The sequence below is a fragment of the Candidatus Dedyshia acidiphila genome (assembly GCF_051025295.1).
Lineage (GTDB): Bacteria > Acidobacteriota > Terriglobia > Terriglobales > Acidobacteriaceae > KBS-83.
The window spans coordinates 1-57,334 of sequence record NZ_JBMGJV010000007.1 but is presented as its reverse complement, the minus strand read 5'-3'; the positions used below and the strand labels follow the sequence as shown (position 1 = coordinate 57,334).

Here is a 57,334-nt window from a genome sequence, read left to right as displayed (position 1 = left end):
ACTGCCGACTGCCCGACTCCGGACACACACCCGAGCAGGCCGCCGAGCTGTTCAAACGCACCACCGGCGTCGTCGAGCACGGCCTCTTCCTCGGCATCGCCACCGAGGTCGTCGTCGGCGACACCGAGGTCCAGATCCTCCGGCGCAGCTAGGCGCACTGCGTCCCGATCAAGCACGCAGCGACACCGTCTGTGTACTGTTCGGGAACCCCTGCCCAAAATGGGAAATATGCCTCGCGCGCGGAGCGTCTCCGCATCCATCCCCTGAGCCCCTTAACTCCTTTCCTTTGAGCAGCCCAGCTCACCTCCAGCAGTCGCCCCGCAGAAGCACCGCCCCACCCCCCCAACCGACGGTTTCCCCGGTACAACTTCGGGGGAGTGGGCCGCCACAGCGTGTGCTCCCTACTATTGCTGCATGCGTTACAAGGGTCTCAGCGTCTGCCTCATCGCACTGCTCGTCTTCTTCGGACTTCGCTCCGTCATGAAGCGCGTGGAGCCACGGGCCGTGGGACAGCCGGCGCTGCTCGACTCTGCGCCCCGGCCCCTGGCCTCCGGCACTCACCTCGCCTCGCTGGCTTCGCTCGCTGCCGGCGCGCTCGCCTTCGCCGTGATCCCCGGACGACCACGCCAGGCCGCCCCACGTGGCAACAGCAGCAGCGGCAACATCAGCACCCGCATCCGCACCCGCGTCCAGAAAATCACCACGCAGGCCGCCGCCCGGGCTGCTGCCCGACGCGTCGCCCCTCCCGCGCCGACGCCAACCATCCCCGACCCGGTCCTGCGCTGCCCGCGCTGTGATCGCTCCATGAACAGCGTCCTCGTCAACAGCGGCGAGCACCGCGGCCGCACCATGTGGCTCTGTCCGCAGTCGCCGGACTGCGAGGTCCGCCCGCTCACGCGACGCCGTCGGCCCATCTTCGTGCCGCACGCCAGCTAGCAGCGCACGCACACTCGCTACAATCAGAGGCAGCCATCATGCCTCACTCCACACCACCTGCGTCCTCCCCCACCTCTTCGCTCGCCACGGCCGAGCGCGAGTCCGATCCGTCTCACATCGATCAGTCCCGCATCGACCAGTCCCGCATTGACGACCTGCGCATCCGCGCCGCCAACGTCGTCGATCCGCCGCTGACCCTCGAAGCCGAGCGGCCCATCACCCAAGAGGCCGCCACGCTCGTCTACCGGAGCCGGCAGGAGATTCTCCGCATCCTGCGTGGCGAGGATCATCGCCTGCTTGTGGTCGTCGGCCCATGCTCCATCCATGACACAGCCGCGGCGCTCGAGTACGCGCGCCTGCTCAAGCCCCTCGCCGCCGAGCTCGCGAGCGACCTCTGCCTCGTCATGCGCGTTTACTTCGAGAAGCCGCGCACCACCATCGGGTGGAAGGGCCTCATCAACGATCCGCACCTCGACGAGTCCTACCGCATCAATGACGGCCTGCGCATGGCGCGCCACCTTCTGCTCGACCTTGCAGAGATGGGCGTACCCGCCGGCACCGAGTTCCTCGACATGATCACGCCGCAGTACCTGGCCGCGCTCGTCTCCTGGGGCGCCATCGGCGCGCGCACGACGGAGAGCCAGGTCCACCGCCAGCTCGTCAGCGGCATCTCCTGCCCGGTCGGCTTCAAGAACGGCACCTCTGGCGACGCCGGCATCGCCATCGAGGCGATCCTCTCCGCACGCCACCCGCACACTTTCCTCGGCCACACCAAGGACGGCCAGACCGCCATCTTCGAGACCAGCGGCAACCCAGACTGCCACCTCATCCTGCGCGGCGGCCGCGGTGTTACGAATTACGGCGCAGCCGATGTCGAGCGCATCGCGCAGCTCGAACAGAAGGCCGGCCTCACCCCTGCCCTGATGATCGATTGCTCGCACGCCAACTCGCGCAAAGACCACACCCGCCAGCCCCTCGTCTGCCGCGACGTCGCCGAGCAGATCGCGGGCGGCGACCGCCGCATCATCGGCGTCATGCTCGAGAGCAACCTGAAACCCGGCGCCCAGAAACACACCCCCGGCCAGCCTTTGACCTACGGCCAATCCATGACCGATGCCTGCATCGGCTGGGATGAGACCGTACCACTGCTAGAAGAGTTAGCGGAGGCAGTGCGCCGGCGCGCGGGCTGAGCTCGCTACGCACTTAGGACCGCCGCGATTCAACTAGGCGGTCCCAGTAAGCTGGGAGGCAGGATGGGCAACGGAACGTCTGCACGTCTCCTCACACTGCTCGCGTTGTTGGTGAGCGGCTGCGGGACCGGGTCAGAGGCGCCTACGGCAGCGTTAACCATCATTCAGCAGCCGAGCGACATCACGATTCCCCTCGGCACCTCTGCCACGTTTCACGTTTCCGCGCAGGCTGGCGGAGACGCGCTCACATACCAGTGGAAGCGGAATGGGCGACCGATCGCGGACACCAACTCGCCGGCTTACACAACTGCTCTCGTCAGTCTCGCGGACAACGGCGACCAGTACACGGCCACCATCTCGGATAAAAACCAGGAGTTGCAAAGCGAGGCGGCAACCTTGACGGTCGGCCCACGATCGCCCGCGACAGGCGATCTCCGCTTCCAAAACGTCGCCTCTCCACTCACGAGATCCGGCTACCGGGCGGAGGAAACGACAAACCTTATCTCGCGTGGGAGCTACGTCTTTTCGGATGCTTTTGGGACGCCGCTGAGCCTGGGGCTCGGTGCCTGCGGCGCAAACTATGGTCCAAACCCCGGCTGCTCCTGGTTGATTGAAACCTTCTCCGCGCCACAGAGTGTCGCCGGTTCTAGCATCAGCTACCAGTCTGGCTATCTCGATTCCTTCTCGGCGGATGTGAGCCAGGAGATCTCACGAACGAGCAGCGTAATTACATCTCTCGACTGTGAAGCCAATCCGAACACCTACGCGTGGGCAGTCATGAAGTCGACTCAATCTGCGCCGTTTCGAGGCGAGGTGCGGCATATCGCCGCTTCGGCTCTCGACGCTGATGTGCGTCCGCTCGCTGCGCAAGGCAAAGTAGTTACAGCACTATGCATAGCCAACGGCGTCACGACCTACACCGACTACGACTGGGATGCGGACCAGGCGACCGCCTACGAAACACAGATCTATGGGAACGTGACGTTCGATCAGATTGGGGCTCAGGCGAAGCTGTTGGCACAGAACGGATATATCCTTACCGCCCTTGGCGGCAGCGATATCGACGGATACATTCTGATCGGCACACGCGTGAGTGGGGATTCCCTGCCACGACCTATGATCGTGGTGAGTGAGAGTGGTCTTCCCAATTTGCGGGAATCGGGCTATGCCATCGTCGCTCTCCTGATTGACGCAAGCGGCACGACCACCTGGATCGGCGAACAATGAGCCGCTGAAGCTGTGAAATCTTAAACCGCAAATCGCCTGCTAACCGGGCTAACCTTTGCGCAGACTGTAGATCATGATCAGCGCGAAACCCGCACCACCAAACAGCCAGGTCCACGCGTACTCCTGCTGGATGTGGCGCCGAAGCGGACTCTCTGGCCATCGACGGCGGTGGTACTTCCATGCTGGGATCCACCAGAACCAGCGATAGCGTTGGGATGGATTGTCGGCCCGACAAGCATCGACGACCCGCAAGATCGCACGCCAGCATCGGAAGTAAAACACCATCGCCAGACAGAACAGCGCGATACCCGCAGCAAGCAGCATCCATTCACACCCTGCAATTCAGCTCTTCGCCCGCAGCCTACCGCTTGTGCCGAAATGGCAAGTTTAGGAAGCAAGCAGAAACGAAGTTGGCAGACTTGCCCAATGAATCTGTCACACTGGAATTAGGTCTCAAACAGGAAAAGCCACCTCGTCGGTGGCTTTTATCTTTACTGGATATCCCTGAACAGGAAGACGGGCGAGCTAAGTGCCATGAATGGATATCTTTACCCGTAAGTGCTCTCAACTGCCACACTTACCGCCCAGAAGGCGCTAAGTCATGACATGAGAGCGACATCCACCTAACCCGCCGACCCCGAGGGGGGAGGGGGTACCAGCTAGAAGCTAGCCGTCCTCCCGCTCCACCGCCAGCAACTGCTGCTTGCGCACCACGCCCCAGCGATAACCCGTGAGCTGACCGTCCTTGCCGACCACGCGATGGCAGGGCACGATCACGGCCAGCGGATTGCGCGCACACGCTCTCGCCACCGCACGCACGGCGAGTGGCTGCCCCAGCTCCGCAGCGAGCGCCGAGTAACTCCGCGTCTCGCCGCGCGGGATGGTCTGCAGCTTCCGCCACACCCGCTCCTCGAACGCAGTCGTCCGCAGATCGAGCGGCAGGTCGAGCGCGACCGGATGCTCCGTCATGCTCGCGATCACCGCGCGAGCCGCGGCGCCAAGCTGCACGTCCTCAAGCCCGGCACGCGTGATCGTCGCCGCGGAAAAGCGCTGCCGCAACTCCTGCTCGAGCGCGATGCGCTCATCGCCGAGTGCGACCGAGCACAGACCGCGCTCGGTAGCCGCCACCAGCATCAATCCGAGCGGGCACTCGGTCACGACAAAGCGGATGCGCTCGCCATCGCCGCCCTTGCGAAAGCGCTCCGGCCGCATGCCGAGCCGCTTGTCCGCCGCCTGGTACATGCGGCTCGGCGAGCTGAAACCCGCCGTGTAGAGCGACTCGGTCACACTGCGGCCGGCAGCAAGCTCAGTGCGCAGCCGCGTCGCACGCACCTGGATCTGGTACGCGCGCGGACTCACGCCGAGCACGCGCTCGAACATGCGCTGCACCGTGAACGGGCTCAGCCCTGTGACACGGCCCAGCTCCTGCAGCCGCACGACGCGGTCGATGTGCTCTTCGAGGTATGCGCACAGCCGCCGCACCAGCTCCGCCTCCGCGTGCTCGCCCGCCGGATGACAGCGCCGGCACGCACGATAGCCCGCGGCCATCGCCGCATCGGCATCGGCATAGAAGCGCACATGACGCCGCGCCGGACGACGGCTGGGACAGCTCGGGCGGCAGAAGATGCCGGTCGACTCGACCGCGTAGACGAAGCGGCCATCGCCCGCGGCATCGCGCGTCTCGACCTGCTCCCAGGCCTTCTCCGCATCCAGCAGGAACTCCGGCTTCGCGCCTGTCTTCGTTACGGTCATGGTTGCCATAGCAGGATACTGCGCCCCCGGCACCCATCCGCACACTCCGGTTCTTGCGCCCGAACTTCAGAACTGCTGCGGACGCAACGCGGTGAGCGCGAGAGACGCTACCGCGAGCAGCGCCGGCAACACAAACGCGTGGTGCGGCAGCGAACGCGTACTGACGGCGCCCAGCAGCCCGCCGACACCATACATGAACCAGCTCAGTGCGAACACCAGTGCCTCCGGATTGCGCTGCTTCGGATTCAGCACCGCTTCCCCCAGCTTCTCGAGGTCGCCGGTAATGAACGCGGTGTTCACCCGCACGTCACCGAAGCGCTGGAATGTCGTGTTCTGGATGCCGAGCATGAAACCCAGCAGCGCCAGCCACGGCATCGTGTGCGTGTGCGGCATCCACACCGAGAACACCACGAGCACCGCGCTCTCCGCGCTCAGCACCATCACTCTCTGTCGTTGCGTGATGGCGCCACCCAGCGCACGCGCGAGTAGACGGCCGACCAGCACACCGCCGACGAACGCCAGGATCACTGCGAGCCGCCCGAACACCTCGTGCCCGTTGCGCTCCAGGATCGCAACCGCCAGCATCACCGTGGCACCCGTCAGGTTGGCGACGAACACCCGCCCGTACATCAGGTAGCCGACCGCATCCACTGCGCCGGCCAGCGCATGCAGTAGTGCGATCAGCGGGACTGCGCGCACCTCGTGCTTGGCGTCGTTCGGCATCGCTCATCGGGTGAGATGCCACACCCGCCGGGTCTGCACGCGTGCAGTCAGCCGGGCGCGAACCATCGCTGCGCTCGCGACTTCGCCCTTGGCAGCACTGTCACTCTCCCTTAGACTGGCGCGCATGATTCTGCGTCTGTTTGCTGCGCGTCGTCCGTTCGGGGCCTGCCTGCTGTTCGCGCTTGCTCTCGCCGGCATCGGCCAGCCGACGCTGCACGCCACGACCGCTCCCCAGTTCAGCGTCACGTTTCCTGCCACGCGCAGTGCAGCGCCGCTCGACGGACGACTGTTGCTGCTGCTTTCGACGGATTCAACCGAAGAACCGCGCATGCAGATCGACGACACGCCGCAGACGCAGCTCATCTTCGGCATGACCGTCAATGCATGGAGGCCGGGCACACCGATGACGGTGGATGCGAGCGCGACCGGCTACCCGATCCACTCGCTCGCCGACGTACCCCCGGGTGACTACTACGTCCAGGCGCTGCTCAACCGCTACGAAACCTTCCATCGTGCGGATGGCAAGACGATCAAGCTCGCTCCGGATCGCGGCGAAGGCCAGCACTGGAACATCGCTCCCGGCAACCTATACAGCAAGCCGGTGAAGATGCGCCTCGGCAACGGAGGCAAGCTACTGCCCATCGCGCTGACCGAAGAGATCCCGCCGATTCCCCGAGCAATGGACACGAAATACGTTCGCCACATCCGCATCCAGAGCGATGTCCTGACGAAGTTCTGGGGGCGGCCCATGTTCCTCGGCGCCATCGTGCTTGTGCCGGAGGGCTTCGATGCACACCCGGAAGCGCGCTTTCCTTTGATCCTGTTTCACGATCACTTCGTGTCACAGTTCGATAACTTCCGCACCGAGCCGCCGGACCCGAATCTCAAGCCGGACTACAGCGAGCGCTTTCACCTGGCGGGCTACAACCGCATCATTCAGGACGAGGGCTACAAGCTCTACCAGCAGTGGACCAGCCCGGGCTTTCCGCGCGTACTGATCGTGAAGCTGCAGCATGCGAATCCGTACTACGACGACAGCTACGCGGTCGATTCGGCCAATGTGGGCCCGTACGGAACAGCGATCGAAACGGAGTTAATCCCGGCGATCGAGAAGCGGTTTCGCGCGATTGGCGCAGGCTGGGCGCGGTTTGCATACGGTGGCTCCACTGGCGGGTGGGAGTCGCTGGCCGTGCAGATATTCTACCCAGATCACTACAACGGAGCCTTCGTTTCCTGCCCCGATCCAGTCGACTTTCACGCTTATACCAACATCGATCTGTACGAGCAGAAGAACGCGTTCTTTCTGGAAGGAGCGCACAAGCAGGTGGACCAGCCGGCCATGCGCGACTATCTCGGCCACACCATGCTCACCATTCGCGAGAACCAGCAGTACGAGCGCGCACTCGGAGATCACGGCCGCTCCGGCGAGCAATGGGATATCTGGCAGGCGGTGTACTCACCCGAAGGCGCAGACGGCTACCCGCAACCCATCTTCGATAAAGAGACGGGCGTGATCGATCCCCAGGTCGCGGCGTACTGGCGCGACCACTACGATTTGACCGAGTACCTGCGGCGCAACTGGGCTACGATCGGCCCGAAGCTACAGGGCAAGTTACATATCTATGTTGGAAGTGATGACACGTATTTCCTCAATGACGCGGTCTATCGCCTGGAGTATTTCCTGAAGTCTGCCAACCCGCCATATGAGGGCGAGGTGACCTACGGCCCGCGCGCAGAGCATTGCTGGAATGGCGATCCTACGCTGTCGAACGCCTTCTCCCGGCTGCACTACAACACCATGTACCTGCCAAAGATCCTCGACCGCATTGAGAAGACGGCACCCACCGGTGCCGACCTCAAGAGCTGGCGCTACTAGCACACACGAAGTCGACCCTTATTTCGCGGACGGCGTGAGGCTATAGCCATCGCCGAGCACCGCGAGCGTCAGTTGCGCATCACAAACATCACCACTTGCACGATAGGATCGGTCTCGCGACTTGCGACACACTGCAAGTCGCGTTTACATGGAGGCGGTGTATGGGCAAGGTTCGCGTGGCGGGATTCTCGATCTCTCTGGACGGCTTCGGAGCCGGTCCGGACCAGGACCTCGAACAGCCGCTGGGCCGGCGAGGCCGCGAGTTGTTTCAATGGTTCTTCCCGACCCGAACATTCCAATCGATGATCGGCAAGCAGGGCGGAACGGAGGATCGCTTCGCCCGCGCATCAGCCGAGGGCTTCGGTGCGTTCATCCTCGGTCGCAACATGTTCGCGCCGAGCCGTGGCGAATGGCCGGACGACGGCTGGAAGGGCTGGTGGGGCGACAATCCCCCGTACCACGCACCCACGTTCATCCTCACGCATCACCCACACGATCCAATCGTCATGGAGGGCGGTACGACCTTTCACTTCGTGACGGAAGGGATCGACGCGGCTCTTGCCCAGGCGCGAGCTGCCGCAGGCGACCTCGACGTCAAGATCGGCGGCGGCGCTGCGACGGTGCGCCAATATCTCCTCAGCGGCGCCATCGATGAGATGCATCTCGCCGTCGCGCCAACTGTGCTCGGTCGCGGAGAGCCACTGTTCGCTGGCCTGGACCTGCCGGCACTTGGCTATCACGTCCGAGAGACGGTTCCGACAGAGTACGCCACGCACGTCGTGCTCGCACGGTAGCTGCTATTTGCGTTGCAGACCGCGGAAGCGAAAACACCGCACTCGCCGGTTGCTGACCTCAGGAGCAGGCATCACCGACACAGACGTCAGCGACTGAGAGCGATTGAGACGATCACCCCGGGTGCTCCCGCCGCGGCGTCGGCGTAGTCCACCTTCGCCTTTGTATCCTTCAGGTCGTTGCAGGGGTTCATGTCGCCTTGCGGCGTGTAGTTCACCGCGCTGATTTCGAGCTTGAAGAAGTTCGCCGTCGTGAGCGTTACATCGGGCCCTTTGTCCGACTGCGCTACGGTGAGCGTCAGCTTCGAAGGGAAGACGCACGTCACGCTCCGGATGACACCCTGGACGGAGTGGTGCCCGCTGACAGCTGGCGTGTCGGCGGCCGTTTCAGCGGATGCACTTGCACTCACTGTCGCTTCGGCCGGAGCTGCGCTGTCCTCCTTCAACAGGTACATGCTCCCATCGTTGTTAGGGATGGCCATCGTGCGTGCGGAAGCCCCTCGCTGCATGCGCGGAAAGGATTTCGCCGAAAGCGTCACTCCATCCGTGTGCACTGGTGCATGGTTCTCCGGTCGATCGTTGTAGTGCGCCAGCATGGTGAGCTGCTGGTCGATCCTCTGCTGGTCATCCGGGCTCTTCGCGACATGCTTTGCTGTTTCCAGCACGCGAATTGCAGAATCGAATTGCTGCGTGCTGATCAGCACCGAGGCTGCATTCAGGCGGTAGGTCAGATTGTCCGGCTCAAGTCCGATGGCTTGCACATTCATCATGTGAGCTTCTGCCTTCTTCGCCGGATCTTCTGCCAGCACGTGCGCGAGCAGGTCATACGACGGCGCGAACGAGGGGTTCAGGCGGATCGCCGCTCGCAGGCTCGACTCGATCTGAGTTGCATCTCCCTCGCGAGACTGCAAGGACGTCAGTGCGTAGTAGTAGTGTGCGAAGTAGCTCTGTGAATCAAGTTGCACTGCTTCGCCGTACCATTTGCGGGCAGCTGAATTATCGCCCTCGCGAAGCGAGAGATAGCCCATCGTCTCGTGCGCTTGGGCGTTCTTCGGGTCGGCCTGCAGCACCGTTGCGATCAGCGCCCGTGCCTCCGGCTTGCGATCGCTATAAGCCAGCACGTCGGCGCGCAGCGCGTCGGCCGCAGCCTCCGCGATCGGCTGGCTCTGGAAGCTGGTCGCGTCCACGCTCACGGCCATCTTCGCCTCGAAGACCTTGTATTCGCCGTGCGCAACGTACATGTCCAGGTCCTTCTGTAGCTGGCGCAGGTCGCCGAATGCCTGCTGCGCGGCAAGGGACGGGTCGGTCTTGGCCTTCAGCAGGTGCATGTAGTCGCTGAGCCGGTTACGCGGCTTGCCCCAGTCCGAGTTAATCAGGTAGTGCGTCAGTGCCCAGGACTCGGCGTAGAAGACAGAACCCTTCTGCTCGTCGTGGTAGTAAGGCGACGTATGGTCCACGGCAAAAAGAACCGGCAGGGAGATGAGCCGATGCTCCCGCAGATAGAACAGATCTTCGGGAGACGGTCGTCCCAGCAGGACGTCTTTTTCGTGAATATCGCTGTTTTGGTAGAACTGCGCCTGACCCTCGTTCAACCAGAGGGGTAGCCACTCACCGGCCTTCCTCATCGTGTAGTGCGCGTATTCGTGGTACATGGGTGCGTAGGGATGCTCTGCGTCCGCATCCAGCCGCAACAAGATGTAGTTCTTGTCCTGGGTGCGCTGAAAGTACCCCGCGAGGTTCAGCTGATTCTTGGCGAGATATGCAGCCGGCTCCACAGCCGCGAAGTCTTTCTTGTTCTTGAGCGCCAGCACCGTGATCGGCGGCTCGGATGCATCCGCGCCCGCTGGCAACAGCGCCTGGAATACACTGCGCATGCGCTCGAGTTGCAGCGCCACCTCGCGGCCGCGCTTCTCGCTGCTGTCGGTCACGACGCGGAAGTGCGGGCTGGTGACCTCGAACCATTGCGGCGCACTCGCAGCAGCCGAGCGCAGTGGGGTCAGGACAGCCAACAGGCCAATCAGGAGAACAGGCAGAAGTCGCCGCATAGGTGGGCCGATGCTACCTCGCATACAGAGCAGAGAGAAGACATTTCTCTCGCTTTGCTGTTACGAGTACGAGCGCTCTGCTAGTTCGGAACCAGAGAGACGTATCAGGCAGGGAGGCCGGGGCCACGCTCGGCTGCGGGGGCCGACGGTGGCCGCACCTCAAGCCTGCGACGGGGCGCCCAGGGCGAACGATGGACGATGGTCAGCTTCTCGCGCGACAGAATCTTGCGCGCCTGCGCCCGGGCATGGGTCGCCCAGGGCCCGACAGGGTCCAGCTTCAGGTACACGGTCCAGTGGCGCAGCGCGCGGCGACGCTCGCCCGTCCGCTCATACGCAAGCGCCAGGTTGTAGTGCGCATCCGCGTATTTGGGCACCAGGCGGATCGCCGTCCGGTAGGCCTCGATGGCATCGGGCAGCCGCTCCAGCTCGTCGAGCACATTGCCCAGGTCAAAGAATGCGAGCGCGTACTCAGGGTCCGAGACCGTAGCCCGGCGATAGAGCTCCTCCGCCCGCCGGAACTGGCGGCGGTTGTAGCAGATCGTGCCCAGGTTGATCGCCGACGGCGCGTGATGCGGATCCAGGTGCAGCACCTGCTCGTAGCCTTCTGCGGCTTCCTCGAGACGGCTGTTCTCCTCCGCCTGCACCGCCTGCAGGAACGCGGCCGAGACGCGCGCTTCGAGCGCAGCGGGGTTCGCCTGGACATTGGGCAAAGCGGGCTGTGTGGCTGAGGCGCCCGGCGCGTCGAAATCGAAGACAAACTGACGCGCAATCGGCTCCATGACGGCCCCGGAATGGCGAAACAGCACGCGCGAGCCACGACGGGAGGCCGAGGCTTCAATCAGCGGATTGCTCATCCCCGAGACGGCTTGCATGGCATCGACCGAGGCACGGATGTTCGCGACGGAGACGCGGTTCGCCCTGAGATCCCGAAGTTTGCGGAATTGAACGAGATCCTGAAAGCTGTACGACTCGCCCGCTTCGACCAGGCCTGCACGCTCCCATGCCACCATCTGCCGGGCATGAATGCGCAGAATACGAAGAACGTCCTGACGGCTATATCGGCTCACAGCGTCACGCTCGTCGCGGGGCCCGAGCCCCGAATCTGCAAAGCGACCCATCTGCCTCCCGGCCCTGCCAGCACGCTCCGCGGTGGAGGTGGCAGACGGGGAGGCGCCTTGGTGCGATTATCCGGAGCGCGGCGCAGACGCGCAACCGCAGCAGCCAAAATAGAAGAGGAAAAAGAGGTACAAAACTCGGAGAGAACCGAAGTGGATACCCGGTCCTGTGGAGCCGACGACCGGACTTGAACCGGTGACCTGCCGATTACGAATCGGCTGCTCTACCAACTGAGCTACGTCGGCGCTCCTCGGCTGATTGTAGCGTTCCGCGCGAGCAGCGGTAAAGGTCACGACCCTGCGGAAAAGCGCACCAGGAACGCTGCGCTGACGAGTCGCCCAGCTTAGGCGTGGGTCGCGCGTGATGCCGCGTCGACTTACCTCATCGATCACCGCCGCATGGCGAGGAAGCCCGAAGATGGGCAGATCGCACGCTGCACCTTCGTCTGCATGCCGTCTCCATACCACCCGGGCCCGAGTCCTTCAGCTCGGCTCTACGACGAGCCCCAGACGGCCGCAGGAGGTAAGGGGGCCGGAGCAGGCTAATCATCGCTCACAGGGTGTCTGTAACGCTCCTATCAGTCAATTCCCCGACGGGTTCAAGGCTCGGACGGACAGCTCTTCCCTGCCCGTTTTGCGCAACGAAAAAGCCACCCGGCAACAGGGTGGCTTTTTCTTAGGGAGAATAGCTCCAACGGAGGCAAGGCCATCAGAACTTTCTTGGCGTCATAGTATGGGCGGCCTATTGGGGTGTCAAGACCAAATCCAGCACCTGCTAAGATCATCGTTTTCAACGGGTTAGCAAATTCTCCTGCCAAGGCGGCGAATTGTCAAGTGTTCGCCTTTTGTTCACGTAAGTACCTGCCCGAGAGCAATAAGCCGCCTGATTTCTGCGGGTTGCTCTCAGAGTTGCACCGATTCCGGTTCAAACCGAGACCATTCAGCCAGAATCTACCCGGATGCCACGACTGTTCCGTCGCCTAGCGAAGGTCCAATTTGATGAATTCCATCTCGTCCACCGTCGACGCAGACTTGCCGCGGAGCACCCGGTAAAGCGCCCGGCCGCCGCCAAGAAAGATCCCGAGCAGGAATGTAGCGCCACAGGCGATCAGGCAGAAGATGATGACGTTCGAGAGTAGCTTCGCAGCCTTGGTCGTCTCCGGCACGTACCCGGCAGGATTGTTCCAGGTCACCGAGGCTTCGTAGTGAATCCGGTCGAGCAGCTTGTGCGCGTCGCCTGCGTCGATGGCACCACTCGTGATCGCGACCAGCAATCCGCTGCGCTTGGCCATGAGCGCCTGCGTGTTGCTTGCGGCCAGCGGCTCAGGAAACGGCGGCTGGCTCGTGCTGCCGGCCCTCAGATATGCCGCGATGGCCCGCTCGCGATCCGCCGCGATCTGTGGGGTCGGGTACTCGATCAGGGTCAGCGTGCCCTCGCCGCTCGACAGGTCGAAGCCGCCGCTCAGCACTTCGGGGCTCTTCGAGAAGTCGATCAGCGTCGCGGGCAGCACGCCACCGCTCAACGTGTACGCCTGCGGCCCCAACGAATAACGGGTGTGCGTCGGTTCGAGATTCTGCCGCGGGAGGAATCCGGGCAGCGCTGGCGGGATTCCGGCCGAGCCGCTGACCATCGGCAGTCTGTCGGCGAGTTCGCGGAGTTCCGCCGCGGACATCGCGGTCAGGTGATCGAACTTCGCGTCCACCACGGTTGCGCCATTCCAGAAGATGACACGCGACCCGTTGACGGCTGCGCTCTTGCCGATGTCCTCCGGGTGCATGCCCGGGATGCGATAGAAGGTGTAGGCCCCGTAGGCTCCCGAGGCGTCGCCGAAGCGGATGGCGCGCAGCGTGACGGAGTTGATGTTGTTCTTGTACGTGCCGGTAGCGAAGTCACGAAAGCCGTACTCCACCAGCACTTGCGCGTTCGTGGGATCGACGGTGCCCGGCTCGGTCGACTTCTCAAGGCGACCCTCAAGCGCAAATCCGGCAAAGCTCTCCGGCAGCAGCGGTGCGGGGGCAGCCATCGCCATGTTCGGCTGCTTGGGATGCGCAGTTTTCGAAGCGGCAGGCTGCGCGATCACGACCGGAGCCAGTGAAACGGCGAGCAACAAAGAGAAGGGGAGCGGAACTCGGAAACGGGACTGCATTTCCTCCAGATTACTCCTCAGGTACCCGGCCCGGCACATCCACTTCTACTGCCCCGGCGCGCGTGTATTCGCCGCAATGCGCAGACCGCTGAGCCCGCTGCAATAGTGCGCGACGCCCCGATAGAGCGACTCCGCGATGCGCTCACGGTATTCCCCGCGACGCAGTTCCGTCGCGTCCGAGGGGTTCGTCAGGAACGAGATCTCTGCCAGAATCGACGGCATGTTGGCCCCGATGAGCACGACGAACGGCGCCTTCTTGACGCCCCGATCTCGCAGGCCGGGATTGTCCCGCTCGAGTCCGCTGTAGAGCGAGTGCTGCACATCGACAGCGAACTCACGCGACTCGTCGATCTTGTCCTTGAGCGTGATCTTCTTCACCAGCCCGGCGAGCTCATGCACCGACTGATCCGACACGGCATTCTCACGCGCAGCGACTTCGAGCGCATCCGGGGAGGTGGTGAAGTTCAGATAGTACGTCTCGACGCCACGCGCTGTCGGGTCCGAGCTTGAGTTCGCGTGCACGCTGATGAACAGGTCCGCTTGCGCCTTGTTCGCGATTGCGGTGCGCTGTTCGAGCGGGATGAACGTGTCGTCGTCACGCGTGTATGTCACGTCCGCACCAAGCCGATCGTGCAGCAGCTTGCCAAGCCGCAACGCCACATCGAGCACGATGTCTTTCTCCTCGATCCCGCCCGGCCCGAGTGTGCCGGAGTCGTGCCCGCCGTGCCCGGCGTCGACCACGATGCGCCCGATCTTCAGCCCAAGCGCGCGCGTGAGGGAGCGCTGTCCATCGAGCGTCGAGCGCGCCTCGCGCGCAGCGCTGCGCGACGGAGTAGGTGACGGCAGAGGGGCTTGCGACGGTGGGATGCGCGGCGTCTCGACATGCGCGGTAGCCGGAGTGGCATCGGATGCGTCCGCATCGCCGTCATCGACCACTACGCGCGTAGGCGGGTCCGGTGCTTTCGTGCTGTCAGGGTCCGCCGGCTTCACTGCTCGATCAGTGGTTGTCTGACTGTCGGGACGCGCTGGCTTGTGGCGCGATCGGCTGTGTGGTGTGTTTGTTGCGTCGGGCGCAGCGCCCGGCAGATCGAGCTTCGCGCCCTCGTCTTCGCTCTCGCTGTCCGGCTTCGTTTCGCTCTTCCGGGAGCTTCCGGGCACGCGTGCCACGTTGGCCGAAATCGGTCCGGTCGTCGGGCGGCTGGTCGCCTTCACCTGGTCCGGATGAGCACCCAGCGATGCGATGTCACGCAGCTCACGTGTCGCCTGGGGCGTGCTCGCGTTGCTCGCGTCGGCGCTCGTCGCCACCGGCTGTGCCGGGCGCTCTGCCTGACTGGCTATTGCATACTGCGGAGCGGCGCTGCCCGGACGACGGCCGTGGATGTCAATGATGAGACGCCACGGATTGGGCAGGAAGAATGCCGAGTAGTCACTGACCTGGCTGACGTCCAGCACGATGCGCGTCACATCGTTCGAGAACTGCGCCACTCGGATGCGCTGCAGGAATCCGTCATCTGTCACCGTGACTGTCTTCCCGATCAGCTCCGGCGCAACGCGCGCGCCGTGCAGGTCGAAGTAGATCCGATCCGGATTCGGCACACGCGCCGCTTCGTACTGCACCTGATCCTGCAGATCGATCGCGACCCGCGTATAGACCGGTGTGGACCAGTGCCGCACATTGGTGACAACCGGCAGCCGCCCACGATGCTGCTGTGCCGCGGTGCGCATCGCGCCGGTAAGCAGCGGCTGCCCTGCCGCAGCATCGGGCGTCTGCCGCACCGATATCGCGACAGCCGAGTCCGCGACTGGCGTGGACAGTGCAGGCGCCTGTTCGACCTTCGTTAACTCGTTCTCGCGTGGAGCCACAGTCCGTGTTGGTGCCGACGCAGTTGTGGGCGTCGCGGGTTGCGCGACAGCGGAATGCAGCGGCTTGGTCTGGACCGGCGTATTCCGCGCCGAGCTCACTTCGTGGGTCGGACTCTGGGGCGACGTTCGAGTCGCGGGCGCTGCTTGAGCGACCTGCGCTGCGCTCTGGTGACGGGTCTCGCGCAGCCCGGCGCGCGCCTGCGCTGCGAGCGGGTGATGCGGGTAGCTCTTCAGGAAGTGCTGGTATGCGGCACGGGCTGACGCAGGATCATGCAGATCGTGCAGGTAGATGGAACCTTCGGCCAGCAGCGCAGACTCGCCGTAAGGGCTCGCCGGGTATTGCGCGCGAAGGAATTCGAACTGCCCGATCGCGTCGTGCGATGGCTTCTCGTCCCCCAGCACACGGCCCTCTTCAGCAAGCAGTCCCGCCACCATGTTCACGGCGGTGGAGGCCTTCGAGTCTCCGGGATTTGCGTGATAGACGGAGCGGTACGCCTCGAGCACGCGCTCGTAATCGCCGCGATTGCGGGCGCCCTCGGGCTTGCCCTCAAGTGCATCGCGTAACTGCTCGGCACGTTCAAAGGCAGTGTGCCGCGCCGCATGAGCTGCCGACGGCAGCAGCGCGAAGATCGCCAGGGCAGCGAGACAACCGCGCCGCAGGACGGACGAGGGAAAGAGCCGTGCCGGCATAAATGATCGACGGAGACTTCGCGCCAGAGCCCTCATTATAGGTGGCGGCACCCGCCGCTCGTCTCCGGTGAATCCTCCGGATACCTACTTCAACACTGGCCAGGTCGGAAGGTCGCGCCCACTTCAGGACTGGCCGGCAAGCGCCTTGGTGTACATACGATTGAGCTCTTCCGCGATGGCGTTGTAGATCAGCAGTTCGCCCTGCACCGCGAGTACCTTCTGAAGGGCGGCGTTCACATCGGCCTTCTTTACCGGGTCATCAGATTTCTTATCCAAATCAAACCTGGCGAAGATTTGGAACGACTCTGCGTACACATTGCCGACGCGGGAGCTCTCTCCGGTGAAGAGAGCCTGCTGATCATAAAGCGCAGCATAACGCTTCACCTCCGGATAGCCCATGAAGGCGAGCGCGCCAGTGGTCCGGGCCGTGCTCCAGCTTGCGTCCTGCAGAGACGCACTTTCCAAACGGAGCGTAACGTTAAGACCCCTCTCGTTCAGGTTGTTTCGCAGGGCCGAAAGCACCTCGACATTGTGCTTCATGTCGGCCTGCTCCTGGTGGATGTGGTCGATGTCGCTGCGCAGCTCCTTCTGATTGTCCTCAATTTCGGTGCGGATGTTCTCGCGCGCCTCACGCACCAGGTGGCGATGGTGCTGCCACTCCACGCAGCCTTCAAGCGACAGCGCGATGAACAGGCCGACCGTGATGGTGGCCAGGTGAATCAGGATGTCGCGCCAGCTATGCGCCGCCTCATGCGGCGGGTGCACATCGAGCATCGGTCGTTCCTCTTGGTCTACGTCGTTCATGATGCGCTCTCTTCCGTTAAGAAGAGAGCGTCATCATCGTAACGGACCCCGCAATCCCGATCAGCCGAGTATGCTGCCGACCACCTCGGGCGCGCTCGCAAGCGCCGCATCAAGCTGCGTTGCATCCTTGCCGCCGGCCTCTGCAAGGTCCGGACGTCCGCCACCCGAGCCGCCAACCCGTTGCGCGATCTGGCCGACGACCTTGCCCGCCTGCACGCGATCCGTCAGGTCCTTAGTGACGCCAACGATCAGCGCAACCTTGCCATCCTCCGCCGCCGAGCCGAGCACGACCACACCCGAGCCAAGCTTGCCGCGCAGGTTGTCGACGAGAGTGCGCATCTGTCCGCGATCAAGCGACGCCACGCGCTGCGAGAGCACCTTGACGCCCTTGATCTCGACCGCCTGGTCTGCCGCCGACGCAACTGACGACGCAGCCGACTTCATGCGTGCCTGATCGAGCTCACGGCGCAGCTTGCGGATCTCCTCTTCCTGCGCCGCGAAGCGCTGGCGCAGTGCGTCCGCGGGAGCAGTGTCCGCGCCGCCGCCAACCTGCGATGCCAGTTGCGCAGCGTCGTAGTCGCGACGAAATTCGGAGAGCGCACCCAGACCGCTGATTGCCTCGACGCGCCGCACGCCCGAGGAAACGCTCGACTCTCCGAGCAGCTTCAGCACGCCAATCTCACCCGTTGCGCCAGTGTGCGTGCCACCACACAGCTCTGCCGAGAAGTCCCCAATCTTCACGACGCGCACGCGCTCACCGTACTTTTCGCCGAACAGGGCCATCGCCTTCAGCTCGTTGACGGCGACATCGATCGGCACATCCTCGAGCGTCACCACAGGCGTGTTGCCCAGCACCTGGCGATTGACGATCGTCTCGATATCCGCAAGCTCTTCATCTGCTACCGAGGCGAAGTGCGAGAAGTCGAAGCGCAACCGGGTGGGATCGACCAGCGAGCCAGCCTGCTTCACATGTGGACCCAGCACAGACCGCAATGCGGCATGCAGCAGGTGCGTGCCGGTATGGTTGCGTCGCGTGGCGTTGCGGAACTCGGCATCGACCACGGTATCGACACGCATGCCGACGGCTAGCTGTTGACGCAGCTTGACGCGGTGCGCGCGCACGCCCTGCACGGGCATGACGCATCCGAGCACATCGGCGATCACCGCGTTGTGATCGTCCGAACGCAACCAGCCGCGATCGCCAACCTGGCCGCCGGAGTCGGCGTAGAACGATGTGTGGTTGAGCACGACCTCGACCTCGTCGCCTGCTTCGGCCGCCGGCACACCGACGCCGCCGCGCACCAGTGCGAGCACGTCGCAGCCAGTGGAGATGAGGTGGCCGTAGCCCTCGAACACTGTCTTCGGCAGCTCGCGAAATGCCGGGCTGGCCGACGCTTTCGCGCCGCCCTTCCAGGAAGCGCGAGCACGTGCCTGCTCTTCAGCGCGTGCTGTCTCAAAGCCGGTCAGATCGAATTCGATGCCCTGATCGCGCGCGGCATCGACCATGAAGTCGAGCGGTAGACCGTAGGTCTCGTATAGATGGAATGCCTTGACACCGGCATACGTCACCGTGCCAGCACTCTTTTTTTCAGCGAGCAGAGGGGCAAAATCCTGCTCCAGCCGCACCAGCCCCTGCTCCATCACACGCGCGAACTGACGTTCCTCCGCGAGTACGACCTTGCTGACTCGGTCGGCGGATTCCTCCAGTTCCGGATAGGCCCCTGCCATTTCATCGCGCACGGCGAAGACCATTTCGTACATGAAGGGCTCGGCCTGGCCGAGCAGCCGTCCGTGCCGAATACCGCGGCGCAGGATCTTGCGCAGCACGTAGCCTCGACCCTCGTTCGCGGGCAGCACGCCATCACTGATGAGAAATGTCGCGGCGCGTGCGTGGTCGGCGATGATGCGGAGCGAAGGATTGCTGAGCAGATCCCCCCGCGTATGCGTCAACTCCGCGGCCCGTTCAATCAGCGGAACGAATAGATCCGTCTCGAAGTTCGACAGCTTGCCCTGTAGGACGGCGGCCATGCGCTCAAGCCCTGCTCCCGTATCAATCGACGGCTTGGGCAGCAGCGCCAGCTCGCCGGTTGCGCTGCGATCGAACTGCATAAAGACGAGGTTCCAGATCTCGACATAGCGCGCATCGTCTTCGCCGAACGGCAGATTCTTGCCGGTTTCAGATGCAGCGAGCCCCATGTCGTAGAAGATCTCCGAGCAGGGCCCGCATGGGCCGGTGTCGCCCATCTGCCAGAAGTTGTCCTTCATGCCCATCTCGAAGATGCGATCCGCGGGAACGCCCTGCTCGCGCCAGTAGCTGTGCGCCTCTTCATCGCGCGGCACGCCATTCTCGCCCTTGAAGATAGTGACGTAGAGGCGGTCCTTCGGGATGCCGAACCACTTGTCCGACGTGACCAACTCCCACGCGAAGGCAATCGCGTCACGCTTGAAATAGTCACCGAAGCTGAAGTTGCCGAGCATCTCGAAGAACGTGTGGTGGCGGCGCGTGAAGCCGACGTTCTCCAAATCGTTGTGCTTGCCCCCGGCACGGACACACTTCTGCGACGAGGTGGCGCGGTTGTAGTCGCGATGCTCGAGCCCAAGAAACACATCCTTGAATTGGTTCATGCCCGCATTGGTGAACAGCAGCGTGGGGTCGTTCTGCGGGACAAGCGAGGACGAGTGCACGCGACGGTGCCCCTTCTCCTCGAAAAAGCGAAGAAACATCTCACGAATCTCGTTGCCGGAGCGCACTTGCATAGCTCAAGTCTACAGTTGCGCGCCTGCGGGCGATGCATCGTCGCGCGGCATCCAGATGGCCCCTTCGAGCCTGCGGTCAGCGTTGCTGCAAGCTGGCAGGTGTGCCAGTTCATCGCGGTGCTGCATCATGCCGAGCAGAGCAGCCAGGGCGTCAAACGCATCGGGCGAACGCCGCGCATCAGCAAGCGCCTGTTCCGGCACTTCGCTGCAACTCGGCTGATCGAGCCATCGCGCCCGCGCCGCGGCCTGGCTGACCTTTGTACGCCCGGTGAACAGGCGCGGGTAGATCTCGAGCGCGATCGGGCAGCGCGGCTCATCAGGTGGCTCGTCGAACGGCCAGATCGCGAAGCCCGCACGACGGAGCGCAAGCAGCCACGGCATGCCGCGCACCGAGCCGGTGCCGACAGCGCCCGCACCGCCCACCTGAAATGGTGATGACGGCAGCCGCCCGACCCGCTTGGCGGCGTCGCGATCGGTCACGCGATAGCCCAGCCAGCCACTGCCGTTCAAGCCCGGCACGGCGCGATGTCCTTCCGGGCAGCTGCGCCCGGGCCGTCCCCAGAACGGCGGCTCGCACCCGGTCAGCCAGCGCTCGCCCTCGTTCGCCGCACACCGCCACAAGGCCGGCGCCTCTGCGACGCCGAGGCTGCGCGTGAACCACGCTGGAAAGCTGAATGCGAAGTCAAAGCCGGCAACCAGTTCCGGATCAGAAGCGGCTGCGGCGACCACATGCGCGATCGTCTCCTCGCGGGTGCGCTCATTCGTAAGCGTGACAGCGGCGGGATCGGCGCCTTCGGCCACCCAGATGTGCTTGCGCTGGCCGCCCACGTCCTGACTTCCCGACCAGTCCACAGCCATCAGTCGCATGCGCTCTCCTCTTTACGGCAGTGGGGTGCGGCAGTGGGGCTACTCTGCGTCGGCTTCGGGCTCGGCCAGCTCACCGAGCGCTGTCTCATCCTTGACCCAGCGGCGAAGAACACGGAACACAGTCGGTGGCGAGAAGCCCGCCCCGATCAGCCGGCGCATGGTGCGCGCCGCGTCCTTCTTGTCCTTTGGCTCGGGCATGCGCTTGCGATCGATGTAGGCACGAGCCAGCGTCTCTTCATCAACGTTGGCGTAGGCCGTATCGAGCGTCGTCGCGGTCAGCTCCGGGTGCACGCCCTTCTGCATCAGTCCCTGCTGCACGCGCCGCCGCCCGAACTTCTGGTTCTCCTGGCGCAGTCGCGTGTAGTCCGCCGCAAAGCTCGCATCGTTCAGGAAGCGATACTCCTTCAGCTTCGAAATCACCGCAGCCATCGCCTGCTCGCCTTCGTCACCCTCGGCCGCGCGGGTGCGCAGCTTGCGTTTCAGCTCAGCCACCGTCTGCGCGCGACGCCCCAGCGATGCAACGGCGTATTCAAACAGCGCCGCTTCGCCAAGTGGTTCGCGCGGTTTCTTCGGACGCTTTCCGCCGCTAAAGGGCACTTTGCTACTCCCCTGCGCGATGCTGACTGGCCGGCTTGGTCGCTTCCGCGGTCCAGCGATCGCACCACGCGTTGACCGTGCGATACCACAGCTCAGAGTTCTGCGGCTTCAGCACCCAGTGGCCCTCGTCCGGGAAGTAAAGCATCTCCGACGGAACGCCCATCCGCTGCAGCGTGGTGAACAGGCTCATGCCCTCGCTCACATCGAGCCGATAGTCGAGCTGCCCGTGCACCACCAGCGTCGGTGTCTTGAACTGCGCCGCGTAGAGCGCGGGCGACCAGCGCCGATACCCAAGCCGATTGGACCACGGTGTTCCGCGAAACTCCCACTCGTTGAACCACAGCTCATCGCTGGCTCCGTAGGCGGCCTCCGCGTCAAACATCCCGTCGTGAGACACAATGCAGCGGAACCGCTCCGTGTGACCGAGGATCCAGTTCGCCATGTAGCCGCCATAGCTCGCGCCCAGGGCGCACTCGCGCTGCCGGTCGATGAACGAAAAGTGCTGCTCCGCCGCATCCAGACCGCGCATCAGGTCGATGTACGGGCGGCCGCCCCAGTCGTTATTCACTCCATCCACAAAGCCCTGGCCATAGCCCGTGGAGCCGCGCGGATTCACCATTACGACCACATACCCGTTGGCTGCGAGCAGCTCGGCATTCCAGCGATAGCTCCAGCTGTCGCCCCATGCACCTTGCGGCCCACCGTGGATAAGAAACTTCACCGGATACTTCTTCGCCGAGTCGAAAGCTGGCGGCCGAATCAGGAATCCCTCGACGCGCACGTTACCCGCGCCGCGAAACCAGTAGTGCTCCAGCTCGCCAAGATCGAGCTGCGCGATCAGCGTGCGATTGAGCCGGGTCAGCGGCTGCTCGGTGACCTCCGATGGCTCCGCGATCGGCGCGACACGGCGCCTCGCTGTCCTCACCGGTACGGTGCGGGTGCGCAGCTCCGGCGTGGTCGTTGGCTTGGCGTGGTGAAAGGACTCCTCGCTCAGGTTCAGCAGCGTGATCTCCGCCGGCCGCTTCACCGTCACTCGGCTCGCGACCAGGTGCTGGTTATCCGCAGTGGGGTGCAGATCGCCGTACTCTCCCCGACGTGCCAGATAGCTGCGCTGCCCGGAGGCAAGATCGAGTTGAAACAGCGGCTCCTCGCCTTCGTCGCCTGCCGTGAAGTAGAGGCTGTGCGAATCGGGCGACCACGCCAGCTCATCCACCCACCTGTCGAAATCGTCCATGGGCAGACTGATTTTCTTCGTGGCACGGTCGTAGAGCGCGAGCCGGAAGCGATCGCTCTCGTATCCGGCGCGGGCCTGCGAACGCCACGCAATGTACTTGCCGTCCGGCGAATACAGCGGGCTCACGTTGCCGCCCGCGCTGTTCGAGATCTTCACCGGCTGCGCTGCGGCGTCGGTCAGGTCGAGCGTCCACAAGTCCACATGCGTCGAGATCGCCGGCATGGGATCGGTGTTCTCTTCAAAGACCAGCTCCCTGCTGTCGGGCGAGAAGGCGTACGGATCGGGGCCACCCAGCGCGAACGGCGGCACATCATGCGGATCGCCAGGGTTCAGATCACGCGCAGGTCCGGCAGCGAGCCCATCCGGACCAAGCTTCTGCAAAAACAGGTGCGAGCGCGTCTCGCCGGTAAATGCATTCCAGTGCCGGTAGAGCAGATGCGTGAAGATCTGCGCCTTCACCTTGCTCTCGCTCTTCGCCTTGGCGCGCTCTGTGTCGCAGCTCTCCTGCTGCGGGCCCGCCGGGCAGTCCGCGTACACGGCCGAGGTATAGAGGATGCTGGTGCCGTCTGGCGACCACATGGCGCCGTCCGCGCCCAGCGCTGCGTGCGTCACCGGCTGCGCATCGCCCAGCGTGCCGCTGTGCGGGTCAAAGCTCGCGACGTACACCTGTTGCACGCCCTCGCGTGCACTCTGGAACAGAACCTTCGTGCCATCGGGCGAGAAACGCCCATGTCCCTCACCCGGCAGCGATGCGGTGATGGGCTTTTCTTCCGTCGGCTTTGAACCAATGCCGGTCGGGACCAACCATAGGTGCGAGGTCTTGCGATTCTGTGCGAGATCGACATCGGTCACGGCGAACAGGACCCAGCGTCCGTCCGGCGAGAGTGACAGGTCATCGAGCCGCCGCATCTTCGCTAAATCGTCGTAGGTCATTGGCCGGCGCGCCGGCATCTGCGCCAGGGCCGCAGAGGAGGTCAGGAGGGAGAGCAGCAGCACGGCACACAAACGAGGGCGCATCGCGAGCTCGGAAGAAAGGATGAGGACTCCCTATCCTACCTGCTCGCCTCCGTTCGCACGCGCATCGAGTGTCGCTGACGCAACAGATGCAGCGAAGCCGCTGACGACACGATCCGTCAGCGGCTCGAAAATTCTGCACACAAGCGAGGAGCCCGAAAGAGAACCACACCGGTTCCCTTTCGCGTGTCGCAGGTGCCGGTGCGGACTAGTTCCCCGGACCACTCGGAGGGGGCGGTGTCGGAGCACCGGGACCGTCTCCGTGTCCGTCACGTCGGTCACCACGATCCCGGCGATCGCGATCGAAGTCGCCGTGCCGATCCCGTGGCTCGAGCGTCTGCAGCGTCTTCCACTGCTGCGGCGTCAGTTGCCGGCGCAGTTCGATCAGCATGCGCGCATTCGCCTTTTCAAGCTCAGCGCGAGCCTCAGCGACGCGGTCCACCTGTGCCAGCGCAGCCTTCTCGTCCAGTTGGTCTGCCGACATCAGCGGCTCGAGGATGGTTTCCTGCTTTTCAACCGCCGCGTGGTCGTCAATCAGCTTAAGCCGGCTCTGCTGGAAGATGTCGTCCATCTTCTTCTGCTGATCGGTGCTCAGCTCCAGCTTCTGCGCCACCTCCGGGTTATCCCACCAGCGGCCCGGAGGCCCCATGCGCATCGGCGGACGGCGCGATGCGAACGGTCCACCGCCGCGTCCAGGTGCTCCGGCAGGAGCATTCCCCGGCGCTCCGGGAGACTGCTGCGCGCGGAGCGGCGCATTGCCCAGCAGCAGTGCTGCGGAGACCGTCAGAGACGTCAGGGTCAGGGAAAGGACGCGCGTCGTGCGCGCCCGAAATCGGAGTGTCTGGCTCATGTCGTTCGTTCTCCTTCGAAGATCTGTGTGTGCGCGAACGGGTGCGTTCGCTCGCGAATTTCGCTGCGTTCCGGATGTGGGGCACTGTGCTGCTGGAAAGCCAACGCTCTACTGCGTCTGGGTCGCTTCTCGGGTTGTGCTGCTGTCCGACCCCAAGCTGCTGCCATTCCCTGAGTTGCTAGTCCACGAGAGCGGCTGCATCGGCTGCGGCAGACCTGCGACACGTCCTGGTCCACCTCTTCGAGCAGCGCGTTGTCCGCGGCAAGCTGCTGTTGCCGCTGCTCCGCCGCATGCATGGCCAGCGCTGCCCGGTGCGCTTGCCAGCGCGGCATGCCCACGCCGAGCAGCAACGCGAGCATCGTGACGGCCAGCGCCAGCCCGGCCGCCAGGCCGCGCCAGGCGTGGGCTGCATGCGAGGGGCGCCAGGCTCTCGTGGTGGCCGCCTTCTCTGCGGCGAACTGCCGTGCCGCCATCCCGAACGAGCGGACTGCCTCCGCCAGTTCGGCGACCTCGCTGCGGCAGCGCGGGCAGTTCTCAAGGTGCGCACGATCTTCGGCCGTGGCCTCGTTCATCTCAAAGCGAAGCAGGGCTTCGTCACTCAGGTGCAACTCCCGCAACTCGCTCATCGTTCCTCCCCCACCCGGCGCTTCACCACCGCGAGTGCGCGGTAGAGATGCGACTTCACCGTGTTCACGTTCATACCGGTCGCGTCAGCGATCTCCGGCAGCTCCAGCTCTTCCACAAAGCGGAGCACGAAGACCTCGCGCTGCTTCGCGCTCAATGTCTCGACCGCGCTCCAGACCCCGGCCACCCGCTCGCGCGCGATCAGCTGGCGCTCGCTCGAGCTCGCATCGTCCGGCAGCCGCTCGCTGATCTCGGCAGCATCGACGGTCGCCGCCTTGCGCCAGAAGCGCAGCTTAAGGTTGCGCTGGTAATCGCGGACCAGGTTCACTGCAATGCGCATCAGCCAGGTGCTCATCGCGCATTCGCCGCGAAAGCTGTCCCGCGCGTTGTGCGCACGCAAGAAGCAGTCCTGGGTCAACGACTCTGCCGCATCCTCGTCATGCGTCGCGAACAGGATGTAGCGGAAGATGCGCCCACGATAGAGCCGCACCCACTCGTCCACCCCGCTCATGGCGGACAGCTCACCGGTGGTCATCACCCTCGCGATCGCTTGTTCCATGCACGCTGCGCCTGTCCCCGGCCGTCTCTCCTTGTTTGGCCGCCGAACATCTCATCCGGCACCGGAATAGACGAGCCTTCGGCCGCCGAGTTTACAGCCTTTGTCAGAATTCTGGCGAAGGTGCTTCCTCGGGCGCGAGCGGTTGGATTTCAGCGCGCTCGTGCCGAATCAGTGGGGAAGGCAGGAGTCCTGGACGCCGGAAGCTCGAGGCGAGTTCTCGTATCCAAGTCCTTGCGGTCCTCGCCTCATAAGGGTTCCTCGCCTACTGAGCGCGGCTCTTCAGTTCGTCGATGAACGAGATGACGGAGGGATGAGCCCAGTCCGCTCCACCCGCATGCTCCATCGCGATGCGGCCGTCTTTCGAGTAAAGAAACGTGGCTGGGTACTGATGGAAATACATCGCAGGTGGGATCTCGTCATCTCGCGTTACGAAGAACGGCAACGTGTAACCGCCCAAGCGCGCGTAGCGTTCGACTTCCTGCGGCGTATCCAACCGCGAAACGATGAGAAACACCACCTCCGGGTCATCTTTGTAGTGCGCATAAAGCTGTTGGACCGTGGGCATCTCCGCGACGCATTGAATGCACCAGGTACCCCAGAGATCGAGAAAGACTACCTTGCCTCTGAAGTCGCTCAGGTGCTGAGTTCTTCCGTGAAGCGTCTGGAAGGTCAGATCGGGGGCAGGAAGCGATACCGCCTCAAGATGCGGCGAGCGCGATTCAACACTCTTCCGAATTTGGTGAAATAGGAGCAGGCCTACAGCAACCCCGACGATGGTCAGGGAGAGGAGCGCTGCAGCCATCCACTTCCACACAGGTCTCATCCGGTTCTCCCATTTTGGGCGTGCATCGCATTCCAAAATTCCGTCGACCAAGATAGCAGCGAGAAGGCGGATTGAGCCTCCCTGCTAAACACTCTCCCCCGGATGGGGGATCATGGCCTCCCTTTGGTTCCATTGTTCCCGGACCGAACCTGCCCTTGAATAAACGGGAAGACTGCCCGGCGCTAGCCCTACCCGGAGCAGGTGCGAGGACCGAGAATGCGTCACGTCTTTACTGCCCGCCCCCTGGCCGCGATGGTCGCGGCTTGCCTGATGGTCAGCCCGTTCGCCCCGGCGCAGCAGACCCAGGCGCCCGAGTCGAATGCACAGAGCGACACCCAGACCGTTGCCTCTCCGAACGTGATCGCCGCGCCCCCGGAGCAGTCCAACAAACCGATCATGCCCACGCCAGCCGTCGCTGACGCGATCAAGCCGGCCCCGACGGCCGAGGCGCTCTCGAGCGAGCTGGTCGGAAAAATGTTTTACCTGCGCGGTTTCTACCAGGACGACAAGCTTGAGTTCGGCACTGACGGCAAGGTGGTCGGCTCGCCCCAGAAGGGCTCGTTCGCCCTCAGCGTAGTCCAGATCGACAAGGTCAAGTTCAGCAAGCACAACATGGAACTGGAGGCGCACCGCGTGGGCCTTCACTTCTTCGGCGCGCTGCCTTACGAGGACGACAACAAGCCCTTCGAGCGGATCCGGGTCGACCCGAAGAAGAATATGACCATCCAGGTCGAGCGGCTGGTCATTGAGCCGGAAAAGAAGAAAAAGAAGAAGGAAGAGAAGGCCGAAAAGGGCAAGGATGCGCCGAAGATCGCAGCCGCACCTGCTGCCGGAGCACCTGCTGCTCCTGCTGCCAGCAAGCCGACCGAAACGGCCGAAACCGCCAGCCTGCCCGACGCTCCCGCGCCTGTCCCATCCGCCACCACAGCAGAGGCGGCCGCGACGCCCACCGCGCCCACAACAGCACCAGTCACAACGGCAACTGCGACAAATCCCGCCGCTGCTGCGGCGGCCGCGGCGGCCGCCGCAGCAGCAGCCCACGATCCGCGGATTAGCTTCCTCCAACTGTCGAAGGCACTGAACGTGATGTTTGCGCCGGGGCTCGATGACAGCGTGATCGCCACTCTGCCGCCGTACTGGCAGAATTACTTCGCCACCAAGGCTGGCAAGGCGCGCGCCGATCTCGACGCGTCCATGATGCGGCCCGGTGGCAACGTCCGAGCGCCGCAGCTGCTCAGCCCGATCGATCCGGACTCGAATGACTACGCGCAGAAGAACAACATCGCAGGCATGGTCTTCCTGCAGATGGTGGTCGATGCGCAGGGTCGCCCCGGTGCCGTCACCATCGTGCGGCCGATCGGCTTCGGGCTGGACGAACGTGCAGTGGATGCGATCCAGCACGCGCGCTTCCGTCCTGGCACCGTCAACGGCAATCCCGTACCGGAGCTGGTGAACCTGCAGGTCACCTTCCGCATTTACTCGAACAGAACCCGCCCGAACGGCAAGAATGCGCCTGCTCAGCCGACCGAGATAGCCCCCAAGGAATCGCCGAAGGGCCCCCCGTCGAATAACCCAGTGCTGGCCGCTGCTACATTGAACGAGTGAGCCAGAGTTTTCTCGACCTGATCCGGCGTGGCGATACACAACGCATCGCCTCCTGGGTCGAAGATGATCCGCAGATTGCAGAAAGCCGAGACGCCCAAGGCGTCTCGGCTTTGCTTTTGGCTGTCTACACCGGCCAGACCAAGATTCGCGACTTCCTGCGCTCCGGGCTGGAGCTGGACCTGCCCGAGGCTGCGGCCGTCGGCGACCGGGAGCGCCTCGCCACACTGCTCGGCACAGAACCTGAGTCGGCCCGCGAGCGAGCCAACCAGCGGTCCGCAGACGGCTGGCCACTGCTGCACCTGGCGGCTGCCTTTGCGGACGAACCCACCGTGCGGCTGCTGCTCGACCGCGGGGCGGACATCGAACAGCGATCGACGAACGCGCTGCGCAACCAGGCGCTGCACGCCGCGCTTGCGCTTTCAAAGGATGCGGCGATCGTGCGGACGCTGATTGAACGCGGTGCCGATGTGAATGCGGTGCAGACTGCCGGGTATCGGCCGCTGCACCAGGCAGCCGTCGTCGGTCGCGAGGATCTGGTCGATCTGCTGCTCAGCGCGGGCGCCGACCGGACTGCCCAGTGCGACCGGGGCAAGACCCCCGCCGACTACGCGCGCGACCGCGGCTTTACCGCGTTGGCAGAGCTACTGAGCTGAGAGCGCCCTGCCTGCCCGCATTTTGCTGAGTTTGCGGCGGAGGCGTCCGGAAGCATGATCGACGCGGTTCCACATGGAGTCTGCCGGCACACCCTCGATCGACAGCATTGGAAAATTCCGGTGTTTCCGGCTTGTCAGCCGGGGCCAGCCGCGGAGCGAGTTCGAGACATTCATCTCGTGAATCACCTCGATCCACTTGGAGGATGTCCACAGGCGTCGCACGGGCGCGGTCTGGTAGATGTCGCCGTGGCGGCAACAGAGAACGGTCTTCAGCTCACCGCCGGCGGGAACTGCTTCGATCATCGAGTAGAACGGATTGTCCATCCAGCAGAGCCCGTACAGGTGCTCGCGATAGAGCTGCAGGCCGAGGGGAAACAGCACGAACTCCTGGGACCTCGGCAGGAATGCCTGCTGCACATCCCGAACATAGTTGCTCGAGAGCGCATCGTCGTTATCCAGCCGGGTCGTGATCAGATAGGGCGCGTTCGCGAGGCCTCGCTCCTGGATTGCGCGGCCATAGACTCCGTTGTGGATCAGGCCTTCGACATAAACAGCCGTGCATCCGGCCGAGAGACGCTCCATCTGTTCCTTGAACCAGGATGGGCTCTCCGCATTGCAGAAGATCAACCAGTGGAAGCGTCTCTCCTGCTGCGCCTCGATCGATGGCCAGCAGTACTTCATGAACAGGTTGACCCGGTGCCGTAGCCATTGCTCCTCGATCCCGCGGCGCGGGTCAGCGTAAGTTGTCGCCACGTTGAACCGGGTCAGAAGGACATGCGTGAAAGAGGGGGCTACGGCTGCCGCGGTCCGGGCCATGGGGCGTCTTTCTTGAGCGAGCAACTGCCTCGCCGGCGTCAGCGGCAGGGAGATCTGCCGGATGCCGACGAAAGGAACTTCACTTTAAAGGCCGCGGCATTCCTTCACCAAGTCCAAAATGGGCGTCGCTTACTCGTACGCCAGGGCGTCGATCGGGTCCTTCTGCGCGGCTTTGAATGCCGGGTAAAGTGCTCCGAGGAATGAGCCGATAAAGGCCAGTAGAGCCGTTCGGAGCATCCAGGGGCCCTCGACCGGGAAGGGCAAGGTAGGGAAGCGGTCCTTGAGAAAGGCCTTGATCGCAAAGGTCAGTAGCAGCCCTAGGACGATCCCGGCGAGGGTGAAAAGCGTGGTTTCGCGCAACACCACGTTGACGATGTAGAGCTTTGAAGCGCCGAGCGACTTCAGAATGCCGATCTCCCGGGTGCGCTCCATGACAGCGGTGTACATCGACTGAAAGATCACCAGGAAGCCGACGATGAAAGCGATGGAGATGACGACACGCAGCGCGATGTTGAAGCCGGGCAGGTGCTCCGGCGTCATCTGCGAGAGCATCTCTTCGACGGTGTGGACCTCGTATTCGCTCAGTCCCGGCGCGTTGTGGATCTCCTCACGGACGAGTGACTGGTTTCGGGGGTCGTCGGTCTTCAGATAGAAGAAGGAGGCGTTGTTTTCTGCGCCATTAAGGGCGCCGAGTGTGTGGATGGGCAGGAACTTGCGGCCGCCTTTACCGTGCTCGACGATGCCGCACACATGAAAAGGGCGGTGGAAGATCTGAATCACGTCACCGACGTGGTACCCCTTATCGCGCTTTGCCGCATAGTCGTCGAGAATGACGTCATCGGGTCCGGTAAAGGGAGTGCCGGCGAGAAAGTGAAAGGGGCGCAGCGCGTTATAGCTGTCGTAATCGATGCCAAGAATGCTCTCGACAGCGCCGGCGGTACTGAGCTGCGAGATAACAGGAGCGACCACAGCGACGTGGGGCAGCTTGCGGATCACGTCGGCAACCCTGGCCGGCACCGGGGCGCCGCCGATCGAGGTCAGAAAGCTGGCGTTGGGCGGCTGAATCACCATGTCGGCGCCCACACCCAGAGTGTTGGACCGGCTGCCACTCACCTGTCCAATGAAGACGCCGGTGATCGAGAGGATCATGATGACTTCAATAGCAACAGCCAGGATGCTGATGGCGACGCGAATGGGGCGGTGCAGCAGGTTGCCGATGACGAGCTTGTTCATAGAGGGACGCGAAAAGGCTTGAGTTGGAGTGTAGCAAGCAGTTAACGGCTCCCGGTACCAGACGGGGATGCCGGTATGCCCGGAAAGTGGTGCTCCGCTGTTTTGGGAAAAGGCGTACGGTGTTTCAGGACTTTCGTAATCGGCTGCTCGATTTCTCTGTCTGATTTGGACACGCCGAATCGTATTGGCTGAATGTCACGTCGCATCCGGGCCCGTTGAGGAGAACGCCGCAACACAATGGCGGAGAAGGACCGACGCCAGAGGACGATATGGGCAGCTTTGGAGTGGACCTGAAGAAGGCAAGAGAGGCCAAGGGCGTGACGCTCGAGGCGATCGCAGCTGCGACCAAGATCACCGTGCGTTATCTGCAGGCGGTCGAGCGCGAGGACTTCGAGCAATTGCCAGGCGGTGTGTTCCGCAAGAGCATCGTCCGCAGCTATGCGCGCACGGCTGGCCTTGATGAAGACGCCTGGGTAAACCGGTACAAGGAAACAGCGCACGAGATCGACACCTTCCGGGAAGATGACCCGACCTGGATGGAGTTCGCCGAGAACGTCGGCCGCTCGCGTGTCCACGAATCGAGCGCCAACGAGAGCTTCCGGCGCTGGGCTGGTGTCCTTGCCCTCCTTCTCCTGGTTGCCGGTATGAGTTGGTTCGTCTGGGGATATGTGCACAACAAGGCCACGGCTGCGGCCAAAACCACCGGCATGACCTCCGCTCTGGCAGCGCAGTCGACTCCCGCGAACGGCCCCGAGTAGTTCCGGCTCTTCGCTCCGCCGGGCTGCGGCTGCATCCGTTCGGCCCACCGTGCCAGCGGGAGCCGGCCGCTTGACTTAGGCTGGACGCGTGCCCTCCGTCCCTACCTTCGAAGCGCCCCCTGCTGCGCAGGCACGCCGCCCGCTACAGCCGGTCCTCACCGCGCTCAGTGCCGTAGTCGTTCTCATCGCCATCTGCTTTCTCTGGCTCACCCGGCACTGGCCGATGGTGGGCGATGCACGCTTGATCCGGTACGACACACTCCTGATCAGTCATGGGTTTGCACCGTATCGCGACTTCCAGGAGATCAATTTCCCAGGTTGCTTTGCTGTTGATGCGCTCGTGCGCCATCTGTTCGGGCCATCGAGTGCCGCGTGGCGTTTCTTTGACGCATTGCTAATACTGCTTACCGGCGGCATCCTGCTCGCTCTGTTCGGGATACGCCGCTGGCAGGCTGCCATCATCGCCGCTGTACTGTTCGCGGTCGCGCATTGGGGCGACGGGATCGCGCAGTTGGCACAGCGAGACCTCCAGGTCAGCGTGCTTCTGCTCATGGGAGTGGTTTGCTTCTACACCCTGTCCGAGAAACACCCCGTTGTCGGCGCGAGCTTGTTTGGCCTGGCCCACGGCTGCGCGTTCACCATCAAGCCGAACGGCATTCTGGTCACGATCGCGTGTGGCGCCGTCCTGATCCTGGTCGATCGTGGCGTTAGAAGACGGAGACTGCTGCTGGTTGTCGGCGCAGCGACTGGCGCATTCGCGCTCCCGCTTGCCGTGGCCGTCGGCTATCTTGCCGCAAACCAGGCGCTAAGCGCATTTTTTGTTACTGCTCGCGTGCTCCTGCCGTTCCACGCCAGCCTCGCGAGGCGCAGTCTGGGCTATCTCCTCACGCACGTGCTCGCGCCGTTCTCTGCTCTGGTCGGGATCTGGGTGGCTGCGCAGACCTTGCGCAGAAAAATCGAGTCCACAAACAGATTACGAATGGTCCTTGGCAGTGGTGCGCTTGGCGGGCTTGCCATGTATATCTCTCAGGGCAAGGGTCTTCCGTACCACCGCTACCCCTTCTTGATGTTTTTGCTGCCGCTGCTCGTCTGGGACTTCGAGGATTGGCTCGGCTCTGGCCCGATCGCCGCGCGTGTGCTGTCCTGCGCTGCGCTGCTGATCGGCGCCTTGGTGATCGCACCGATGTCCCTGGCGCGGGCTACGCATTTCGTACCGCATGACAGCTTCGGTGACGCTCTTTCGCACGACCTGCAAGCATTCGATCAGCAGGCCCTAAATGGCAGGGTTCAGTGCCTCGACTCAGTCCAGGGGTGCATTGCCACGCTGGACAGGTTGGCGCTGGTCCAGAGCACAGGAGTTATCTACGATGAGTTCCTTTTTGGGAATGCTACGAAAACCGCGGTTCAAGACTCCCGTCTCGACTTCCTGCGTGCTGTCGATGCCAAGCCGCCAAAAGTAGTCGTGCTCGTCGATTCGTTCTTCCTGGATGGGACGACTGGTTATCGAAAGTTGAGCGCATGGCCTGAGTTCCAGAGCTGGCTCGACCAGAACTACCGTATTCGTGTCGATCGCCCCTCTCCCGGGGTGGTGCGGTGGTGGGGTCGTCCGCAGCCCGCGCCGGGGTATCGCCTGTATGTACTTCGCGAGCCAACGGCATTGGCAGAGCCGGCACCCCGCTGAGGGGCGGTTTCCCACCGTCTAGAGCGCAGGCGAGCGGTTCACGTCAACAGCTTTGCCGTCTGTTCGCGGGCTTTGGTACCGTTACGGGGTGACCCTAGACGCTTCTTGTTGGGGTCACCTGCCGCGTCCCGCTGTCGGCGAAGGAGCTCAACGCTTCTGAATCCCATGCGCTTCCACGGAACACGGCAGAGACGGTAGAGGAGGAAGCTCGTTTTGTCACAACCACGCGATAAATTTCTGTTTACTTCGGAGTCCGTGACTGAAGGTCATCCGGACAAGATCGCCGACCAGATCTCCGATGCGATCCTCGATGCCTGCCTGGAGCAGGATCCCTTCAGCCGCGTTGCCTGCGAGACGCTGACGTGCACTGGCCTGGTCGTCATTGCCGGTGAGATCACGACCCAGGCCTACGTGGACTTCCAGTCGCTGGTGCGTGGCACGGTAGCAGCCATTGGCTACGACAACGCCCTGTACGGCTTCGACTCGAACACCTGCTCAGTCATTTCGACCATCAACAAGCAGTCCGGCGACATCGCCATGGGTGTGGACACCGGCGGTGCCGGCGACCAGGGCATGATGTTCGGTTACGCCACCAACGAGACGCCGGAGCTGATGCCGACGCCCATTTCGCTGGCCCACAAGCTGACCCAGCGCCTGACCGACGTGCGCAAGAGCGGCCAGATGGCGTACCTAAGGCCCGACGGCAAGAGCCAGGTCACGGTCGAGTACGACGAGGCCGGCAAGCCGGTGCGCGTCGATGCAGTCGTCATCTCAACGCAGCACGCAGAGACGGTCAGCAACGACGAGCTGCGCCGCGACATCCTCAAGCATGTCATCCAGGCCGTGATCCCGGCCCGGCTGCTGGACCAGGACACGAAGTACCACATCAACCCGACGGGACGATTTGTCATCGGCGGCCCGATGGGCGACACCGGCCTGACCGGCCGCAAAATCATCGTCGATACGTACGGTGGCATGGGCCGGCACGGCGGAGGCGCGTTCAGCGGCAAGGATCCGACAAAGGTGGATCGTTCGGCTGCGTACATGGCGCGCTACATCGCCAAGAACATCGTGGCCGCGGGTCTGGCGGACCGTTGCGAGGTGCAGCTGGCGTATGCGATCGGCGTGGCAGAGCCGGTCAGCGTGCTGGTGGACACCTTCGGGACCGGCAAGGTCAGCAACCAGGCATTGCAGACGCTGGTGCGCGAGAACTTCTCATTGACGCCGAAGGGCATCATCGAGAGCCTCGACCTGCGTCGTCCCATCTACAAGAAGACTGCTGCGTACGGTCACTTCGGCCGGGCGGAGAAGGACTTCACCTGGGAAGCAACGGACAAGGCGGATGCGCTGCGCAAGGCCGCCCCGGCCCGCGAAGCCGCTCACGCATAAGGCAATATCAATGGAGAAAGGCCCGCCGCCATGGCGGGCTTTTTTCTTGCCCGATAACTGCACCGGAGAGCGAATCAGAGGGTCGGTGGTGCCTGGCTGGGTACGCACCCGCAGCGGATGAGGGGCCGGAACAGGCGTTTCGTTAACGAGGCAAGCAGACGAGAGGCAGCCCGTCCGTCCAGAATGCAATCCTAAGAGGGGCCGCGCACGTGCGGCTCTTTTTCTGGCGGACTGCATAGTGCAGCGGAGCCAAAGTTTGGAATCGTGAGCCCCAGTTGCCCCGGCAGGCTCATCCCATCATGGCCCGGAGGTGGTCTGCATGCGCTGTCGTCGCTCCCACTTGTCTTTGTTTGCTGCCGTTACGGCGATGTGCCTGCTCATCCTCACGGGATGTGGCGGCAGCTCCAGCAAGACATCCACGGCCACGGCCGATTACACGCTTGCAGCGGCGCCGACGACGCTCTCACTGACAGCAGGTGCCGCCGGGCAGACTGTCTCTGTAAGCGCAATTGCGATCTCTGGCTTCAGCGCCCCGGTCACCGTGTCGGCCGCGGGGCTGCCGACCGGCGTTACGGTGTCACCAGCCAGCGTGAGCCTGACCGCGGCTACGCCCCAGACCATGACCTTCACGGCGGCTCCGAACGCAGTGGCGGGACAGGCCGCGGTGACGCTGACCGGAACCGCTGGCACGCTTACCCACTCGGCAACGTTGACGCTCGCCGTGGCAGCCGCTGGACCCGACTTCGGCTTGAGCCTCGCGCCACCGACGGCAGCGCTCAGCGCCGGCGGCAGCACCACCGTCGCCGTGACTGCAAATGCTTTGGGCGGATTCACGTCGCCGGTCTCTGTCTCGCTCACTGGCCTTCCCGCCGGCGTCACCGCGAACCCGGCGACGCTGACGTTGACTCCAGGCACCGCCCAGAACATCACGTTCAGCGCGACTCCAGGGGCGGCGCAGGGTGCAGCCACTGTGACATTTTCAGGAACCGCCGGCGCGTTGACGCACAGCGCGACGCTGGCGCTCACGGTTGGAGCGGCTGCGGGCGTGGATGTCTCCACCTTCCACTACGACAACACGCGAGCCGGCCTGAACGCGCAGGAGACTTCGCTGACGACGACGAATGTGGCGAGCACCACCTTCGGCAAGGTTGGATTCTTCTCCGCCGATGGCAAGGTCGATGCGCAGCCGCTTTATCTTTCGGGGCTGGCCATCAACGGCGGTACTGCCAACGTGCTCTATGTCGCAAGCGAGCTTGACTCGCTTTACGCCTTCAACGCCGACAACGGGGCGACGCTTTGGCATGTCTCGCTCGCCGGTGCAGGCGAAGCCGCCAGCGACGCTAGTCCTGGATGCGACCAAATCTCGCCGAAGATGGGAATCACCTCCACCCCGGTGATCGATCGGGTGAAGGGCGTCATCTACGCAGTCGCGATGACGACGGACAGCTCCGGTGGCTTTCACCAGCGGCTGCACGCGCTGAACCTCACGACAGGAGCGGAGTTGGCCGGCAGCCCGGTCGAGATTCAAGGCACCTTCCCGGGCTCTGGTCCGAACGCTTCGGGCGGCAAGCTCACCTTTGATCCCAAGCAGTACGCCGAGCGCGCTGCGCTGCTACTCGTCAATGGCAACGTGTATCTGACCTGGACCTCGCATTGCGATAGCTTGCCTTACAACGGCTGGATCATGGCCTATGACGAGAGCACGCTACAGCAGACGGCGATCATCAATCTGACACCGGCGGGTATTGAGGGCAGCGTGTGGATGTCGGGCGACGGCATGGCAGCCGATGCCGCGGGAAACATCTACGCCGCGGTAGCGAACGGCGACTTCGACACCACACTCGATGCGCAGGGCTTTCCCAGCAAGCATGACTACGGCAACACGATCCTGAAGCTGAGCGCGAGCCTGATGCCAGCAGACTACTTCGAGTCCTACAACGGCGTGGGGGATTCGAACCAGGACCTCGACATCGGTTCCGGCGGCATTCTGCTGATGCCGGATCTGACCGATGCCGCCGGCACGGCGCGGCACCTGGCCGTGGTGGCCGGCAAGAACACGCACATGTACATCGTGGATCGCGACAACATGGGCAAGATCAACGAGAAGACCTCCGACAACAGCAATGCCTGGGAGGATCTGCAGCCCTTCTCGAATGGCGTGTTCTCGACAGGCGCGTTCTTCAACGGCACGCTGTACTACGCGGCGATTGGGGATCACCTGAAGGCCTTCCCGTTCGTGCAGGCGAAGACTACCTCCACACCGGGCAGCACGTCGGCTGCGAGCTTCCCTTACCCGGGCGCGACACCCGTGATCTCCGCGAACGGCACACAGAACGCAATCGCGTGGGCAGCCGAGACGCCCAGCGGCGGCAATGGCGTGCTGCATGCCTACGACGCGACCAACCTGCAACACGAGCTCTACAACAGCCAGCAGGCAGCCAACAACCGTGACAGCTTCACCGGGAACAAGTTCATCGCGCCGGTCGTGGTCAATGGCAAGGTGTTCGTCGGTACGCCGACTGGGGTGGTCGAGTTCGGGCTGCTGCACTGATGTGTGCCGCTGCTTGTCGCAGCTGGCGCACCCGTGAATTCAGCGTGATGCAACGCGGGTACAGGCACGGCTGAACCCGAGTGCATGCGTTCACTCGGCCCTGCTACACTTCACTGTTTTGGGCGGGGGTTGGTGTGCTCTGATAGGCGCCTCCACCGTCCGGACGATCTGTTGTTTCGAGGTGTTGATTCATGTCCACAGTTGCGCTGGAAGCGATGCAGACTCCCCCGCTGAGCCGTCTTTCCGAAGACGAGCAGTTGTTCCGCGATACAGTACGCCAGTTTGCGGGAGAGATCATTGCGCCACTGGTGCGCAAGATGGATGAGGAGCAGCACTTCCATCCGTCGCTGCTGCCGCAGCTTTTCAACCTCGGCCTGATGGGCATCGAGGTGCCGGTCAAGTACGGCGGCGCGGGCGGCACATTCTTCGAGGCTATCCTGGCCGTCGAAGAGATCTCCGCCGTCGATCCCTCGGTCGGCGTGATGGTCGATGTGCAGAACACACTGTCGATCAACGCGCTGCTGCGCTGGGGCACGGAGGCGCAGAAGCAGCAGTATCTGCCCCGCCTGGCGACCGACATGGTGGCGGCGTACGCGCTGAGCGAGGCAGGCTCCGGCAGCGATGCATTCGCGCTCGAGACCAAGGCCGAGCGCCGGGGCGAGCACTACGTCCTGAACGGGCAGAAGCTCTGGATCACGAATGCCAAGGAAGCCGGACTGTTCGTCGTCTTCGCAACGGTCGATCGCGGCGCCGGCTATAAGGGCATCACGGCGTTCCTGGTGGAGAAGCACTTCCCCGGGTTCGCGGTCGGCAAGAAGGAAGACAAGCTGGGGATTCGCGCCTCGTCGACCTGCGAGCTGATCTTCGACGACTGCAAGGTGCCGGTTGCGAACGTGCTTGGCGAGGTCGGCAAGGGTTACAAGATTGCGATCGAGACGCTGAACGAGGGCCGCATCGGGATTGGCGCGCAGATGCTGGGGCTCGCGCAGGGTGCGTGGAACCACGCCGCGAAGTATGCGAAGGAGCGCAAGCAGTTCGGCAAGCCGATCGCGGAGTTCCAGGGCGTGCTCTTCCAGCTCGCCGAGATGGCCACCGAGATCGAGGCCACACGCATGATGGTCTACAACGCCGCGCGGCTGAAGGACGGCGGGCTCGATTTTGTAAAGGAAGCGGCCATGGCCAAGTACTTTGCCTCGCACGTGGCGGAGCGCTGTGCCAGTAAGGCAGTCGAGATCTTCGGCGGCTACGGCTTCGTGAAAGACTATCCGGTCGAGAAGCTCTACCGCGACTCGAAGATCGGCAAGATCTACGAGGGCACATCCAACATGCAGCTCCAGACGATCGGCAAGCTGCTGCTTTCGCAGGTCAAGTAAACGCTAGCCGCGAACTGCGCGCTGCAACTGCGGCGCGTGGTGCCGCGCATGTGCGCGGTGAAACAACCGCCAGTCCGCGATGCTGAGTGGCCCCAGTACGGGGTGAGTCAGGAACCGGGCACGGCCGGCGTTCTGCTCAGCCTGGGACAGCCGCTCATTCATCTCGGTCAGAGTGGCGCGCATCTGCTCTGCCAGCATGTCTCCGGTTAGCAGCATGTGGGGCTTCGCAGCCGGGACGACGATCCCTGGCGCCTTGCGCCCGTTCGGGAAATAGCCCAGCCGGCAAACGGCTACGGTCCCGATGCGCTGCTGCATGCTGGGCCTGGTCTGGAGTGGCCGACCTTTCTGGAGCCGCTCTGCGATTCCGACGCTCGTCGCTGTCCAGGTGCGGGACAGGTGGTCAATCACCTGCCACGCCGACCAGACATCCGTGTTTCCGCCGGGATGCCGCAAAAGCGCCTCGGCCGGGCAGCCGGCCAGCGGCTCGGCGAGTACCGCAAATGTCTGTTCGACCACTGGATGCATGGCGGTCATTGTCGGAGGGCCGTGCTTCCGGGGTCAAGGGTGCGTTGCGGCTTCGGTACGACAGCATACGAACCGCGTGTCTACTTGCACGCATATCCGCGTGCAGACGCACAACCGGCTCGCGTATGCTGCTCAGTGTTTTCAAGAGGAGACAAGCTTGCGCCGAGTGTGGCTGTGGCTGGGTGTCTGGAGTGCGATTTGCCTGGGTGCGCTGGCTCCCCGGGCGGCAGTGGCACAGGTGGCCGCGAAGACGGCAGAGACGCTGCCCACCAACGGCGATGTGTGGTGGAAACACGCCGTGATCTACGAGGTGTACCCACGCAGCTTTCAGGACACGAACAATGATGGGCTGGGTGACATCAACGGCATCGCGCAGCGGCTCAGCTATCTCAAGTCGCTCGGCGTCGACGCCATCTGGATCACGCCGATGTATCCGTCGCCGCAGGTCGATTTCGGCTACGACATCGCCGATTACGAAGCGATTGACCCGCAGTACGGCACGATGGGCGACTTCGACAACCTGCTGAAGGCCGCGAAGCAGCAGGGCCTGCGCGTGATCATGGATATGGTGATGAACCACACCTCGGACCAGCATCCGTGGTTCCTGGAGTCGCGTTCGTCGAAGACGAATCCGAAGCGCGACTGGTATATGTGGCGCGACGGCAAAGACGGTGGGCCGCCGAATAACTGGCAGTCCTGGTTTGGCCACTCCGCGTGGACGCTCGATCCGAAGACCGGCCAGTACTACTATCACTACTTCTACGTGCAGCAGCCGGACCTGAACTGGCGCAACCCGGAAGTGCGCAAAGCGATGTACGACGTGATGCGCTACTGGCTCGACAAAGGCGTCTCCGGCTTCCGCATCGATGCCATCTCCCGCCTGTTCGAAGACCCGGACATGAAGGACGATCCGATCCTGCCGGGCATCAACGCATTTGGCGATCCGAATATCGAGCACAAGTACACGGACAATCTGCCCGAGGTGCACGACGTCCTGCGCGAGATGCGTCAGCTGGTGGACAGCTACCCCGGCCATCCGGTGATCATCTCCGAGGCGGACGAGCCGAACATCCTCGAACTCTCGAAGATGTACGGCGCGCACAACGATGAAGTGCAGCTTCCCATGGACTTCCAGATCGCGGATGCGAACGAGCTCTCCGCGCCGAAGTTCCGCAAGCTCTTCGATGAAGTGGAGAACAATCCCGCGCACGGCTGGCCGGAATACTTCTTCAGCAATCACGACCAGGCACGCGAGTGGGACCGCTACGGCGACGGCGTGCACAACGATCAGATTGCCAAGCTGATGGCCGCGCTCGAACTGCTGCCGCGCGGCACGCCGCAGATGTACTACGGCGAAGAGATCGGCATGCGCACCACAGTGCCAACGCGGATAGAAGACGTCAAAGATCCGGTAGGACGAACGGGATGGCCGAAGGACAAGGGCCGCGACGGGGAACGCACGCCCATGCAGTGGACGTCCGCGCGTCCGAATGCCGGGTTCACTTCACCCACGGTGAAGACGTGGCTGCCAGTGCCGCCGAGTTCGACCACCTACAACGTGGAGAGCGAAGCGAAGGAGCACGATTCAATCTTCAACTTCTACAAGCAACTGCTCACGCTGCGTCACATCGAGCCAGCGCTGATCAGCGGCGGCTACACTACGATCAATCCCGACGATCCGCATGTGTTCAGCTTCCTGCGCCACTACCTCGGTCGGGGCAAGTCTGTGCTGGTTGCGCTGAACATGAGCGCCCAGCCGCAGACGGTGACCTATGACCTGAGTGCGCAGGGTGTGCAGGGCGGCGTCGGACTGATGCTGCTGAACAGCTACGGTTACGAGAGCAAGCAGATCCGGCTCGACCACATGACCATCCCGCCATTCGGCACAGCGGTGATCGGCGTCCAGTAGGCCGCGCAGCGGGCGCGGCCGGACGTGCCCGCCAGACCTGCTAGTGTTCAGGCATGGCGATCGAACGCAGCCGGGCAGAGCTTGTGGTCCTGTGGGCGCAGTTGCTGCTGGTGCTCGCAGATGCGTTCACGTTGTCTCAGGCTGGCGTGGCCGGCTCTGGCGCACACGCCTGGGTCATGTTTCTGCCGCTGGTATGCGTGCTTCCCGCGGCCGCTGCCTTTCGCGCACTGCGCGAAGCAATCAGCGCCATGCTCGGTGCGGCGCTTCTGTGCTTCGCTGCGCTTGTCTGGATGGAATGGGCCGGACAAGGGAGCCTCAGCAGCATAGTTATCGATGCCGCAACGTCTACGTGGCCGCTGTTCCTCGCGGCCGGCCTCCTGCTGCTGGCGTGGCGCATCCGGCTGCACCGCGAGCGCGAGGCAAGCCGGTTGCATCGGCGTACCTCCGCAAATCGCCACGAGCTCGAAGCAAGCGAGGTCTGCGGGTGCATCCACTGCGAACGCATCTACTCGCCGACCGAAATCAAGAACTGGATCACGGACAGTCGCGGCGAGAGGGCCGTTTGCCCCTACTGCGGCATCGATGCGGTGGTTGGCTCGGCTTCGGGCATCCCGATCACACCGAGCGTCTTAGCGCGCGCGCATGCACGGTCGTTTCTGGATGCAGCGGCACTCTAGCAGCCAGGGGCGGCGGCATCTCAAGGAGCAGAGGTGCTCCATGAACGATGGCGACGACCAGATCAAGGCTGTGAAGACGCCAGCCGAGAAGCAGCGGCAGGAAGAGACCGGACGCGAAGATCCATCCGACCCGGAAGAGATTGGATCGGCGAAGGAAACGGCGACTGTGCGCGGGCACGATGAGCCGCAGTCGGTTCGCCACTCCGGATAGTCAACGAAAGCCAGATAGAACGGCCCTGCCGTGCGAAGTTGATGAGAGCCTCTGCCCGGCAGGGCCGCTTGCTTCAGGCTGCCTTCTGCGCCTGCGCAGGTTCGAGCTTCACCTTCAGCCAGCCGTGCTCGTGCTGGTCAAAGTGGTGATACGCATCGAGCGCCGAGGCGAGCGGCGCACGCTGGGTGAAGAACTGCTCGGGATGCATGACGCCGGAGCGCACCAGCTCGATCAAGCGTGGCAGGTACTTGCGGTGGTTACAATTGCCGCTGCGCACGGTCAGGTTTTTGTTCATCATCTCGCCAACCGGGAAGTTTTTCAGTGTGGGCGGGTAGACGCCGATGATCGACAGCGACCCTGCCTTGGCCACCGAAGCGACAGCCCAGTCCAGAGCCTGGGTCGGCGCTCCGCCCTCCCACCATTTGCCTTCCGCCTTGTTCGCGTCCGGAGCGACCGTCTTCATCTCCGATGTGAACTCCTGCCGCTGCTCCGGCTGCGCGTGCGCCGTCGCAGCATCGATGCCGACGGCGTCGATCACACGATCCGGCCCTGATCCGAGCGTCAGTTCGCGCAGCACCTCGACTGGGCTCTCCTTGCTGAAATCGATGGCCTCCGCACCATGGCGGCGCGCCTGATCCAGCCGCGACGCGACCTGATCGATCGCGAAGATCCGCCCGGCGCCGAGATGCTGCGCACAGGCAATTGCCAGCATGCCCACTGGCCCGCAGCCGAAGATCGCAACCGTATCGCCCGGATGAATGTTCGCCATGTCTGCCGCTTGATACGAGGTCGGCAGGATGTCGCTCATCATGATCGCCTGGTCGTCAGTGATCTCTTCAGGTAGCGCAACGAGGTTAGTCGCCGCGAAGGGCACGCGTGCGTACTCCGCCTGTAGTCCGTCCAGGCCGCCAGCATTTTCGGGGCCGCCGAAGAAGACCGTGCCGCCGAGCTTGCCGGCCGGGTTGGCACGATCGCACTGCGCATAGAAGCCCGCGCGGCAGTAAGTGCAGCTGCCGCAGCCAATGGTCGAGGGGATGATCACGCGATCACCACGGCGGAAGTTGCGCACCGCCGCGCCCACCTCCTCCACGATGCCGATGGCTTCGTGGCCGATCACGCGGCCTTCTTTCATGCCGGTGAAGGTGCCGCGGATGAAGTGTAGGTCTGTGCCGCAGATGGCAGACGCAGTGATGCGAACGATCGCGTCATTCGGGTCCTGGATGCTCGGATCGGGAACCTGCTCAAGGCGAACGTCGCCAATGCCGTGAAAAACGACAGCCTTCATGGGGGAACTCTCCTGTCATTTGGATGCCGTGGCTCGCGGCCACTGTTCCCGTTTGGGACTGCGGCTTGCATGGCGAGCAAAACCCGCGCGTGTAAGACAGCAAAATGAATGCCCGATGAATCCAAGGCGTTGACTACCGGCACTTCGTCGCAACGAGATATCGCGCGCGCCGGATCATCAAGGGAGATCCGCTTCGTGTCCTTGCTCTGTTTCCGGGCCCGCAGTATCGGCCGTGTCTTCGTGCATACGGTGCGGTTCCGCGGTCTCTCCCTGCTCGGGCTTTTTGCTCTCGCGCTGTTCACGGTAGCGGCTCGCGCCCAGTCCTCGGAGGAAGCACCGCTCCCGGACGCGCCGCTCGCAGCCTCAGAGCGCATGCCCGATGCTTTCTGGAAATCGCCAGCAGAGTTTGCACCCGCGATGCGCGATGCCGAAACGTTAGGTTCTTCGCTGGCGCCAGGTCCTTCGGTCTCAAGCTCACGTCCCGCGCGCAACACGGGGCCGAGTGAACCAGAGGTTCTGCCGCGCGATTGCCCCTACGATCGCACCCACTCACCGCTGTGCCGGGTGCATGTGCGGCAGCTGGTGATCTCGACCGCGGTCTTCAATGCATTCCAGAATGCAGGCAATCTCTACACCGGCTATTGGTACCGCTACGAGACGACGCACGGTAAGTGGTGGGATCGCTATGTCAACTCGGTCGAGGGCTGGCGCTGGGATCTGTGGTCCGATGGCAACCCCATGCTCGACGTCTATGTCGGCCATCCGATCATGGGCTCCATCACTAATTTCTTGTGGATCCAGAACGATCCCAAGTCCATGACGCTCGAACAGGAGAATAGCTGGCCGTACTATCGTCGCATCCTGCGCGCTGGTGCGTTCTCCACCTTCTATAGCTTTGAGTGGAAGCTGGGACCGCTGGGCGAAGCCAGTATTGGTCACAATGGCGATCACTATTTTGCTGACGAGAAGGGCAAGGTCTACACCAACGAGACAGGCTGGGTGGAGTTCGTCACGACGCCGGTCGGAGGCATGCTTTGGACCATGGCCGAGGATGTGCTCGATAAGCACGTGGTGCGGCGGCTCGAGCACGTCAGCCGCAATCCAGTCGCGCTGACCTTCTATCAGTTCTTGTCTCCGTCGCGCGGCACCGCCAACATCCTGCGCTTCCGTGTGCCGTGGTACCGCGACACACGCACCGTGAGGTCGAACAGCTTCTTTCGCGAGGACGCCGATGCAGACGACGAACTGCGCAGTGAGACCGCGACGACCGCTGCCGCAGAACGCGCGGCACCCGACAGCCCCGACCAGCCGATGGTTCGCACCGCGATGCGTCGACCTCCGGCCGAGGAGCTGCCGCTGTTTCCCCGTCCCGGCGGCGTGCATGAGTTCGGCGCCTGGTGGGGACTGTCGCTCATGTCGGGGCACCTGTTCGGCACGGCGAAGGACATCAAGTACATGCCGATCGATGTGCGCTACTCCTATGAAATGGCGCGGTGGGAGCATGTCACCTTGCGTTACTCACCAGAGCTCACCGCACTCGCGATGCTCGACCAGCCGAACCCCGGCGCAACCGATCCGTTGCTGAAGCGCACACGCGCCTACGGCAGCGGCCTGAGCCCTGCCGGCTTCCAGACCGACTTATTCCCCATGCACCGCGTGCAGCCCTTTTTCAGCACGAATGCCGGCCTGCTTTACTTCACCAAGCCGGTGCTCTCGCCACAAGGCACGGAACTGAACTACATCGTCGATTTCGGCACGGGCGTGAACGTCTTCCGGAAGGCGCGGCAGGCGGTCTCTATTGGCTACCGCTACCAGCATCTCGCGAGCCTGAACAACAACGGGCGCACGGATGCAAACACGTTCTATGTCTCCGTCTCGCGCTTCCGCACAAAAGGCTACCGCTGATCCTTTACTCTGGAGCTTGACTGACCAGTCCCGCGAGGAGAGCAATGGCTGCCCTGATCGACGCGATCGATGTGAAGCGCAAGATGACGATCGAGTTCGAGAACACACCGTTCTACTGCCTGGAGTCGGAGATCTCGACCCCGACCGCGCGCGGCGGGCAGACGCTGGTTCGATTGCGCATGCGCAACCTGCTGACACGCGCAGTGTTCGACAAGACGTTCAAGGCGGGCGACAAGTTCCGCGAGCCCGATCTCGTCACCGTGCCTGCGTCCTATCTCTACAGCGACTCGGAGGGTTCATACTTCCTCGATCAGCAGAGCTTCGAGACGCTGCGGCTGAGCGACGAGATGACGGCAGACGCGATGGGCTTCCTGATCGAGGGCGCGATGGTGCAGATCGATCTCTACAACGGCAACCCGATTGGCGTTACGCTGCCGACCAGTGTCGAGTTGACCGTGAGCGAGACGGAGCCCGGCGTGCGCGGCGACACGGCCAGCGGAGCCGTGACCAAGCCCGCGAAGCTCGAGACAGGGCTCGAGGTGCGGGTGCCCTTCTTCATCAAAGAAGGCGAGAAGATCAAAGTGAATACGGAGACCCGGGAGTACGCCGGCCGGGCTTGAAGGTGTGGTGCGCCCGGAGAGATTCGAACTCCCGACCTATTGCTCCGGAGGCAATCGCTCTATCCAGCTGAGCTACGGGCGCGCACCTCGATTCTACACCGAGCGCCCGCGACGCCTCAGCCCCGTTTGCGCTCGAGCTCCTGCATCGTGGACTGGATCAGTTGCTTGGCGCCGTTGATCTGGTCGAGCACGACCTGCAGGTCCAGCGCCGGCTTCGATGGATTGCGGTTGGAGACGCAGTAGACGCCGTGCTGCCCAACCAGGATCAGCGCGTCAGTCAGCATGTCGAGCGAAACCGCGAGGCGACCGCGCTCCGTGCCGAGCATGAACTCGTGCCGCTCGAGTTCATCACGGCGCTCGGCGACGGCGCGCGACTGCAGAACGTCGGTGCTGGTGGGCGCGTCCGGCACTTACCAGTCCTTTGCCGGCGTGTCGACGCCGAGGGCGATGGGGGACGGCGGCCCTTTCCAGCGCAGTACCGGCCTACGAGCCGCTGCGGTCTCGTCCATGCGCTTCACCCGTGTGTTGTGCGGCGCCATCAGGACGAGCGCCGGGTTCTCTTCCACCTCGCGTGCGATCTGCTGCATTGCGTCGATGAACAGGTCGAGCTCTTCCTTCGATTCGCTTTCGGTCGGCTCGATCATCAGTGCGCCGGGCACGATCAGCGGAAACGACACAGTGTAGGGATGGAAGCCATAGTCGATGAGCCGCTTGGCGATGTCGCCGGTCTTCACGCCGCGGGCCTGCTGCTTCCTGTCGCTGAAGACCACCTCATGCATCGAGGGCGTCTTGTACGGCAGTTCGTAGTGACCTTCGAGCTTGCTGCGAATATAGTTCGCGTTCAGCACAGCATCTTCGGTGGTCTGTCGCAAGCCGTCCGGGCCGTTCGCCAGGATGTAAGCGAGCGCGCGGACGAACATGCCGAAGTTGCCGTAGAACATGCGCACACGGCCGACCGAGTGCGGCCGATCGTAGTCGAGCCGTAGCGTGCCGTCCTGTGCCTCGCGGACGACGGGCGTGGGCAGAAACGGCTCGAGGATCTTCTTGCACGCGACTGGACCGGAGCCGGGGCCGCCGCCGCCGTGCGGAGTCGAGAAGGTCTTGTGCAGGTTCAGGTGCATGACGTCGACGCCGAAGTCGCCGGGCCGCGTCTTCGCAACCAGCGCGTTCATGTTCGCGCCGTCCATATAGAGCAGCGCGCCCTTGGCGTGCAGGATGTCGGCGATCTTGTGGATCTCGCTCTCGAACACGCCGATCGTCGACGGATTGGTCAGCATCAGCGCAGCAGTGTTCTCATCCACCTGCTTCGCAAGCTGCTCGATGTCCACCATGCCGTGCTGGTTCGAGCGCAGGTTCTCCACCTGGTAGCCGCAGACGGCCGCTGTCGCCGGGTTGGTGCCGTGGGCGGAATCCGGGATCAGCACCTTGCGGCGAGGATTGCCCTTCGACTCGTGATACGCGCGGGTGAGCAGGATGCCTGTGAACTCGCCATGCGCGCCGGCGGCGGGCTGCAGCGTGATCGTGTCCATGCCGGTGATCTCGATCAGAGCCTTCTCGAGCGTGCGCAGGATCTGCAACGCACCCTGTGACAATTGCTCCGGTTGATAAGGATGCGCCTCGGCGATGCCTTCGATGCGGGAGACGAACTCGTTGACGCGCGGGTTGTACTTCATGGTGCAGGAGCCGAGCGGATACATGCCGAGATCGATCGCGTAGTTCCATGTGGAGAGCCGGGTGAAGTGCCGGATCAGTTCAATCTCCGAGAGCTCCGGCAGTCCCGCCGCCTCGTCGCGAGCAGCCTCGCCGAGCGCCTGCTTCGGATCGACCGCAGGCACGTCGAGCGGCGGCAATTTGTAGGCACGCTTGCCGGGCGAGGACTTCTCGAACATCAGCGGCTCATTCTGCGTGATGTGCGAGGAGACCTTGCGGCGCTCGCCGGCAAACGTGATCTCGTCGGTCATCTCGGGTGTTGTCGTGGCCATCGGGGCTCCTTAGGCGTGCACCAGCGTGGACTGCAGCACGCGGGCGGCCTGGTCGATCTGTTCACGGGTGGTGACCTCGGTGGCGCACCACAGGCTGGCATTGCCCAGCTCCGGATAGAAGCGCTGGAGCGAGAGGCCGCCGATGATCTTGTCGTCCAGCAGGCGCGCATTCACGGTGTCTGCGGGCTCATCCGTGACGAGCACAAACTCGTGGAAGCGCGGCGAGTTGGCGAAGAGCAGCTTGGTCTCGGACGAGCGGCCATTCTGTGACAGTGACTGTGACGCATACTGCCCTTGGCCAGGTTGTGCAGCGCGAGTTCGCGGATGCCTTCCTTACCGTAGACGCTCATGAAGATCGTGGCCATCAGCGCGACGAGCGCCTGGTTGGTGCAGATATTTGAGGTCGCCTTCTCGCGGCGAATGTGCTGCTCGCGCGTAGAGAGCGTCAGCACAAAACCGCGCGTACCATCCTTGTCGACGGTCTGGCCGGCGAGCCGGCCCGGCATCTGCCGCAGGTATTTCTCCTTGGCTGCGATCACGCCGCAGTAGGGGCCACCGTAGCTGAGCGCAACGCCAAACGACTGAGCCTCGAGCGAGACAATATCTGCTTCTACTGGTGGACGCACCGCGCCGAGCGAGATGGCCTCTGCGATCGAGACAATCAGCAGAGCGCCCTTCCTGTGCACGATCTCGGCGATCGCCGGAATGTCTTCCACCACACCGAAGAAGTTCGGCGACTGCACCAGCACGCACGCATGCTGATCTGTCAGCGCCGCATCGAGCGCCTTCAGATCGAGCCGACCATCTTCGCCGTAGGCGAGCGTCTGCTGCCCAATGTTCTGGTGCTGCGCATAGGTGGCCAGCACCTCGCGATACTCGGGGTGCACCGTCTTCGCGATCAGCGCGTCAGAGCGCCCGGTCACGCGCACTGCCATCATCACGGCCTCGGCCGCACCGGTCGATCCGTCGTACATGGAGGCGTTTGCGATCTCCATGCCGGTCAGCTCGCAGATCATCGTCTGGAATTCGAAGATGGCCTGCAGCGTGCCCTGCGTGATCTCTGGCTGATACGGCGTGTAGGAGGTCAGGAACTCGCCACGCTGCACCAGCGCATCGATCAGCACCGGCTTGTAGTGGCGATACGCGCCCGCGCCCAGAAAGCTGACGTAGCCATTGGCGTTCTTCGCGGCAGCCTGCTTGAAGTAGTCGACGATCTCGGACTCGCCCATCTGTCGGGGAATGTCGAGGTCGCGTGTGAGTCGGTACTCGGCGGGAACGCTCGAGAACAGGTCGTTGATCGAGGAGACGCCAATCTCCTTGAGCATGGTCGCGCGTTCGGCGTCGGACTTCGGGAGGTAGCGCATGTCTGGTCCTTCTTAGGGTCACCGCAACAGTTGCGTATCGGGAGTGCGTCCCGGGGAGTTAGTGCGTCTCTTCCTTGATATACGTCTCGTACGCATCCTTCGAGAGCAGGTCGTCGACCCCGCCATCGAACTGCACCTTCATGATCCAGGTGGTGTGCGCGTCCGTGTTGATCTTCTCCGGAGCCGAGGCGAGCTCCTCGTTCACGGCCGTCACCTTGCCAGAGACGGGCGAGTACAGGTCCGAGACGGCCTTCACCGACTCAACAGAGCCGAAGACCTGGCCCTTCTCGACCGATGAGCCGACCTTCGGCAGGTCCACGAAGACGATGTCGCCGAGCGAGTTCTGTGCGTAGTCGGTGATGCCGACCTTGCCCTCCGAGCCCGAGAGCTCGATCCATTCATGTTCCTTGGTGTACTTGTAGCCAGCCGGGTAATCGGGCATGCGAGGGTAGGTCCTTTCGAGTCCATTCTATGAGCCGGAACAACCGGGCGGAAGAAGAAGAGTTCCACCACCCGCACAAGTCGTTTGCCACTACGGGTGCTACTTCTTTGGGCGTTTGTAAAACGGCGTCGGCACCACAACAGCTTTCACGGGCTGGTTGCGGATCTCGACCGCTACCTCGGTGCCCGGCGCGGTGTCTTCGATGGGCAGGTGTGCCATTGCGATGTTCTTCTTCAGAAAGGGCGCGGGCGACCCTGAAGCGACCGTCCCTAGCGGCTTGCCATCCGGGGAGAGCACGCGGTAGCCGTCGCGCGCGATGCCCCGATCCACCATCTCGAGGCCGGCGAGTCGGCGCTTGGGGCCACCAGCGGTGCGAACCTGCTCTAGCGCCTCGCGGCCAACGAAGTCACCCTTCTCCATCTTGGCGTAGCGATCGAGCCCAGCCTCGAAGACGTTGATCTCCTCCGAGATCTCGTGCCCGTAGAGGGCCATCGAGGACTCCAGCCGCAACGTGTTGCGCGCGCCAAGGCCACAGGGCAGGATGCCAAATTCCTTGCCGGCTTCGAGCACCTCGTTCCACACGCGCTCGCTGGTCGCAACATCTGAAGGCACATAGATCTCGAAGCCGTCTTCGCCGGTGTAGCCGGTACGCGCGATCAGCGTGTTGTGCAGCCCGCAGACCGTGCCCCAGGTGAACCAGTAGTTCTTGATCCCGTCCAGGTCGCGGTCGGTCAGCTTCTTCAGAACGTCCGCGGCACGCGGCCCCTGGATCGCAAGCTGCGTGTAGTAGTCCGAGTAGTCGGAGACATGCACGCCATGCATGTGGCCCACGTTCTGCCGCACCCAGTTCACGTCCTTCTCGCGCGTGCCCGCGTTGATGACCAACAGGTAGTCGTTATCGGAGAACTTGTGCACGATCACGTCATCGACGAAGGTGCCGTTGGGATAGAGCAGCGCCGAGTAGTGTGCCTGACCGTCCTTCAGCTTCGAGGCGTCGTTCATCGAGATGTGCTGCACAGCCGCGAGCGAGTTGGGCCCGCGCAACTGGATGTCGCCCATGTGGCTGACGTCGAACACGCCGACCCCGGTGCGGACCGCCATATGCTCGGCGATCAACCCGGAGTACTCAACCGGCATATCCCAGCCGCCGAAGTCGACCATCTTGGCGCCGAGGCGGCGGTGCGTGGCGTTCAGCGGCGTCTTGCGCAGGGCGGGCGCGGCAACAGAGGTAGACACGGGCGCAGGGTCCTTCAGAGGGGATTCGCGAACCCATTAGGGTAGCACCGGGCGCCGCTTGCCGCGCCTCCCCTGCGCGATACAGAAGGGGTTCGCTGGCCGGGGTGGTTCCGATACACTCTTGCCGCGGAGGAGGACCTCGCATGCAGACGCTGAAGACGTTCCTGTGGTTCGACACTCAGGCGGAGGAGGCGGTGGACTTCTGGGTCTCCGTCTTCCGTGACGCCAGGAAGGGCGCGGTGAGCCGCTTCCCGGACTCGTTTCCCGATGCGGCCCGGCAGCGCCAGGTGATCACAGCCAGCTTCACGCTGCGCGGGCAGGAGTTTGTGGCGCTGAACGGTGGGCCGCAGTACAAGTTCACGCCTGCTGTGTCGTTCATGGTGCTCTGCGCGAAGCAGGACGAGATCGACGAGTACTGGGCGAAGCTGACGGACGGCGGCTCGACCATGGCGTGCGGCTGGCTGACGGACAAGTTCGGGGTGAGCTGGCAGATCACGCCAGAGACGCTGAACCAGATGCTAGCGGATCCCGACCAGGCGAAGGCGGGACGCGTGATGAAGGCGATGATGGGCATGATCAAGCTGGACATCGCCGCGCTGGAGCGGGCCTGGAAAGGCGAGTGACCGGCGCGCGGTCACGGAATCCTCACACGGCACGAGGATGACTGAATCCGCAGCCGGCGCGGCGCATCCTGAGTACGCCGGATAGGAGAGCCCATGAGCCGCCGCTTTGCAGAGCTTGCGTTTACGCCGTTGGTCAAGGAACAGCAGGAGAAGCACGGGAGCCGCCGCCAGTATGCGCGGGTGGAGCAGTCGGACGACCCGGGCGACCGGCTGAGCGACTTCGAGCAGGAGTTCCTTGCCAGGCGCGACGGGTTCTACATGGCGTCGGTGAGCGAGACGGGCTGGCCGTACATGCAGTACCGCGGTGGAGAGGCGGGCTTTCTCCGGGTGCTCGATGACCGGACGCTCGGCTTTGCCGACCTGCGCGGTAATAAGCAGTACATCAGCGTCGGCAACCTGCAGCATGACGGGCGTGTCGCGCTGTTCTTCATGGACTACGCGCACCAGATGCGGCTGAAGATCCTGGGCCGTGCGGAGGTGCATGAGAACGATGGCGAGTCGGCGGCGCTGCTCGCCAAGCTGCGGGTGCCGGGCGAGAAGACGCCGGCGGAGCGCGCGGTGCTGATTCATGTAGAGGCGTTCGACTGGAACTGCCCGCAGCACATCACGCCGCGGTACACGCAGGAGGAGCTCGCGGCGACGCTTGAGCCGGTGCGGAAGCGAATTGAAGAGCTGGAGCGGGAGAACGCGCGCCTGCGCGGGCTGGTGGGCGACGGGGTTGCGGTGGGAGCGAGCCCGTCGGCTTGAGCAAACGGCTGATGAGCAGACGGTAAGACCGTCCCCCCACCCCTCCCCCTCCTCCTCGCCGGAGGATCGGGGCTAAGTCGCTGATCTTCTGGAGCTTGCTACCGGCGGGGCGGCTATCTGTGGTGTTCGAAAGAGCTTAGCCGTAAACATCTCTGCGCATTGGCATTAGGGTTCTGCCAATCGTGCCCGCACCGCTGTGCTGCAGTTGCCTCTATTTCCAGTGTAGCGAGTTGCGGCGATGTGTCGGCCAAGGTCCTTGAGATTGTGCGCGCAACGGTTTCGTTTCGGGAGTGAGTGCTGCCAGCGCTACTCGGCGAGGAGGGTCTTGATGTTGCGCTCCACGTCGTCTTTGCTGACGATGCCGACGTAGGTGGCGGCGACGCGGCCCTGTTTGTCGATGAGGTAGGTGTCAGGGAATTGGGTGATGTGGAAGAGGTCGACGGTGGCCTGGTCGCCCATGACGATCGGGTAGGTCATGCCGTGCTTCGCGACGAACGGCGCGACGAGCTTCCATGCAGCATCGGCGCTGGGCAAGCTGTCATAGGGCACGTCAACCGAGATGCCGAGCGCGGTGTACTTATGCTCGGGGAACTCGCGCTGAAGATCGACGAAGGTGGGCAGTTCGAGCACACAGCCACCGCACTCGGTCGCCCAGAAGTTGACCAGCACGACCTTGCCACGGAAATCGCGAAGCGAGAGCGACTTCCCTGCTGCATTGGGGAGATGGAATACGGGCGCGGTCTGGCGAGTCGCGATGGGGGCGAGCGGGGCGTGCACGTCCTGCTGGGCGTGGAGGAGGGGTGCGGCGAGGAGCGCGAACAGGAGTGTCTGGGTGCGACGGTTGGGCATAAACGTGGCCTCTCGTGTGAGAAGGGTAACGCGGAAGGTGAGGCGAAGGATCGGAAGACTTCCACCCTAGCTTCGCTAGGATGGGGCACCCAGGCGACTACTCTTCGTTCACGCCAACATCGATCCACTCTTCTCGCTTCACATCGAATTCCCACTCAGCTTGTTTCACGGCGTGTTCAAGAGTCTCGTGCCACGTATCTGTTCCTGGGCCGCCTTCACAGATGTGCAGTAGGTAGTAGCCGGAATCCTCTGGGTAGCGCGCGATCTCTAAGGACGTGAACGGCGGAAATGGGCGAGCACCGCTGGCATCCACCAAGGTGTGCGTGGTACGACCGGGACTGAGGTGGTGCGGCTGCAGGCTAACGCGCTTCAGCACTTTCCATTGCATCGGAGCACTCTCCCTGGCTTTGCTAGGATACGTGCCAGCGAACCTAGGCCTTCTAAGCCGGTGGATGTTGTACGAAGACCTCGACCTGGGCTTGTAACTCCAAGCCTTTCGGCAATGCTCCAAGCTCTATTCCGGGGTATAGATTACCAAGTATTACTTTCACCTCATCTCTTTCCTGGAGGGCGACTTCCAGCGACTCAAAAATCATCTTGCGTTGCACAGCGAGTCTGACGATCTTTCGATAATATTCGACTAATTCAATTCCTAGCTGATTAGCCTGCACAATGGAGAGCACATGTTCCCCATATGCGCCAAAGTGTACCTTCACTGACCAGCGATTCTCCTCGTTGATGGTAAGGGAATAAGGTTGTGGCCACCATTGATCAGACTTGTTGACTATCGCGAATACGTTGGGCCCGGGGGGATTCGTAAAGCTACCAGCAAGTTGGAACACTCCCCCCTTGTCCCAAGTACGAATCACCTGCCCCTGACTGACATTTGTAATGCGGATGCCAAGAGACCGCTGCTCGCGTATGAAAGCTTCGTTATGGGCGCGAATCCTCGCAGCGAGGTCCGGTGGAAATAACTCAACTTCGACACCTCGATCTTGAAGCTCCCACAATCCCTTGCCTCGCACCCCTTGATTGGGATCGAGGATGCCGATAAAAACACGCTTTATACCTGACTGCAGGACGAGCTCGGTGCAGCACTCTAGCGGCTTGGAACGCACTTCACGCGTGCATGGTTCCAGCGTGGTGTAAAGGGTCGCGTCCGGCAGGTCGCTCTTTTCCGACACCCGAGATAGAGCTACCTTCTCAGCGTGATCATCATCGCCTGCCAATCCCGTGCCCCTGTGTCCGGAGGCGATGGTCGTGCCTCTAACTGAAATAACTGCTCCCACTTTTGGTATTCGATCCGCGATCGGTCTGCAGCGCTCTGCAACTTCGATCGCCTGCTCCATCAACTTGCGGTCCCCGTCGTTCACTTGATTCCCTGCCCTGATTTAAGAAGCTTCACATCACCTTCGACACTGATCGTAAATCGTCAAATCACAACCGTCTCCCGATACTCCCCAAACACCTTCCGCAGAGCACCCGCAATCTCACCCACCGTCGCATCACTCTCGACTGCCTCCAAAATCGCGGGCATGAGGTTGTCGCCGTTGCGGGCACGTTCGGTGACGGCGTCGATGCCTTGCTGCCAGCGTGACGGACTGCGCTTCGTGCGCAGGGCGCGGAGGCGGTCGATCTGGCGCTGCTCCAGGGCGGGGTCGATGCGCTGGAGGGGGACGCCGGGCTCGGCATCGCGGGTGAAGCGGTTGACGCCGACCACGACTGCGTCGCCCGATTCGACGCGGCGCTGGTAGTCGTAGGCGGCGTTCTGGATCTCCTGCTGGACATAGCCGCGCTCGATGGCGCGGAGCATGCCGCCGAGTGCGTCGATCTTCTCGAAGTACTGTTCGGCTTCCTGCTCGATGCGCGTGGTCTCGGCCTCGATGAAGTAGCTGCCTGCGAAGGGATCGACGGTTTGCGCGGCGCCCGACTCCATGGCGATGATCTGCTGCGTGCGCAGGCCGATGCGGGCTGCTTCTTCAGTGGGCAGTGCGAGCGCTTCGTCGTAGCCGTTGGTGTGCAGCGACTGCGTGCCGCCGAGCACGGCGGCCATGGCCTGCACGGCGGTGCGGGTGATGTTGTTCTCCGGCTGCTGCGCGGTGAGGGTCGACCCGGCGGTCTGGGTGTGGAAGCGCAGCATCCAGGAGCGCGGGTTCTTTGCGCTGAAGCGCTCGCGCATGATGCGCGCCCAGAGACGGCGCGCGGCGCGGAACTTCGACACCTCTTCGAGAAAGTCGTTGTGCGCGTTGAAGAAGAAGGAGAGGCGCGGGGCGAAGCTGTCGATGTCAAGCCCGCTGCTGATCGCCGCCTCGACATAGGTGCGGCCGTTGGCGAGCGTGAACGCGACCTCCTGCGCGGCGGTCGAGCCGGCCTCGCGCATGTGGTAGCCGGAGATGGAGATGGTGTTCCAGTCGGGCAGCTCGCGCGCGGCCCAGCCGAACATGTCGGTGATGATGCGCATGGCGTGCTCGACGGGATAGATGTAGGTGCCGCGCGCGATGTACTCCTTGAGGATGTCGTTCTGCACGGTGCCGGAGAGCTTGCGGGTGTTGGCGCCGGAGCGGCGCGCGGCCGCGACGTAGAGCGCGAGCAGGATGCTGGCGGTCGCGTTGATGGTCATGGAGGTGGAGACGGTGTCGAGCGGGATGCCGGCGAAGAGGCGCTCCATGTCCTCGAGCGAATCGATGGCGACGCCGACCTTGCCGACCTCACCCACGGCCATCGGGTCGTCGGAGTCATAGCCGATCTGCGTCGGGAGATCGAAGGCGACGGAGAGGCCGGCGGTGCCGTTGGCGAGCAGGAATTTGTAGCGGCGGTTGGACTCCTCGGCATCGCCCATGCCGGCGTACTGGCGCATGGTCCAGAGGCGGCCGCGGTACATGGTGGGCTGGATGCCGCGGGTGTAGGGGTAGTCGCCGGGGAAGCCGATGTCGCGATCGGGATCGGTGCCGGCGAGGTCGTCGGCGGTCCAGACGGGCTTGGGGGCGTTCGAGTCGGTCGGTTTGGAGTCACTCATTGCGCCCTCCGGCGTTGGCGGGTGGCGCGTGCGGACTTCCAGAACGACGATCCAGAGAAGTAGACGAAGACGAGGGTCACCAGGCAGTAGAGCAGAAAGCGGGTGTGGTCGGCGCCGTGGACGGCAGCGTCGCGGAGCTTCCAGGCATTCTGCGCGAAGAAGAGCGCGAACAGCGCGAACAGCAGGCCGGTGATCTCCAACCACAGCGTGCGGCTGACGTGCGCGAGCGGGCCAACGAAGGCCTTGCTGAAACGGCGCGTGCCCTCGCCGACGCGGCGTGCGGGTTCCTTGTAGCTGGGGGGGCGGCGTCTTCGGCGTCGCGGGTGCAGCAGAGCGGGAGGCGCGGGGCGGTGCGGTGTTCGGGGAGGCTGTGTTCGTAGGTGCGGGGGCGGAGTTCGCGGCGGCGTTGCTGGCGGGAGCTGCTGCGGGGTTGGCGGCGGCGCGGTCCTTGACCATGCGCGAGGCCACGCGGACGCCGATGCCCAGTTTGCGTCCGAAGCGGTTGGGCTCCATGAGGGCAGTGTAACTGTTCGGTTCGAAGCGCCGGGGTTGTGGCGGTTCCCGATTGACAACTCTCCGTCACGGGCACATAGTCGGGGTCCTCCCCGCATTCCACGCCAGCCAAAGGATCTTTTATGCGCCGCCTTCTTACCTCCCTCTTTGCGCTGGTGCTTGGTTTCGCCGCGCTCGCGGTATCTGCCTCTGCCCAGCGGCCGGATCGCATCGTGTTCTTCGGCGACAGCCTGACGGATTCCGGCAACAACTATCTGTTCACCGACCAGCTCACGCGGAAGCCGTTCACGATCGGGCCGCCCAACCGCGCGTACGCCATCGGCGGCCACCACTTCTCGAATGGCAAGACATGGGCCGAGCAGCTTGCCGATGCGATGGGTCTGCCGCAGAGCGGACGTCCGTCGCTCCGGCAGCCCGGGAAGTTTACGAACTACGCGGTCGGCGATGCGCGGGCGCGGGCGAACTCGCCGGCCTTCCCCTACTTCGACCTGAAGACGCAGGTGAATCAGTACCTGTACGACTTCGGCGGGCATGCCTCGCCGGACACGCTCTACGTGATCTGGATCGGCGCCGATGATCTGGCCGACGCACTGCCGAGCATCGTCGCCAGTCCTCGCGATGCGGAGGGCTTCTTCATCCTGCAGGACGCGATCGCGGCGATTGCCAACAACATTCAAACGCTTTACGGAGCGGGCGCGCGGCAGTTCCTGATCGTCAGTGTTCCAGACCTGAGCAAGACGCCGTACGTGCGCTACCTCGGCGCGACGGTCAGCCCGTTCGTCCCGCTGTGGGCGCAGGCGATCACGGGCGACTTCAACGGGGAGCTCTTCACCATCAGCAACAACTACTTCGCCATCCTGCCGGGAATGCGCTACTTCAAGTTTTTT

At 63.4% G+C, this 57,334-nt stretch carries 50 protein-coding genes, 2 tRNA genes and 1 pseudogene (1 of these 53 cut by a window edge); 21 read left to right on the top strand and 32 right to left on the bottom strand.

The genetic code is table 11. The annotated features are described in order from the left end of the window. From rpiA to AC5IJH_RS04765, 4 genes are all read left to right on the top strand, one after another. On the top strand, positions 1 to 152 hold the 3' portion of the coding sequence (rpiA, locus tag AC5IJH_RS04780) for a ribose 5-phosphate isomerase A (RefSeq protein ID WP_491901663.1). Its footprint begins 565 nt before the window's first position; 152 of the gene's 717 nt are visible here — the last part of the coding sequence; its start codon lies off the left edge, out of view; it ends in the stop codon at positions 150 to 152. A 262-nt stretch (positions 153 to 414) separates the two neighbouring features. After that, positions 415 to 936: a hypothetical protein gene (locus AC5IJH_RS04775; RefSeq protein ID WP_491901662.1), complete on the top strand. Its 522-nt coding sequence runs from the start codon at positions 415 to 417 to the stop codon at positions 934 to 936. Positions 937 to 974: 38 nt separating this feature from the next. Next, positions 975 to 2,126: a 3-deoxy-7-phosphoheptulonate synthase gene (locus AC5IJH_RS04770; protein ID WP_491901661.1), complete on the top strand. Its 1,152-nt coding sequence runs from the start codon at positions 975 to 977 to the stop codon at positions 2,124 to 2,126. 63 nt (positions 2,127 to 2,189) lie between these two features. Then, complete coding sequence (locus AC5IJH_RS04765) at positions 2,190 to 3,353, top strand: immunoglobulin domain-containing protein (RefSeq protein ID WP_491901660.1); 1,164 nt, start codon at positions 2,190 to 2,192, stop codon at positions 3,351 to 3,353. Positions 3,354 to 3,401: 48 nt separating this feature from the next. Here the strand turns inward: AC5IJH_RS04765 and AC5IJH_RS04760 are convergent, their stop codons facing one another. From AC5IJH_RS04760 to AC5IJH_RS04750, 3 genes are all read right to left on the bottom strand, one after another. Further along, on the bottom strand, positions 3,402 to 3,677 hold the full coding sequence (locus AC5IJH_RS04760; protein ID WP_491901659.1) for a hypothetical protein: 276 nt from the start codon (positions 3,675 to 3,677) through the stop codon (positions 3,402 to 3,404). Between the two features lie 342 nt (positions 3,678 to 4,019). Next, positions 4,020 to 5,114: a bifunctional DNA-binding transcriptional regulator/O6-methylguanine-DNA methyltransferase Ada gene (ada, locus tag AC5IJH_RS04755; protein WP_491901658.1), complete on the bottom strand. Its 1,095-nt coding sequence runs from the start codon at positions 5,112 to 5,114 to the stop codon at positions 4,020 to 4,022. Between the two features lie 57 nt (positions 5,115 to 5,171). Next, on the bottom strand, positions 5,172 to 5,828 hold the full coding sequence (locus tag AC5IJH_RS04750) for a YoaK family protein (protein WP_491901657.1): 657 nt from the start codon (positions 5,826 to 5,828) through the stop codon (positions 5,172 to 5,174). A gap of 124 nt (positions 5,829 to 5,952) precedes the next feature. Between AC5IJH_RS04750 and AC5IJH_RS04745 the strand changes: the two genes are divergently transcribed. Both AC5IJH_RS04745 and AC5IJH_RS04740 read left to right on the top strand, forming a co-directional pair. Next, positions 5,953 to 7,704 (top strand): hypothetical protein, encoded by a 1,752-nt coding sequence (locus AC5IJH_RS04745; protein ID WP_491901656.1) that lies wholly within the window; start codon positions 5,953 to 5,955, stop codon positions 7,702 to 7,704. Between the two features lie 161 nt (positions 7,705 to 7,865). After that, a complete protein-coding gene (locus AC5IJH_RS04740) occupies positions 7,866 to 8,498 on the top strand; it encodes a dihydrofolate reductase family protein (RefSeq protein ID WP_491901655.1) in 633 nt (210 codons plus the stop codon). Positions 8,499 to 8,584: 86 nt separating this feature from the next. On the opposite strand, the gene AC5IJH_RS04735 is transcribed toward AC5IJH_RS04740, so the two are convergent. From AC5IJH_RS04735 to AC5IJH_RS04670, 14 genes are all read right to left on the bottom strand, one after another. After that, positions 8,585 to 10,540: a hypothetical protein gene (locus AC5IJH_RS04735; protein ID WP_491901654.1), complete on the bottom strand. Its 1,956-nt coding sequence runs from the start codon at positions 10,538 to 10,540 to the stop codon at positions 8,585 to 8,587. A gap of 104 nt (positions 10,541 to 10,644) precedes the next feature. Beyond that, entirely contained in the window at positions 10,645 to 11,658 is a 1,014-nt protein-coding gene (locus tag AC5IJH_RS04730; protein WP_491901653.1) for a tetratricopeptide repeat protein, read from the bottom strand. Positions 11,659 to 11,825: 167 nt separating this feature from the next. Beyond that, positions 11,826 to 11,901, bottom strand: a tRNA-Thr gene (locus AC5IJH_RS04725). A 734-nt stretch (positions 11,902 to 12,635) separates the two neighbouring features. Continuing rightward, positions 12,636 to 13,802 (bottom strand): DUF6599 family protein, encoded by a 1,167-nt coding sequence (locus AC5IJH_RS04720; RefSeq protein WP_491901652.1) that lies wholly within the window; start codon positions 13,800 to 13,802, stop codon positions 12,636 to 12,638. A gap of 45 nt (positions 13,803 to 13,847) precedes the next feature. Next, entirely contained in the window at positions 13,848 to 16,355 is a 2,508-nt protein-coding gene (locus tag AC5IJH_RS04715) for an N-acetylmuramoyl-L-alanine amidase (protein WP_491901651.1), read from the bottom strand. A 123-nt stretch (positions 16,356 to 16,478) separates the two neighbouring features. After that, positions 16,479 to 17,159: a hypothetical protein gene (locus tag AC5IJH_RS04710; RefSeq protein WP_491901650.1), complete on the bottom strand. Its 681-nt coding sequence runs from the start codon at positions 17,157 to 17,159 to the stop codon at positions 16,479 to 16,481. Positions 17,160 to 17,219: 60 nt separating this feature from the next. Next, positions 17,220 to 19,916: an alanine--tRNA ligase gene (gene alaS, locus AC5IJH_RS04705; RefSeq protein WP_491901649.1), complete on the bottom strand. Its 2,697-nt coding sequence runs from the start codon at positions 19,914 to 19,916 to the stop codon at positions 17,220 to 17,222. A gap of 9 nt (positions 19,917 to 19,925) precedes the next feature. After that, positions 19,926 to 20,783 (bottom strand): hypothetical protein, encoded by an 858-nt coding sequence (locus AC5IJH_RS04700; RefSeq protein ID WP_491901648.1) that lies wholly within the window; start codon positions 20,781 to 20,783, stop codon positions 19,926 to 19,928. 39 nt (positions 20,784 to 20,822) lie between these two features. Continuing rightward, complete coding sequence (locus tag AC5IJH_RS04695; RefSeq protein WP_491901647.1) at positions 20,823 to 21,380, bottom strand: regulatory protein RecX; 558 nt, start codon at positions 21,378 to 21,380, stop codon at positions 20,823 to 20,825. Positions 21,381 to 21,384: 4 nt separating this feature from the next. After that, a complete protein-coding gene (locus tag AC5IJH_RS04690) occupies positions 21,385 to 23,631 on the bottom strand; it encodes a prolyl oligopeptidase family serine peptidase (protein WP_491901646.1) in 2,247 nt (748 codons plus the stop codon). Between the two features lie 205 nt (positions 23,632 to 23,836). Then, complete coding sequence (locus tag AC5IJH_RS04685; RefSeq protein WP_491901645.1) at positions 23,837 to 24,478, bottom strand: Spy/CpxP family protein refolding chaperone; 642 nt, start codon at positions 24,476 to 24,478, stop codon at positions 23,837 to 23,839. After that, positions 24,475 to 25,104, bottom strand: a complete 630-nt coding sequence (locus tag AC5IJH_RS04680) for a hypothetical protein (protein ID WP_491901644.1) — start codon at positions 25,102 to 25,104, stop codon at positions 24,475 to 24,477. The genes AC5IJH_RS04685 and AC5IJH_RS04680 overlap by 4 nt, the downstream gene beginning before the upstream one ends. Continuing rightward, positions 25,101 to 25,661: an RNA polymerase sigma factor gene (locus tag AC5IJH_RS04675; protein WP_491901643.1), complete on the bottom strand. Its 561-nt coding sequence runs from the start codon at positions 25,659 to 25,661 to the stop codon at positions 25,101 to 25,103. Before AC5IJH_RS04675 ends, AC5IJH_RS04680 begins: the two co-directional genes overlap by 4 nt. Positions 25,662 to 25,923: 262 nt before the next feature. Further along, positions 25,924 to 26,463 (bottom strand): TlpA family protein disulfide reductase, encoded by a 540-nt coding sequence (locus AC5IJH_RS04670; RefSeq protein WP_491901642.1) that lies wholly within the window; start codon positions 26,461 to 26,463, stop codon positions 25,924 to 25,926. Between the two features lie 237 nt (positions 26,464 to 26,700). Here AC5IJH_RS04670 and AC5IJH_RS04665 point away from each other — a divergent pair, with 237 nt between their 5' ends. Beyond that, complete coding sequence (locus AC5IJH_RS04665) at positions 26,701 to 28,089, top strand: energy transducer TonB (protein WP_491901641.1); 1,389 nt, start codon at positions 26,701 to 26,703, stop codon at positions 28,087 to 28,089. After that, a complete protein-coding gene (locus AC5IJH_RS04660; protein WP_491901640.1) occupies positions 28,086 to 28,742 on the top strand; it encodes an ankyrin repeat domain-containing protein in 657 nt (218 codons plus the stop codon). Before AC5IJH_RS04665 ends, AC5IJH_RS04660 begins: the two co-directional genes overlap by 4 nt. Here AC5IJH_RS04660 and AC5IJH_RS04655 read toward each other — a convergent pair. Together AC5IJH_RS04655 and AC5IJH_RS04650 are read right to left on the bottom strand one after the other, a co-directional pair. Then, positions 28,731 to 29,558, bottom strand: a complete 828-nt coding sequence (locus AC5IJH_RS04655) for a glycosyltransferase (RefSeq protein WP_491901639.1) — start codon at positions 29,556 to 29,558, stop codon at positions 28,731 to 28,733. The genes AC5IJH_RS04660 and AC5IJH_RS04655 overlap by 12 nt on opposite strands. A 129-nt stretch (positions 29,559 to 29,687) precedes the next feature. Beyond that, positions 29,688 to 30,791, bottom strand: a complete 1,104-nt coding sequence (locus AC5IJH_RS04650; RefSeq protein WP_491901638.1) for an ABC transporter permease — start codon at positions 30,789 to 30,791, stop codon at positions 29,688 to 29,690. 269 nt (positions 30,792 to 31,060) lie between these two features. On the opposite strand from AC5IJH_RS04650, the gene AC5IJH_RS04645 reads away from it, so the two are divergent. The 5 genes from AC5IJH_RS04645 (at position 31,061) to AC5IJH_RS04625 (ending at position 38,543) form a co-directional block, all read left to right on the top strand. Further along, on the top strand, positions 31,061 to 31,549 hold the full coding sequence (locus tag AC5IJH_RS04645) for a helix-turn-helix domain-containing protein (RefSeq protein WP_491901637.1): 489 nt from the start codon (positions 31,061 to 31,063) through the stop codon (positions 31,547 to 31,549). 88 nt (positions 31,550 to 31,637) lie between these two features. After that, entirely contained in the window at positions 31,638 to 33,230 is a 1,593-nt protein-coding gene (locus AC5IJH_RS04640; RefSeq protein WP_491901636.1) for a glycosyltransferase family 39 protein, read from the top strand. A gap of 213 nt (positions 33,231 to 33,443) precedes the next feature. Continuing rightward, complete coding sequence (gene metK, locus AC5IJH_RS04635; RefSeq protein WP_491901635.1) at positions 33,444 to 34,619, top strand: methionine adenosyltransferase; 1,176 nt, start codon at positions 33,444 to 33,446, stop codon at positions 34,617 to 34,619. A gap of 319 nt (positions 34,620 to 34,938) precedes the next feature. Next, positions 34,939 to 37,170, top strand: coding sequence for a hypothetical protein (locus tag AC5IJH_RS04630; protein ID WP_491901634.1), 2,232 nt, complete (start codon positions 34,939 to 34,941; stop codon positions 37,168 to 37,170). A 191-nt stretch (positions 37,171 to 37,361) separates the two neighbouring features. Continuing rightward, positions 37,362 to 38,543, top strand: coding sequence for an acyl-CoA dehydrogenase (locus AC5IJH_RS04625; protein WP_491901633.1), 1,182 nt, complete (start codon positions 37,362 to 37,364; stop codon positions 38,541 to 38,543). Between the two features lie 3 nt (positions 38,544 to 38,546). Here AC5IJH_RS04625 and AC5IJH_RS04620 read toward each other — a convergent pair whose 3' ends face one another. Next, positions 38,547 to 39,068, bottom strand: coding sequence for a DinB family protein (locus tag AC5IJH_RS04620; protein ID WP_491901632.1), 522 nt, complete (start codon positions 39,066 to 39,068; stop codon positions 38,547 to 38,549). 166 nt (positions 39,069 to 39,234) lie between these two features. On the opposite strand from AC5IJH_RS04620, the gene AC5IJH_RS04615 reads away from it, so the two are divergent. Genes AC5IJH_RS04615 through AC5IJH_RS04605 form a run of 3 tightly spaced genes read left to right on the top strand, consistent with a single transcriptional unit; the run spans position 39,235 to position 41,865 of the window. Further along, the gene (locus AC5IJH_RS04615) at positions 39,235 to 40,977 is read left to right on the top strand and encodes an alpha-glucosidase (RefSeq protein ID WP_491901714.1); all 1,743 of its coding nucleotides are present in this window, start codon (positions 39,235 to 39,237) and stop codon (positions 40,975 to 40,977) included. Positions 40,978 to 41,030: 53 nt separating this feature from the next. Further along, positions 41,031 to 41,654, top strand: a complete 624-nt coding sequence (locus AC5IJH_RS04610) for a hypothetical protein (protein WP_491901631.1) — start codon at positions 41,031 to 41,033, stop codon at positions 41,652 to 41,654. Between the two features lie 40 nt (positions 41,655 to 41,694). Next, positions 41,695 to 41,865: a hypothetical protein gene (locus tag AC5IJH_RS04605; protein WP_491901630.1), complete on the top strand. Its 171-nt coding sequence runs from the start codon at positions 41,695 to 41,697 to the stop codon at positions 41,863 to 41,865. 73 nt (positions 41,866 to 41,938) lie between these two features. Here the strand turns inward: AC5IJH_RS04605 and AC5IJH_RS04600 are convergent, their stop codons facing one another. Next, positions 41,939 to 43,150 carry a zinc-dependent alcohol dehydrogenase gene (locus AC5IJH_RS04600; RefSeq protein WP_491901629.1) on the bottom strand — a complete coding sequence of 404 codons (1,212 nt, stop codon included), beginning with the start codon at positions 43,148 to 43,150 and terminating at the stop codon, positions 41,939 to 41,941. A 195-nt stretch (positions 43,151 to 43,345) separates the two neighbouring features. Here AC5IJH_RS04600 and AC5IJH_RS04595 point away from each other — a divergent pair, with 195 nt between their 5' ends. Together AC5IJH_RS04595 and efp are read left to right on the top strand one after the other, a co-directional pair. Further along, positions 43,346 to 45,055, top strand: coding sequence for an acyloxyacyl hydrolase (locus tag AC5IJH_RS04595; RefSeq protein WP_491901628.1), 1,710 nt, complete (start codon positions 43,346 to 43,348; stop codon positions 45,053 to 45,055). 44 nt (positions 45,056 to 45,099) lie between these two features. Continuing rightward, on the top strand, positions 45,100 to 45,675 hold the full coding sequence (gene efp, locus AC5IJH_RS04590) for an elongation factor P (RefSeq protein ID WP_491901627.1): 576 nt from the start codon (positions 45,100 to 45,102) through the stop codon (positions 45,673 to 45,675). 5 nt (positions 45,676 to 45,680) lie between these two features. Here the strand turns inward: efp and AC5IJH_RS04585 are convergent. The 6 genes and pseudogenes from AC5IJH_RS04585 to gcvT form a co-directional block, all read right to left on the bottom strand. Then, positions 45,681 to 45,757, bottom strand: a tRNA-Arg gene (locus AC5IJH_RS04585). Between the two features lie 34 nt (positions 45,758 to 45,791). Further along, positions 45,792 to 46,085, bottom strand: a complete 294-nt coding sequence (locus tag AC5IJH_RS04580) for a hypothetical protein (protein ID WP_491901626.1) — start codon at positions 46,083 to 46,085, stop codon at positions 45,792 to 45,794. After that, positions 46,086 to 47,657 carry an aminomethyl-transferring glycine dehydrogenase subunit GcvPB gene (gene gcvPB, locus AC5IJH_RS04575; protein WP_491901625.1) on the bottom strand — a complete coding sequence of 524 codons (1,572 nt, stop codon included), beginning with the start codon at positions 47,655 to 47,657 and terminating at the stop codon, positions 46,086 to 46,088. A gap of 9 nt (positions 47,658 to 47,666) precedes the next feature. Continuing rightward, a pseudogene (gene gcvPA / locus AC5IJH_RS04570) lies at positions 47,667 to 49,021 on the bottom strand (aminomethyl-transferring glycine dehydrogenase subunit GcvPA). Between the two features lie 58 nt (positions 49,022 to 49,079). Beyond that, positions 49,080 to 49,463: a glycine cleavage system protein GcvH gene (gene gcvH / locus AC5IJH_RS04565; protein WP_491901624.1), complete on the bottom strand. Its 384-nt coding sequence runs from the start codon at positions 49,461 to 49,463 to the stop codon at positions 49,080 to 49,082. A 99-nt stretch (positions 49,464 to 49,562) separates the two neighbouring features. After that, positions 49,563 to 50,699: a glycine cleavage system aminomethyltransferase GcvT gene (gcvT, locus tag AC5IJH_RS04560; protein ID WP_491901623.1), complete on the bottom strand. Its 1,137-nt coding sequence runs from the start codon at positions 50,697 to 50,699 to the stop codon at positions 49,563 to 49,565. A gap of 143 nt (positions 50,700 to 50,842) precedes the next feature. Between gcvT and AC5IJH_RS04555 the strand changes: the two genes are divergently transcribed. Continuing rightward, positions 50,843 to 51,322 (top strand): VOC family protein, encoded by a 480-nt coding sequence (locus AC5IJH_RS04555; protein WP_491901622.1) that lies wholly within the window; start codon positions 50,843 to 50,845, stop codon positions 51,320 to 51,322. Between the two features lie 93 nt (positions 51,323 to 51,415). Further along, positions 51,416 to 52,069: a pyridoxamine 5'-phosphate oxidase family protein gene (locus AC5IJH_RS04550; RefSeq protein ID WP_491901621.1), complete on the top strand. Its 654-nt coding sequence runs from the start codon at positions 51,416 to 51,418 to the stop codon at positions 52,067 to 52,069. A gap of 306 nt (positions 52,070 to 52,375) precedes the next feature. On the opposite strand, the gene AC5IJH_RS04545 is transcribed toward AC5IJH_RS04550, so the two are convergent. From AC5IJH_RS04545 to AC5IJH_RS04525, 5 genes are all read right to left on the bottom strand, one after another. Further along, positions 52,376 to 52,918, bottom strand: a complete 543-nt coding sequence (locus tag AC5IJH_RS04545) for a peroxiredoxin family protein (protein WP_491901620.1) — start codon at positions 52,916 to 52,918, stop codon at positions 52,376 to 52,378. A 97-nt stretch (positions 52,919 to 53,015) separates the two neighbouring features. Continuing rightward, the gene (locus tag AC5IJH_RS04540; protein ID WP_491901619.1) at positions 53,016 to 53,306 is read right to left on the bottom strand and encodes a hypothetical protein; all 291 of its coding nucleotides are present in this window, start codon (positions 53,304 to 53,306) and stop codon (positions 53,016 to 53,018) included. A gap of 52 nt (positions 53,307 to 53,358) precedes the next feature. Next, on the bottom strand, positions 53,359 to 54,291 hold the full coding sequence (locus tag AC5IJH_RS04535; RefSeq protein ID WP_491901618.1) for a cytidine/deoxycytidylate deaminase family protein: 933 nt from the start codon (positions 54,289 to 54,291) through the stop codon (positions 53,359 to 53,361). Positions 54,292 to 54,350: 59 nt separating this feature from the next. Further along, positions 54,351 to 55,934, bottom strand: a complete 1,584-nt coding sequence (locus AC5IJH_RS04530; protein ID WP_491901617.1) for an acyl-CoA mutase large subunit family protein — start codon at positions 55,932 to 55,934, stop codon at positions 54,351 to 54,353. Then, positions 55,931 to 56,134 carry a hypothetical protein gene (locus AC5IJH_RS04525; RefSeq protein ID WP_491901616.1) on the bottom strand — a complete coding sequence of 68 codons (204 nt, stop codon included), beginning with the start codon at positions 56,132 to 56,134 and terminating at the stop codon, positions 55,931 to 55,933. The genes AC5IJH_RS04530 and AC5IJH_RS04525 overlap by 4 nt, the downstream gene beginning before the upstream one ends. 435 nt (positions 56,135 to 56,569) lie before the next feature. On the opposite strand from AC5IJH_RS04525, the gene AC5IJH_RS04520 reads away from it, so the two are divergent. Continuing rightward, the coding region (locus AC5IJH_RS04520; RefSeq protein WP_491901615.1) for an SGNH/GDSL hydrolase family protein at positions 56,570 to 57,334 on the top strand (765 nt) is incomplete at its 3' end.

Excerpts from the sequence above, each read along its gene's own strand:
- AC5IJH_RS04775 (WP_491901662.1), top strand. The coding sequence starts at position 415 with ATGCGTTACAAGGGTCTCAGCGTCTGCCTCATCGCACTGCTCGTCTTC.
- AC5IJH_RS04770 (WP_491901661.1), top strand. The coding sequence starts at position 975 with ATGCCTCACTCCACACCACCTGCGTCCTCCCCCACCTCTTCGCTCGCC.
- AC5IJH_RS04765 (WP_491901660.1), top strand. The coding sequence starts at position 2,190 with ATGGGCAACGGAACGTCTGCACGTCTCCTCACACTGCTCGCGTTGTTG.
- AC5IJH_RS04760 (WP_491901659.1), bottom strand. The coding sequence starts at position 3,677 with ATGCTGCTTGCTGCGGGTATCGCGCTGTTCTGTCTGGCGATGGTGTTT.
- ada (WP_491901658.1), bottom strand. The coding sequence starts at position 5,114 with ATGGCAACCATGACCGTAACGAAGACAGGCGCGAAGCCGGAGTTCCTG.
- AC5IJH_RS04750 (WP_491901657.1), bottom strand. The coding sequence starts at position 5,828 with ATGCCGAACGACGCCAAGCACGAGGTGCGCGCAGTCCCGCTGATCGCA.
- AC5IJH_RS04745 (WP_491901656.1), top strand. The coding sequence starts at position 5,953 with ATGATTCTGCGTCTGTTTGCTGCGCGTCGTCCGTTCGGGGCCTGCCTG.
- AC5IJH_RS04740 (WP_491901655.1), top strand. The coding sequence starts at position 7,866 with ATGGGCAAGGTTCGCGTGGCGGGATTCTCGATCTCTCTGGACGGCTTC.
- AC5IJH_RS04735 (WP_491901654.1), bottom strand. The coding sequence starts at position 10,540 with ATGCGGCGACTTCTGCCTGTTCTCCTGATTGGCCTGTTGGCTGTCCTG.
- AC5IJH_RS04730 (WP_491901653.1), bottom strand. The coding sequence starts at position 11,658 with ATGGGTCGCTTTGCAGATTCGGGGCTCGGGCCCCGCGACGAGCGTGAC.
- AC5IJH_RS04720 (WP_491901652.1), bottom strand. The coding sequence starts at position 13,802 with ATGCAGTCCCGTTTCCGAGTTCCGCTCCCCTTCTCTTTGTTGCTCGCC.
- AC5IJH_RS04715 (WP_491901651.1), bottom strand. The coding sequence starts at position 16,355 with ATGCCGGCACGGCTCTTTCCCTCGTCCGTCCTGCGGCGCGGTTGTCTC.
- AC5IJH_RS04710 (WP_491901650.1), bottom strand. The coding sequence starts at position 17,159 with ATGAACGACGTAGACCAAGAGGAACGACCGATGCTCGATGTGCACCCG.
- alaS (WP_491901649.1), bottom strand. The coding sequence starts at position 19,916 with ATGCAAGTGCGCTCCGGCAACGAGATTCGTGAGATGTTTCTTCGCTTT.
- AC5IJH_RS04700 (WP_491901648.1), bottom strand. The coding sequence starts at position 20,783 with ATGCGACTGATGGCTGTGGACTGGTCGGGAAGTCAGGACGTGGGCGGC.
- AC5IJH_RS04690 (WP_491901646.1), bottom strand. The coding sequence starts at position 23,631 with ATGCGCCCTCGTTTGTGTGCCGTGCTGCTGCTCTCCCTCCTGACCTCC.
- AC5IJH_RS04685 (WP_491901645.1), bottom strand. The coding sequence starts at position 24,478 with ATGAGCCAGACACTCCGATTTCGGGCGCGCACGACGCGCGTCCTTTCC.
- AC5IJH_RS04680 (WP_491901644.1), bottom strand. The coding sequence starts at position 25,104 with ATGAGCGAGTTGCGGGAGTTGCACCTGAGTGACGAAGCCCTGCTTCGC.
- AC5IJH_RS04675 (WP_491901643.1), bottom strand. The coding sequence starts at position 25,661 with ATGGAACAAGCGATCGCGAGGGTGATGACCACCGGTGAGCTGTCCGCC.
- AC5IJH_RS04670 (WP_491901642.1), bottom strand. The coding sequence starts at position 26,463 with ATGGCTGCAGCGCTCCTCTCCCTGACCATCGTCGGGGTTGCTGTAGGC.
- AC5IJH_RS04665 (WP_491901641.1), top strand. The coding sequence starts at position 26,701 with ATGCGTCACGTCTTTACTGCCCGCCCCCTGGCCGCGATGGTCGCGGCT.
- AC5IJH_RS04655 (WP_491901639.1), bottom strand. The coding sequence starts at position 29,558 with ATGGCCCGGACCGCGGCAGCCGTAGCCCCCTCTTTCACGCATGTCCTT.
- AC5IJH_RS04650 (WP_491901638.1), bottom strand. The coding sequence starts at position 30,791 with ATGAACAAGCTCGTCATCGGCAACCTGCTGCACCGCCCCATTCGCGTC.
- AC5IJH_RS04645 (WP_491901637.1), top strand. The coding sequence starts at position 31,061 with ATGGGCAGCTTTGGAGTGGACCTGAAGAAGGCAAGAGAGGCCAAGGGC.
- AC5IJH_RS04630 (WP_491901634.1), top strand. The coding sequence starts at position 34,939 with ATGCGCTGTCGTCGCTCCCACTTGTCTTTGTTTGCTGCCGTTACGGCG.
- AC5IJH_RS04625 (WP_491901633.1), top strand. The coding sequence starts at position 37,362 with ATGTCCACAGTTGCGCTGGAAGCGATGCAGACTCCCCCGCTGAGCCGT.
- AC5IJH_RS04620 (WP_491901632.1), bottom strand. The coding sequence starts at position 39,068 with ATGCATCCAGTGGTCGAACAGACATTTGCGGTACTCGCCGAGCCGCTG.
- AC5IJH_RS04610 (WP_491901631.1), top strand. The coding sequence starts at position 41,031 with ATGGCGATCGAACGCAGCCGGGCAGAGCTTGTGGTCCTGTGGGCGCAG.
- AC5IJH_RS04605 (WP_491901630.1), top strand. The coding sequence starts at position 41,695 with ATGAACGATGGCGACGACCAGATCAAGGCTGTGAAGACGCCAGCCGAG.
- AC5IJH_RS04600 (WP_491901629.1), bottom strand. The coding sequence starts at position 43,150 with ATGAAGGCTGTCGTTTTTCACGGCATTGGCGACGTTCGCCTTGAGCAG.
- efp (WP_491901627.1), top strand. The coding sequence starts at position 45,100 with ATGGCTGCCCTGATCGACGCGATCGATGTGAAGCGCAAGATGACGATC.
- gcvPB (WP_491901625.1), bottom strand. The coding sequence starts at position 47,657 with ATGGCCACGACAACACCCGAGATGACCGACGAGATCACGTTTGCCGGC.
- gcvH (WP_491901624.1), bottom strand. The coding sequence starts at position 49,463 with ATGCCCGATTACCCGGCTGGCTACAAGTACACCAAGGAACATGAATGG.
- AC5IJH_RS04555 (WP_491901622.1), top strand. The coding sequence starts at position 50,843 with ATGCAGACGCTGAAGACGTTCCTGTGGTTCGACACTCAGGCGGAGGAG.
- AC5IJH_RS04550 (WP_491901621.1), top strand. The coding sequence starts at position 51,416 with ATGAGCCGCCGCTTTGCAGAGCTTGCGTTTACGCCGTTGGTCAAGGAA.
- AC5IJH_RS04545 (WP_491901620.1), bottom strand. The coding sequence starts at position 52,918 with ATGCCCAACCGTCGCACCCAGACACTCCTGTTCGCGCTCCTCGCCGCA.
- AC5IJH_RS04540 (WP_491901619.1), bottom strand. The coding sequence starts at position 53,306 with ATGCAATGGAAAGTGCTGAAGCGCGTTAGCCTGCAGCCGCACCACCTC.
- AC5IJH_RS04530 (WP_491901617.1), bottom strand. The coding sequence starts at position 55,934 with ATGAGTGACTCCAAACCGACCGACTCGAACGCCCCCAAGCCCGTCTGG.